The organism is Pseudomonas sp. TH37, assembly GCF_016650735.1.
Taxonomy (GTDB): Bacteria; Pseudomonadota; Gammaproteobacteria; order Pseudomonadales; family Pseudomonadaceae; genus Aquipseudomonas; species Aquipseudomonas farris.
Genome location: NZ_JAEKFD010000006.1, coordinates 173,015 through 230,685 on the forward strand (window position 1 = coordinate 173,015; position 57,671 = coordinate 230,685).

Genomic DNA, 57,671 nt, shown 5'->3' on the forward strand with positions numbered 1-57,671 from the left:
GAACTCCACAGCAAGCGCAGGTAGCGCGCCGATTGCCCCGGTAGGCCGACTTCATGCTGCTCGACCCGTTCGTCAGCAAACGTCAGACGCGCCACTTGCCCTTCGCCCCACGACTGCCAATGCTGCAAATCGTCGCTGGCTTCAATGCTGAAACGCTGGAAACCATCGCGATCGCTGGTCCAGTCAAGGATCAATTGCTGTAACGGCGCCTTGATTCGACTGGCATCGAGTAACCAGCCGCGCAGCTCTTCTTCGCCCGCCTCCAGCTGGCTGGACGGTTGCACTTCGATCAACGTGCCGTTGGTGTTCGATTGCACGCGCACACTCGGCGCGCGTTCGGTGGCATCCGCCGAGTTGTACAACGGGAACCACTTCACGTCGTTCAGCGTGCGGTTTTCACGGGTCTGCGCGGGTTCTCGGGCCAAAGCATAAGCCTGAGGCTCACCGGCGGCATTGAACACGCGTAGATCGCTGAGATCGGTTTGCCGCGCTTTCAGTTGCACACCCAAGGGTAATTCCAGGCGATACCACGGGCCTTCGCCACTCACCGACAACGGCACCTGCGTGGCAAAGTCCGCCGGTTTTTCCTGCGCGCCGGCCGACAGCGTTACACCCAGCACCACAGCCCCCCACCAGCCCAGGTTCAGATTCTGACTCAAGACGACACTCCTTCGGTTTCAGGGGCCGGTTTTTCAACATCCGGCATAGCTTCGGCACGTTTGGGCGGCAATGGAGCGAAATAGCCCACCACCAACAGCAACACGCCAACGCCGATAAACGACACGATCCGCGCGAGCCCGCCGCGGTTACTCAATTCAACGAAGAACAGCTTGGCGACCACCAGCGCGATCAGTGCCGCGCCGATCAGCCAGACTTCGCGGCGATGACGCAGATGCCCACCGATCATCAGACTCAGGGCCATCAGGGTCCAGATGATGGACAGGCCGGCCTGCACCAACATCGACCCAAGCAGCAGATCCAGCGCGTACGGCACACCACCCCAATGGTGAGCCGCGCGCATCACCAGTGCGGTGAAGAAGACGAACAGCGAAACACCGGCAATCACTTGCGTGGCGTTATCGGCGTAATCCTTGCGAATCGCCATTTGCGCCACGGCGCTGCGAGACCAGACGTAAACGCCGAACAAAGCAAACAACAGGCCCAACTCCAGCGGGTTAATCAGCGGCACATACGGCAGTGGTTCGGCGGTACCGTCACTGGCGATGTTCGCCAACCAGAACCAGCCGAGCATCAACAAGGCTAACGGCGCAGCGGCATAGACCCGGTACTCGCGGGGATACTCCGATACCGGCCATGGCCATGCACGCGGTGCAGCCATCAGCACCAGATACAGGCTCGGCAGAATCGCCCAGCCCAACCAGCGCCAGGCGTTGTACTGCTCCGACAACAGCAGCAGACCGTAACGCAGCTCCAGGGCCAGCACTCCGATCAACAGCCAGCAGCCGAGCACATGGGCGGTGCTCAGGGCTGTTGCGGGCAGCGTCGGCGCCAGACGCCGCAGCGAGATGAAATGCACGACGAACACCGCAGTCCAAACCAGCCAGCCGAAGTTGGCGGCCGGGTGATAACGCGAATGCCAGGCTGCGAGCAGCACCAGACCTGCTGCGAGAATCAGCAAGGTGCAGAGCAAGCCCAGCGACGACCACTTCAGGCGCAGTGCCAATACCGTCCACAGCGCGACACTCACGGCGGCGACGACCAACAACAAGGTGGCTTGCAGATTCAAAGGCGCAAAGCGCAGCACTTCGCTGACCCACGCCAGCGCCCACCAACCCGCGCCCCACACCAGCAACACTTCGGACAAGCGTTGCAGGCTCAACCCATCGAAGGCCGAAGCATGGTTGCCGAGCTGCAGACGCCAGGCCCCGACGAATGCGGCCAGCCCCAGCACCAGCGGTGTCCAGAAACCGCTATGCGCCAGCGGTCGCAACCCTTCGCTGAGCAGCGGGCCAAGTAGATCCGGCCCGGCGAACAGGAACGCAGCGCCACCGATCACCTGCAACAGCAGACCAAAGACAAAACTCACGCGCTGCTTCAGGTACAGGCTCAGCCAGATGATGAACAAACCACTGGCGGCCCACACCGCGCTCGCGGTTTGCCACGGCAACACGAACAACACGGCGAGGTTGATCAGCACCAGACCGGCCAGCAACACCACTGACAAGCCGCGCAGCAAACGCACATCACTGCGCACCATTTCGTCGCGGGCCGCCAGCAACATCCCGGCGATCAACGCCAGCCCGATCAGGGACGCGCTGAGCAAGCCGCTCCAACCGGCGCTGAACACTGCGGAAGACTCACCGCCCGACCCTTGTAGCCGCAACAGGAACAACGCACCGCCGAGCAGTTGCACGGCGAACGCGGTGAACAGGAACGTCCTCGATTGCAGGCGCAGGCCGACGAACAGCGTCGCCAACCCGGCCAGCGCCCAACTGATCGCCGTGCCATGAGTGAAGAAGAACAGCGGTGCCAGCAGATAAAGGAACGTCAGCCCCAGACAGGCCAATACCGGCAGTGCTTGGCGCTCCCACTTTGAGGCCTGTTCGGGCAACGATTTGCGCAATTGGTAGAAGCTGAACAGTAGCGACACGCCGAGCATCAACGCTCCCAATGGGGCGCCATCGAGCAGGCTGCTCTCGCCGATCCGCAGTTCACTGAGAAACGCCAGTGCCGAGCCCAGTTGCAGCAGCAAGGCAAAGGCTCGCGCCAGCGGTCGCTGTTGGCGCAGGCCGAGCCAGAAAATCCCCGCACCTTCCACTGCCCAGGCGGCTGCGGTCCAACGCGCGTCGAGCCCCAAAGGAATCGCCAGGCTGGCGAAGATCACCCCGAGCGCCAGACAGGTTTCCGCCAACAACAATGCTCGACCGCCCATCAGCAACCGGGCCAGCCCCATGTAAATCATGCCCAGCGCCAAGGCGCTGAAGGCCGCGGCAAATTCCAGATGCTCCACCAGCGCGAACTGCAAACCGAAACCCACCAGCGGTGGCGCGAACAACATGGTGCCGTCGACGTAATCACCCTTGCGCGCGGACCAGTGCAGCAGTGCCTCGCGGCTGTCGTCCTCGGGTGCATCGCTCATTTCCAGCAGCTTGCGCCGGGCGAACAACAGGCCGATGGCCAGGTACATCAGGAAAAACAGGATCAGGAATGGCTCGGTGCTCCACAGCAATTCCGGTGTATAGGAACGCAGCCCCCACGCCAACCCGATGCCGAAGGTGCCGACAAAACCGATCAGGTTGAGCAACCGCCAGGCCTTGAACCACGCGATGGCGAGGATGCCGGCATTGAGCAAGGCGAAGTAGCTGAACAGCGCGACATGGTTGCCGGCGCCGGTGGAGGTCAGGATCGGCGCCGCGAAACCACCCAGGGCGGCTGCGGCGGCCAAGCCCAAGGCGTTTTGGGTAATGGCAAGAATCGCCGAGAACACTGTTACTACCACCAGCAAGCCCAGCGCCGCCGTGGGGTCGAGCAATGGATGCAGACGCATCGCGGCAAATACTGTCAGGTACAACACCGCAATCCCGGTGCCTTGCAGCATCAGCGCGTAATTGCTGTTGCGCAGGCGCAACCACCAGCCCAGCGCGAGCAAGCCCAAGGCCGACGCCGCGACACCGGCGTAACGCAACTCGACCGGCACCACCATGCCTTCGGTGGCGTAGCGCAACAGGAAGGCCAGACCGAGGAACAACAGCACCACGCCGACCCGCAGCACGGTATTGCCGCCGAACAACCAGTTGCGCGCGCCACTGATAGCCCGATCGATGAAGTTCGGGCCGCGCGGCTCAGCCGGTTGCTGTGGTTCGCGGGTGACCGGCTCGGGTTTCCAGAGATCATCGGGCAGCGGACGACTGGCTTCGGTGGCGGCCGCCGTGATGGGTTCGAGTTCGGGCGGCAACTCCCAGATCAGCTCCGGGGCTGCGACAGGGGTTTGCTCAAGAATGATTTCAGGGGATGGAACCGGTTCGCTGACCGCAGGTTCACTGGCTTCAGGTGTTTTGACGCCCGACACTTCCAGCAATGCCAGTCGCTGCTCGACCGCATTCAGCGCAACCTGCGACTGATCGAGCAAGCGCCGCTGCTCGGCGGTTTGAGTACTCAAGCGGCCGATGCGGATTCCCTGGCCGATACCCAGCCCGAGCAAAGCGCCCAACAGCGCATCGCTGAACGACTCGTCAAATAACCAGCCCAGCAGCAGCCCAATCAGCATGAACATCCATTGCATGGTCGATATCCCTAAGCGCATTGGCCAATCCAGGAAGATTAGCGCAGCCCGTACAGCAAAGATCGCAGCCTTCGGCAGCTCCTACAACGACCGCGCTCACCACAATGTTAGGTGAACGCTGACCGTAGGAGCTGCCGAAGGCTGCGATCTTTTCCGGCGCGCCAGTATATCGAGCCGGTCGAAGACTTACTCCAACGCCTTCCAGATATCCGTGGCGTACTCGCGAATGGTCCGGTCGGACGAGAACCAGCCCATCCGTGCGCTGCTCAATACCGCCGAGCGCCACCACTCTTTGGAGTCGCGCCAATGAGCCTCGACGCGCATCTGAGCGTGCCAGTAGGAGTCGAAATCGGCGCAGACCAGGAAGCGGTCGTAGTCCACCAGCGAATCGATCAGTGTGGTGTAGCGGGACGGATCGTCCGGTGAGAACACTCCGCCGCGAATCGCTTGCAGCACGTCGTTGAGTCGATGGGAGGCGGCAATGTCCGGTGCCGCGCTGAATTCATGGTTGAACTTGCGCGCCTCCACTTGCTCGGCGCTCAGGCCGAAGATGAACATGTGTTCGACACCAATGCGCTCGCTCATCTCCACGTTGGCCCCATCCATGGTGCCAATGGTCAGCGCGCCGTTGAGGCCGAACTTCATGTTGCTGGTGCCCGATGCTTCGAAGCCTGCAGTGGAAATCTGCTCCGACAAGTCCGCCGCCGGAATGATGCTTTCGGCCAGGCTGACGTTGTAGTTAGGCAAGAACACCACTTTGAGCAAACCACGCACGGTCGGGTCATTGTTGACCACCCGAGCGATGTCGTTGGTCAGTTTGATGATCAACTTGGCCTGGTGATAACTGGCCGCCGCCTTGCCGGCGAAGATTTTCACCCGCGGCACCCAGTCGATTTCCGGTTCGGCACGAATCGCCTGATACAGCGCGACGGTGTGCAGCAGGTTGAGCAACTGACGTTTGTATTCGTGGATCCGCTTGACCTGCACGTCGAACATCGCCGCCGGGTTGATCGCGATCCCCAACCGTTCATGAATCAGGTACGCCAGGGCTTTTTTACTGTGCAGCCGCTGCTCGGCGAACTGTTTACGGAATGCAGACTTCTCGGCAAACGGTTCCAGCCCTATCAGGCTTTCTTCGGGGTTATCCAGCATATCCGGGCCGAGGGCGTCGACCATCATCGAGGTCAACTCGGGGTTGGCCTGATAGAGCCAGCGGCGGAAGGTAATGCCATTGGTCTTGTTGTTGATCCGCTCCGGATAGAGTTTATGCAACTCGGAAAACACTGTGCTGCGCATCAGCTGCGTATGCAGGCCGGAAACGCCGTTGACGCTATGAGAACCAAGGAATGCCAGGTTACCCATGCGCACGCGTCGACCGTTGTCTTCCTCGATCAACGACACCGCACGCAACACATCGAAATCGTGAACGCCCTTGGCCCGCAATGAGTCGATGTGCTGGGCGTTGATCAAATAAATGATCTGCATGTGCCGTGGCAGCATCCGCTCCATCAAACCGACCGGCCAGGTTTCCAGCGCTTCCGGTAACAATGTGTGGTTGGTGTACGACAGCGTGTCGACGGTGACCTGCCACGCCGCATCCCACGCCACGTCATAAACGTCGACCAACTGACGCATCAACTCGGCCACGGCGATCGAGGGGTGAGTGTCGTTGAGTTGAATGGCCGCGTGATCGCCCAGGGTCAGTACCGAAGTGTGCATGTTGCGATGGCGGCGCAACAAATCCTGCAGGGATGCAGCGACGAAGAAGTACTCCTGGCGCAGGCGCAGTTCCTGGCCGGCATCGGTGCTGTCCGCCGGGTAGAGCACGCGGGAGATACTTTCGGCCCGGGCCACTTCGGCTACCGCGCCCAAGTGGTCGCCAGCGTTAAAGCGCTCCAGGTGCAAATCTTCCATGGCCCGGGCACGCCACAGTCGCAGCGTGTTGACACTCGCGCCGCGCCAACCGACCACCGGGGTGTCATAGGCAATGGCCCGCACGGTTTCCGCCGGGGACCAGACTTGCCTGGATTTGCCGTTTTCATCGGTCACGGTTTCGACACTGCCGCCGAAGCCGATCGGGTAGGCGACCTCCGGCCGTTCGAACTCCCACGGGTTACCGAAATCCAGCCAGTGTTCGGTCTGCTCCTGCTGCCAGCCGTCGACGATGGCCTGGCGGAACAAACCGTGTTCGTAACGAATGCCATAACCATGGCCGGCGATGCCCAGGGTCGACATGCTTTCCATGAAGCACGCCGCCAGACGCCCAAGGCCTCCATTACCCAGCGCCGCATCGGGTTCCAGCAGGCGGATGCGTTCGATGTCGACGCCAAGTTCGGTCATGGCTTCGCGGGCCACATCGAGCAGGCCGAGATTGCTCAAGCTGTCGTAGAGCAAGCGGCCGATAAGGAATTCAAGGGAGAGGTAATAGACCCGTTTCTGGCCTTTGCGGTAGATCTGCCGGGTGTGGTCCATCCAGTGCTCGACCATGTGATCGCGCGCCGCCAGGGCGATGGCTTCGAACCAGTCGTGGTCGAAGGCGTGATCCGGGTCTTTGCCCACCGCGTAGGTAAGCTTGGTCAAGACGGCGTCGCGGAATGCGGCCACCTCTGCTTCGCGAACAAGTGGTTCTTGAGTCATCGATAAGACCTCGAGCGAGCGTGAAGTTGTCTGAGCCTAGTCGGTCTGACAGACCATTGAGACTCTGGTTCGGCAGTTTTCCCTGTTAGTGCGAGATAGATCGACATTACGTTGTCGCGTGCCAGAAACAATGCAGGGGCCGTGCCGGACACAGGGATTATTTTGCGCCAAGCGAAAAAATCTGGCGAAAGGTTGTTCAAAAATCCACCAGTCCCGGTATGATCGCGCGCCCTGATGCACACGCTGGTAACAACCGATGATGAAGTCCAACCTGATCGCCGCCGCGGAGATCGATCGCCTCGATACCTGGGCCAAGTACTCTGCCCCGATGTGCGGTTCCTGCGTGTCCAGCTGCTGCACCTTGCCGGTCGAGGTCAAGATCAAGGATCTGATCCGTATCGGCATCGTCGACGAATTCGAGCGTGGCGATCCGCCGAAGAACATCGCCAAGCGTTTGCAGAAGGAAGGGATCGTCGAGCGCTATAACCAGAAGTCCGAGATCTTCACCCTTCAGCGCATGAGCAACAACGATTGCCTGTACCTGGATCGTAAGAGCCGTCTGTGCACCATTTATGATAAGCGCCCGGACACCTGCCGCAACCACCCGAAGATCGGACCGCGGCCGGGGTATTGCGCGTACAAGCCTAAAGAAGTGGTGCGCGAGAACAATCCGCGGACGCTGGATAAGTTCTGATCCAGAATCCCGCTGTCTGACGGGCCTCATCGCGGGCAAGCCCGCTCCCACAGGGTTCGGCGCCGAACACAGATTATGTAAACACCACAAATCACTGTGGGAGCGGGCTTGCCCGCGATGGGGCCGAACTGACACCGCACAAACCCCAGACAAAAAAACGCCCCCGACCTTGCGGTCGGGGGCGTTTTTTTTAAGCGCTAACTAAGTCGAAACTCAGTTACCAGCTTTCTTGGCAGCGCGGGTACGCTCGCTTTCGCCCAGGATCTTCTTACGAAGACGGATGGACTTAGGAGTGACTTCGCACAATTCGTCTTCTTGAACGAATTCCAGAGCCTGCTCCAGGGTGAAGCGGATAGGCGGAACCAGAGCGATGGTTTCGTCTTTACCCGAAGCACGCATGTTGTCGAGCTTCTTGCCTTTGGTTGGGTTGACGCCCAGGTCGTTGTCGCGGCTGTTGATGCCGACGATTTGACCTTCGTACACGTCTTCACCGTGACCCAGGAACAGTTTGCCGCGAGCTTGCAGGGTTTCCAGCGAGTAAGTCAGAGCCTTACCGGTAGCAACCGAAACCAGCACGCCGTTCTGACGGCCGGACATGTCGCCGGACTTCATCACGTCGTAACGGTCGAAGATCGAGGTCAGGATGCCTGCACCGGAGGTCAGGGTCAGGAACTCGTTACGGAAACCGATCAAGCCACGAGCCGGGATGTTGTACTCAAGGCGCACACGGCCCTTGCCATCCGGAACCATGTTGGTCAGGTCGCCTTTACGGATACCGATCTGTTCCATGATCGAACCTTGCGATTCTTCTGGCAGGTCGATGGTCACGTTTTCGTACGGTTCGTGCTTGACGCCGTCAACCATGCGGATGATCACTTCCGGACGACCAACACCCATTTCGAAGCCTTCGCGACGCATGGTTTCGATCAGTACCGAGAGGTGCAGCTCACCACGGCCGGAGACTTTGAACTTGTCGGCGGTGTCGCCTTCTTCAACGCGCAGAGCAACGTTGTAGAGCAGTTCTTTGTCCAGACGTTCCTTGATGTTACGGCTGGTGACGAACTTGCCTTCTTTACCGCAGAAAGGCGAGTCGTTTACCTGGAAGGTCATGGAAACGGTTGGTTCGTCAACGGTCAGCGGCTTCATCGCTTCGACGTTCAGTGGGTCGCACAGAGTGTCGGAGATGAACAGCTGGTCGAAGCCGCTGATGCAGACGATGTCGCCGGCAGCTGCTTCTTCAACGTCGATACGGTGCAGGCCGTGGTGACCCATCAGCTTCAGGATACGACCGTTACGCTTCTTGCCGTCGGCGTCGATAGCGACAACCGGAGTGTTCGGCTTGATGCGACCACGAGCGATACGGCCAACGCCGATAACACCCAGGAAGCTGTTGTAGTCCAGAGCGGAGATTTGCATCTGGAACGGACCGTCACGGTCGACTTTCGGCGCAGGTACGTTGTCGACGATCGACTGGTACAGCGGGGTCATGTCTTCAGCCATGTCGGTGTGTTCCAGACCGGCAATGCCGTTCAGGGCCGAGGCGTAGACGACTTTGAAGTCCAGCTGTTCTTCGGTAGCACCGAGGTTGTCGAACAGGTCGAAGATCTGGTCCAGAACCCAGTCCGGACGCGCGCCTGGACGGTCAACCTTGTTGATGACCACGATTGGACGCAGGCCGGCTTCGAAAGCCTTCTTGGTCACGAAACGGGTTTGCGGCATAGGGCCGTCTTGAGCGTCAACCAGCAGCAGAACGGAGTCAACCATCGACATTACGCGTTCAACTTCGCCGCCGAAGTCGGCGTGGCCCGGGGTGTCCACGATGTTGATGTGGAAGCCGTTCCAGTTGATGGCGGTGTTTTTCGCCAGAATGGTAATACCGCGCTCTTTCTCCTGGTCGTTGGAGTCCATCACGCGCTCGTCGTTGAGCTCGTTGCGCTCCAGGGTGCCGGATTGACGCAAGAGTTTGTCTACCAGGGTGGTTTTACCATGGTCAACGTGAGCAATGATGGCGATGTTGCGTAGATTTTCGATCACTTGTGTATCTCGATCAGAGGATTCGGTGTGCTGACAGGTCGTGGCAGCGATTAACTTTAGAGTCCGTCAAAGCCGTTACAGCTTGACGGCGGCGTCGGGGGGCCGGTGACGCAGGCCACAGGCAAACAGCCCCGGGCACTTAGCTCGGTCGATAAACGCGCACATTGGCATGCCCCTCACTGAGCAAATGGTGGGCATGCAGGCGACTCATCACGCCTTTGTCGCAATACAACAGGTACTGGCGAGTAGGGTCCAGTTCCTTGAAACGAGCGTTCAATGCATAAAACGGCATCGTCTGCACCTCAATGCCAGCAAGTTCCAGCGGCTCGTCTTCAGCGGCATCCGGGTGACGGATGTCGATGATGATCTGGCCCGCCAGTGCTTCGCTGACTTCTTCGATCTGCAAATCCTGGCCCAATTCGTCGATCACGCGATCGATCGGCACCAGTTTGGCGTTCTCGAGCGCACGCTCGAGTACTGCCATGTCGAATTCTTTCTCTTCATGCTCCACGCGCGGACGCTTGGCGTGGGTCTTTGGGTTCACCGAGATGACCCCGCAGTATTCCGGCATGTGCTTGGCGAAATCGGCAGTACCGATTTCGTTGGCCAGATCGATGATGTCCTGCTTGTGACTGGCGATCAGCGGTCGCAAGACCAGCTTGTCAGTCACGCAGTCGATCACGGACAGGTTCGGCAACGTCTGGCTCGACACCTGGGAAATCGCTTCGCCGGTGACCAGCGCTTCGATCTCCAGCCGATCGGCAATACGGGAAGCAGCGCGCAACATCATACGCTTCAAAACTACACCCATATGACTGTTATCGACTTTCCCGAGAATTTCTCCCAGTACTTCCTCGAACGGCACACTGACAAATAACACGCGTTGGGAGCTGCCGTACTTCTTCCAGATGAAGTGCGCGACTTCCATGACGCCCAGTTCGTGGGCACGTCCGCCCAGATTGAAGAAGCAGAAATGGCTCATCAGCCCGCGGCGCATGATCTGGTAGGCGGCGACGGTGGAATCGAAGCCACCGGACATCAATACAAGCGTCTGTTCCAGGGCACCCAGCGGATAACCGCCGATGCTGTTGTGCTGGCTGTGGATCACGAACAACCGTTTGTCGCGAATTTCGATGCGAACTTCGATTTCCGGCTCTTTGAGCGAGATTCCAGCGGCGCCGCACTGACGACGCAGTTGGCTGCCGACATATTTCTCGACGTCCATGGAGCTGAATTCGTGCTTGCCGGCACGCTTGCAGCGCACCGAAAAGATCTTCCCGGCCAGGGCGTCACCGAAATGCTGCTTGCACTTGGCGACGATGTCGTCGAAGTCGCCCAACGGGTATTCATCGACCTGCAGGAAATGCGCGATGCCCGGCATGCAGCTCAGGCGCTCGGTCATCTCCTTCAGGGCTTTCGGCTCGCTGACGCGGGTTTCCAGCTCGAGATTGTCCCACACACCGTTCACCACCACAGCCGGGTCCAGATCGCGGAGCACGGTACGGATGTTTTTGGCCAACTGGCGGATGAAACGCATCCGTACCGGGCGGCTCTTGATGGTGATCTCGGGGAAGACTTTTACGATTAGTTTCATGAAAACAGCGCGCGCTGGGCCAGCCGAAAAAGGGGGGCGCGGATTATAGCGGAAATTGCTCAAGGTTTAACCAGTTAATGTGCAGAAGGTTTTGCGCGCACCAAAACAGGTCATTTATGGAATTCGACGCTACATTACAGGGCGAGGTTTGGCGCTTTTCGAGGCTTTGCACCTTTATAAGCGTGATATTGGGGCAAAAAACCCATGGTGGGGCACTGGCATGCAATTTGCTCCCTTGTGAGGCAGGTTGCCTTGGCAGAGTATTCGCGCCGGCATCACCCACATTCTAAGGGCATCCACTACTAAGCCCGAAGCCACCCGGAGGACACTATGTCGAAGTCGGTTCAACTCATCAAAGATCATGACGTCAAGTGGATTGATCTGCGCTTCACGGACACCAAAGGCACTCAGCACCACGTGACCATGCCGGCTCGCGATGGGCTGGATGAAGCTTTCTTCGAAGAAGGCAAAATGTTCGACGGTTCCTCCATCGCTGGCTGGAAAGGCATCGAAGCTTCCGACATGATCCTGATGCCGGACGACAGCACTGCCGTTCTCGACCCGTTCACCGAAGAGCCGACCCTGATCCTGGTTTGCGACGTGATCGAGCCTTCGACCATGCAAGGCTACGACCGTGACCCACGTGCGATCGCCAAGCGTGCCGAGGAATACCTGAAGTCGACCGGTATCGGCGACACCGTATTCGTGGGTCCAGAGCCTGAATTCTTCATCTTCGACGAAGTGAAGTTCAAGTCCGACATCTCCGGCTCGATGTTCAAAATCTTCTCCGAACAAGGTTCGTGGATGTCCGACCAGGACGTGGAAGGCGGCAACAAAGGCCACCGTCCAGGCGTCAAAGGCGGCTACTTCCCTGTTCCGCCGTTCGACCACGACCACGAAATCCGTACCTCCATGTGCAACGCCATGGAAGAAATGGGCCTGGTCATCGAAGTTCACCACCACGAAGTGGCGACTGCCGGTCAGAACGAAATCGGCGTGAAGTTCAACACCCTGGTTGCCAAGGCTGACGAAGTTCAAACCCTGAAGTACTGCGTACACAACGTTGCTGACGCATACGGCCGCACCGCGACCTTCATGCCTAAGCCTCTGTACGGCGACAACGGTTCGGGTATGCACGTTCACCTGTCCATCGCCAAAGATGGCAAGAACACCTTCGCTGGCGAAGGCTATGCCGGCCTGTCCGATACCGCTCTGTACTTCATCGGCGGCATCATCAAGCACGGTAAGGCTCTGAACGGCTTCACCAACCCGTCGACCAACTCCTACAAGCGTCTGGTCCCAGGTTTCGAAGCTCCAGTGATGCTGGCTTACTCGGCTCGCAACCGTTCGGCTTCGATCCGTATTCCTTACGTGTCCAGCCCTCGCGCTCGCCGTATCGAAGCTCGCTTCCCGGATCCAGCAGCTAACCCGTACCTGGGCTTCGCTGCACTGTTGATGGCTGGCCTGGACGGCATCCAGAACAAGATCCACCCTGGCGACGCAGCTGACAAAAACCTGTACGACCTGCCGCCTGAAGAGGCGAAAGAGATCCCACAAGTTTGCGGCAGCCTGAAGGAAGCCCTGGAAGAGCTGGACAAAGGTCGTGCGTTCCTGACCAAAGGCGGCGTTTTCAGCGACGACTTCATCGACGCTTACATCGCCCTGAAAAGCGAAGAAGAAATCAAGGTTCGTACCTTCGTACACCCACTGGAATATGAGCTGTACTACAGCTGCTGATCCGGTAGCGCCGCGCTACGCGGCGTGACAAAAGAGAGGCCTCCTTCGGGAGGCCTTTTTTATGGGCGACCGTCTGTCATCGGATGCCCGGTTGCGTGCATCATGGCCTTCATCCGACAAAGCCGAGATGCCCAATGCGCCTACGCCCATGCCTTGCCCTGCTCACCACCCTGCTGGCCAATAGCGCTTTTGCCAGCCCGGCACCTGCCGCCCTCGCCCCGCTGCTTGGCACCATCGAGGAGCGCCTGGCGATTGCCGATCAGGTCGCGCTGAGCAAATGGGACAGCGGTAAACCAGTCGAAGACCGGCAGCGCGAGCGCGAAGTCATTGCCGGCGCCGTCGCCCTGGCACCTGCCTATAAATTGAGCAACGAAGCCGTCGAACAGTTCTTCTCGGCGCAGATCGAGGCCAACAAACTGGTGCAATACGCGCACCTGTCTGACTGGCATGCGCAAGGCAAGGCGCCCAACGATCCCCGCCCCGATCTCGTCGGGCAGATCCGCCCACAACTTGATCAGTTACAAAAACGCCTGCTGCAACAACTGGCCGATTTCAGCCCTTATCGCAACGACCCGCAGTGCCCCTCCTGGCTGGCCAAGGCCAATAAAACCGGCACCCACGCGCCATTGCGTAAGCTTGCCCAGATACGCGCCACCGCTGAGTTGTGCAGCGCCAGCCGCTGAGCCGGTCTGCCGGCGTGCGCTGAAGTGCTCTATGCTGTCGCCATGAACGGAACAGGGCCGGACACTTGCCCAACGGCCAATGGAAGCCTGCAATGCGCTCATTGTTGTTATGCCTGCTTGTGCTGATCGCCCTGCCCGCCGCCGCGCAGATCTACAAGTACACCGACGCAAACGGCAACACCGCGTACAGCAATCAACCACCTTATGGCGTAAAAGCTCAACCCGTGGAGTTGCCGCCGCTTAACAGCGTCGAGCTTCAACCGCCACGCGAGCCAGTAGCGCCTGCGCAATCCAGTAGCCGTGAACAGCCCAACAGCGCCTACCAGGTGCTGGAACTGACTGGTTTGCCCACTGAAGAAGCCCTGCGCGCCAACAACGGCACGTTCACGGTTAGCGTATTGATCCAACCGCGCTTGCAAGGCTCTCATCGATTGAGGCTGTTACTGGACGATCAACCCTACGGCCAACCGAGCAACGTCCCGATTCTGCAACTGGTGAACATCGACCGTGGCGAACACCGCCTCGCGGTTCAGGTGATCGATGGGCAAAACGTCGTGCAGCAGAGCCCCACAGTGACTCTCACCGTACAACGGGTGCATAAGCCTTGAGGTTCTGGCTGTTGGTCGCCTGCCTGATCAGCCTGCCGGCAATGGCCGAGGTTTTTACCTACATCGACGCCCAGGGCAATCGGGTCTTTACCGATCAGCCGGGCACCCGTAATGCCAAGCGTGTACCACTGGCGACCAGCAATCGAATGTCGGCCAAGCCGAGCGGCGCCGCGCCAATGACGGCCACGAAAGCCAAACCACTGTTTCATTACGACATGCTTCGTGTGCTGGTGCCGGACCCGGATGCCACGATCCGTAGCACTGCCGGTGAATTGATCGTCAGCATTACCAGCGAACCCGGCTTGCAACAGGGTCATCGCTATCGTCTGCTGCTGGACGGCCAACCCACCGCCGAGCCCGGCCCGAGCCCGGTGTTCGCCCTGAGCAACATCGACCGCGGCAGTCATCACCTGTCGGTGGAAATCCTCGACGAACAGGGCCGCACCGTCGAACGCACAGCCAATCAACCGTTCCACATGCAGCGCATTTCCCTCGCGCAGAAACGTCAGGTCAAACCCTGCGTCCTCACCGACTACGGCCAACGGCCGGAATGCCCCCTCAAAGACAAACCCGAAGAAGAAAGCTCCTTCTGGCGCTGATGCCGGTCAGTTAAGCGAACACGCGTCAGACACAAGACCTGTGGCGAGGGGGCTTGCCCCCGTTGGACTGCGAAGCAGTCCTGAAACCTGCAACCTCGTTCTGCCAGGCACACCGCATGCACCGGATTTGCGATTGCTTCGCAGCCGAGCGGGGGCAAGCCCCCTCGCCACAGGTTCTGCACTTGGCGCACAGACTGGAATTACCTCCCGAGCTTCTTTTACTTCGTTCAGGTTTGCGCACTATATTGGTGCAATAGAGTGCACAGTACTCACATCACAACCCATTTTGGTTCGAAAGTACCCGCGAAAGCTGGCAGAACGCCACGCAAATGAGCGTCAAACGCCTGTTTCAGGCTCTAAACGCTTCTTTTCGGAGCCTTGGTTTGGTTTTTGCATTTTCCCCGTATCGGCGCGTTATTCATGCGCATGCCCTGCTCCAAAAGAGGTCCTGATGACCATTAGCGACGCACTACACCGCTTGCTACTCGACAACCTGACCACCGCCACCATTCTGCTCGACGCCGAACTGCGCCTTGAGTACATGAACCCGGCGGCGGAGATGCTGCTGGCCATCAGCGGCCAGCGTAGCCATGGGCAATTCATCAGTGAGTTGTTCACCGAATCCACCGAGGCGCTGAATTCCCTGCGTCAGGCAGTCGAACAGGCGCACCCGTTCACCAAGCGCGAAGCGATGCTCACCGCCCTCACCGGCCAGACCCTGACCGTCGACTACGCCGTGACACCGATCCTGAGCAATGGCGCCACACTGCTGTTGCTGGAGGTTCACCCGCGTGACCGCTTGCTGCGGATCACCAAGGAAGAGGCGCAGTTGTCGAAGCAAGAGACCAGCAAGATGCTGGTACGCGGCCTTGCCCACGAAATCAAAAACCCTCTCGGCGGGATTCGTGGCGCGGCGCAGTTGCTCGCCCGTGAATTGCCGGAAGAAAGCCTGCGCGATTACACCAACGTCATCATTGAAGAAGCCGATCGCCTGCGCAATCTGGTGGATCGCATGCTCGGCTCCAACAAATTGCCGTCATTGGCCATGTGCAACGTCCATGAAGTGCTGGAGCGCGTGGGTCAGTTGGTGGAGGCCGAGAGTCAGGGCTGCATCACTTTGGTGCGCGACTACGACCCAAGCATTCCGGATGTGTTGATTGATCGCGAACAGATGATTCAGGCCGTCCTGAACATCGTGCGCAACGCGATGCAGGCCATCAGCAGCCAGAACGAACTGCGCCTTGGCCGCATCAGCTTGCGTACCCGCGCCATGCGCCAGTTCACCATCGGCCACGTGCGCCATCGCCTGGTGACCAAGATCGAAATCATCGACAACGGCCCGGGGATCCCCGCCGAGCTGCAGGAAACCATCTTCTTCCCTATGGTCAGCGGCCGCCCGGACGGTACCGGGCTGGGCCTGGCCATTACCCAGAACATCATCAGCCAGCACCAGGGCCTGATCGAATGTGACAGCCATCCAGGCCACACCACGTTCTCGATCTTTCTGCCACTGGAACAAGGAGCCACATCGACATGAGCCGTAGTGAAACCGTGTGGATCGTCGATGACGACCGTTCTATCCGTTGGGTCCTGGAAAAAGCCTTGCAGCAGGAAGGCATGACCACGCAAAGCTTCGACAGCGCCGATGGCGTGATGAGCCGCCTGGCGCGCCAGCAGCCGGACGTGATCATCTCCGACATCCGCATGCCGGGTGCCAGCGGTCTGGACCTTCTGGCGCGGATTCGCGAACAACACCCACGGCTGCCAGTGATCATCATGACCGCGCACTCCGACCTGGACAGCGCTGTCGCGTCCTATCAGGGTGGCGCGTTCGAATACCTGCCCAAGCCGTTCGATGTCGATGAAGCGGTTTCACTGGTCAAGCGCGCCAACCAGCACGCTCAGGAACAACAAGGCCTGGAAGTCCCGGTCGCCTTGACCCGCACTCCGGAAATCATCGGCGAAGCGCCGGCGATGCAGGAAGTGTTTCGCGCCATCGGGCGCTTGAGCCACTCCAACATCACCGTGTTGATCAATGGTGAATCCGGTACCGGTAAAGAATTGGTGGCCCACGCCCTGCACCGTCACAGCCCACGGGCGGCCTCGCCGTTCATTGCGCTGAACATGGCGGCGATCCCCAAGGATCTGATGGAGTCCGAACTGTTCGGCCATGAAAAAGGCGCATTCACCGGCGCGGCCAACCTGCGTCGCGGGCGTTTTGAGCAGGCGGACGGCGGCACACTGTTCCTCGATGAAATCGGCGACATGCCGGCGGATACCCAGACGCGCTTGCTGCGAGTATTGGCGGACGGTGAGTTCTACCGCGTCGGCGGTCATGTGCCGGTGAAGGTCGATGTGCGAATCATTGCCGCGACTCACCAGAATCTGGAAACCCTGGTGCATGCCGGAAAATTCCGTGAGGACTTGTTCCACCGCCTCAACGTAATCCGCATCCACATTCCACGGCTGTCGGACCGTCGCGAAGACATCCCGACCCTGGCCAAGCACTTCCTCAGCCGCGCCGCGCAAGAACTGGCGGTGGAACCGAAGCTGCTGAAAAGCGAAACCGAGGAATACCTGAAGAACCTGCCGTGGCCAGGCAACGTGCGTCAGCTGGAAAACACCTGCCGCTGGATCACTGTGATGGCTTCGGGTCGCGAAGTGCACATCAGCGATCTGCCGCCGGAGCTGCTGAGCCTGCCGCAGGATTCGGCGCCGGTGACCAACTGGGAGCAAGCGTTGCGTCAGTGGGCTGATCAGGCGCTGGCTCGCGGTCAGTCGAGCCTGCTCGACAGTGCCGTGCCGGCTTTCGAGCGGATCATGATCGAGACCGCCCTCAAACACACCGCCGGCCGCCGCCGCGATGCTGCCGTTTTGCTGGGTTGGGGCCGCAATACCTTGACGCGCAAGATCAAGGAATTGGGGATGAAGGTTGATGGTGGGGATGATGATGAGGGGGATGAGGGTTAAACACCCTTTAGCTCTTCGTTGACCGCAAGATCCAATCGCGGGCAAGCCCGCTCCCACAGGATTTGTGCCAAGCCCGTCTTTTTGTGGCTGACATCAAATCCATGTGGGAGCGGGCTTGCCCGCGAAGAGGCCATCACATTCAACATTGATGTTGAATGACACTCCGCTTTCGCGAGCAAGCCCGCTCCCACATTTTGGGCTCAATGCACCGCACCAATGCACCATGACCCGCAATCGCGCACGACAACCGATCCAAAATCCCGCCTCTACCTGCAAGAAAACCCATATCGCAGAAACACAAAAGCCCCTAATTACGGGGCTTTCAGCGCTGCTCAGCGGCTTTCTGTTGCAACTTGTTAAAAACTGGCACGCCCCCTGCAATAGTCCAATCAGTGATTCGATTCACTACCCAGTTTCGGGGACCTTGGTACAGGCAGGCCGGGGATTCCCCTCTTTACACCGGGCTCATACCGCAATTGCGACGAGCCCATCCCGTTTTGGGGTCCTTGGTACAGGCAGGCCGGGGATTCCCTCTTTACACCGGGCTCACGCCGCAATGCGCGAGCCCTCCCGTTTTGGGGACCCTGGTACAGGCAGGCCGGGGATTCCCTCTTTACACCGGGCTCACGCCGCGATGCGCGAGCCCTCCTGTTTTGGGGACCTTGGTACAGGCAGGCCGGGGATTCCCTCTTTTATTGCTCTCGGAGATGGATCTCCAGCCGCCAGCGGTCATCGACCTCGCTACCGGCCCACTCGCCCTGCAGCGGCCGGGCCGCCACCACCGTCAGCAACAATCCCCCGTCACTCAATCGCGTTCGCCAGTTCACGTCTCTGCCGTTGAGCTTGAGCTGACCTTTCTGTGCCTTCCCTTCAGCCTCGAACAACAGCGCCACGCTGCCGTCGACTATCTCGCCGTGGGTTTTGGGTTCGTTGTTGAACCACACCACCAGCCCATCGTCCGTCACCTCGACCTGCTGCAAAACGCTGGGGTCGGGTGCGGTCAGGCGACCGATCATCAGGCCCACCATCATCCCGACAATCGCCAGCGAAGCCATCACTCGCGGGAATAGTTTCGAACGAGGGTCCTTTGGCGGCGTAGAATGCCCGTCATCTTTACCTTCGGAGCCGTGCATGTTTCACGTCATCCTTTTCCAACCAGAAATTCCGCCGAATACCGGCAACGTTATCAGGCTGTGCGCCAACAGTGGCTGCCACCTGCATTTGATCGAACCGCTGGGCTTCGAGATGGACGACAAGCGTCTGCGCCGGGCCGGCCTCGATTACCACGAGTATGCCACCCTGCAACGCCACGCAGACCTCGCCAGCTGCCTGGAAAGCCTCGGTCATCCACGGCTGTTCGCCTTTACCACCAAGGGCTCGCGGCCATTTCACGACGCCAGCTTCGCCGAGGGCGATGCCTTCCTGTTCGGCCCGGAAAGCCGCGGCTTGCCGGCCGAGGTGCTCGACGCTCTGCCCGGCGAACAACGCCTGCGGTTGCCGATGCGCGAAGGCTGCCGCAGTCTGAACCTCTCCAACACCGTGGCCGTCGCGGTGTATGAAGGCTGGCGCCAGCTCGGGTTCAAGTAAGGGACACGCCCCCGTAGGAGCTGCCGAAGGCTGCGATCTTTTGATCTTAAAAATCAAAATCAAAAGATCGCAGCCTTCGGCAGCTCCTACTCGAAGGTTTCGTTTGCTCCACGAAAAAAGCGCCTTCAACGGCGCTTTTTTCATGGAGCAAACGAAGCTTCTTTTTACTGAACGGTTGGAGTCTCGCCAGCCGCCTGCATACGTTGCAGCTCTTGTGCGTACAGCGCGTCGAAGTTCACCGGGGCCAGCATCAGGGCCGGGAAGGAACCGCGTGTCACCAGGCTGTCCAGGGTTTCGCGAGCGTACGGGAACAGGATGTTCGGGCAGAACGCGCCCAGGGTGTGGCTCATCGAAGCATCGTCCAGGTTCTTGATCAGGAAGATCCCGGCCTGTTGCACTTCAGCAATGAACGCCACTTCCTCACCGTTTTTCACGGTGACCGACAGGGTCAGCACGACTTCGTGGAAGTCGCCTTCCAGAGCCTTCTGACGGGTGTTCAGATCCAGACCAACGCTTGGCTCCCACTGCTGGCGAAAGATCGCCGGGCTTTTCGGGGCTTCGAAGGACAAGTCACGTACGTAGATGCGCTGCAAGGAGAATTGCGGTGCGGTTTCTTCTTCGCTAGCTGCAGTGTTCTGTTGGTCAGTCATCTCAGATCCTTTCTGATCTCGGGTCTTGTAGGGTTGGCTATTTCAAGTAAGGCAGTCAGGCCTTGAGCATGGCGTCGAGCTTGCCGGCGCGCTCCAGGGCAAACAAATCATCACAGCCGCCAACGTGGGTGCTGCCGATCCAGATCTGCGGCACGGACGTACGCCCGGCCTTCTGAGCCATCGCGGCACGCACCTGCGGCTTGCCATCGACCTTGATCTCTTCGAAGGCTACGCCTTTGTTCTCGAGCAGGTACTTGGCTCGCGAGCAATAAGGGCAGTAATCGCTGGAATAGACGACGACGTTGTTCATATCACTTCACCAGCGGCAGATTGTCGGCTTTCCAGCTGGAAATACCGCCGGACAGCTTGGCGGCGGTGAAGCCGGCTTTCATCAATTCGCGGGCATGAGTGCCGGCAGTCTGGCCCATGGCGTCAACCAGGATAATGGTCTTGGCCTTGTGCTTTTCCAGTTCGCCGACGCGAGCGGTCAGTTTGTCGTGAGGAATATTCAACGCGCCAACAATGTGACCGGCGGTGAAATCCTTGATCGGACGGATGTCGATCACCACGCCTGCGTCCTTGTTAACCAGCCCGGTCAGTTCACCGGTGCTCAGGCTGCGGCCGCCGCCCTGCATCTGATAAGCGATCAGCAACGCCAGCAGTACGACGAAGATACCGACGAGCAAATAGTGGTTAGTGGCAAATTCAATCAGGTGAGCAACCATCGAAGGAGGTTCCAGGGCGTTAAAATGTCGGCCAGTATACACAGCCACTATGGTGGGCCAAACCCCGTCCGGCGGTGACGGCGCCGGAACTTCGCTTTAAACTGCCACTCCCTTTTCCATCGCCTCTTTTAATTCAGCCACGAGTGGAATCCATGACTACGACGCCTAAACCTTTGGTCCTGATTATTCTCGACGGCTTCGGTCACAGTGAGAGCCCTGAATCCAACGCCATCTTTGCGGCGAAGAAGCCCGTACTGGACCGCCTGTGGGCCACTGTGCCAAATGGCCTGATCTCGGGCAGCGGCATGGACGTCGGCTTGCCGGACGGCCAGATGGGCAACTCCGAAGTCGGTCACATGAACCTTGGCGCCGGCCGCGTGGTGTACCAGGACTTCACGCGTGTGACCAAAGCGATCCGCGACGGCGAGTTCTTCGAGAACCCGACCATCTGCGCCGCGGTGGATAAAGCCGTTGCTGCCGGCAAAGCCGTGCACTTCATGGGCCTGCTGTCCGATGGCGGCGTTCACAGCCACCAGGACCACCTGGTCGCCATGGCTGAACTGGCCTACAAGCGCGGCGCCGAGAAAATTTACCTGCACGCCTTCCTTGATGGCCGCGATACGCCACCGAAAAGCGCCCAGTCGTCGATCGAGTTGCTGGACGCGACCTTCGAAGCCCTCGGCAAAGGCCGGATCGCCAGCATCATTGGCCGTTACTACGCCATGGACCGCGACAACCGTTGGGATCGCGTGTCCCAGGCCTACAACCTGATTGTCGATGGCAGCAGCGAATTCAATGCCGCCACCGCACAGGAAGGCCTGCAAGCCGCTTACGAGCGTGGCGAGAGCGACGAATTCGTCAAAGCCACCTCCATCGGCGAACCGGTGAAAGTCGAAGACGGCGACGCCGTAGTCTTCATGAACTTCCGCGCCGACCGTGCCCGCGAACTGACCCGCGTGTTCGTCGAAGACGATTTCAAGGAATTCGAACGTGCTCGCCAGCCAAAACTGGCCGGTTTCGTCATGCTGACCCAATACGCCGCCAGCATCCCCGCGCCGTCGGCCTTCGCCGCGAGCAGCCTGGACAACGTGCTGGGCGACTACCTGGCGAAAAACGGCAAGACGCAGCTGCGCATCGCCGAAACCGAGAAGTACGCCCACGTGACTTTCTTCTTCTCTGGCGGTCGCGAAGAACCGTTCCCGGGCGAAGAACGCATCCTGATCCCGTCGCCGAAAGTCGCCACTTATGACTTGCAGCCCGAGATGAGTGCCCCGGAAGTCACCGACCGCATCGTCGATGCCATTGAAAACCAGCGTTACGACGTGATCGTGGTCAACTACGCCAACGGCGACATGGTCGGCCATAGCGGTGTATTCGACGCGGCTGTCAAAGCAGTTGAATGCCTGGACCTGTGCGTCGGCCGTATTGTCGATGCGCTGGAAAAAGTCGGCGGTGAAGCCCTGATTACTGCTGACCACGGCAACGTCGAGCAAATGTCCGACGCATCCACTGGCCAGGCGCACACCGCGCATACCACCGAGCCAGTGCCGTTCATCTATGTCGGCAAGCGTGACTTCAAGGTCCGCGGCGGTGGCGTGCTGGCGGATGTCGCGCCGACCATGCTGATGTTGCTGGGGCTTGAGAAGCCGGCGGAGATGACCGGGACTTCGATTCTGGTCTGATCAGATCCATCTGACGACGCCACACCCTGTGGGAGCGGGCTTGCCCGCGATAGCAATCTGACAGCCAACTTCTATGTTGAATGTCAGGACGCCATCGCGGGCAAGCCCGCTCCCACAGTGGTTTGTGGTGGTTTCGAAGACTAATTACCCCTGAACCCCACTCCAGTTATCACACAACCCCAATTGGGCATTTTTTTTGCTGCGCTTGGCGGGCATACTAGGCCGTCCCTTTCCCTGGTGTCGCCCGCCTCTATGCTTCGCGTCCTGATAGCCCTTGCCCTGACTTGCCTGCTTCAACCGGCCTTTGCCGACGAGCGCACGCAAACCCAACAACAGTTGGACGCCACGCGTCAGGACATTGCCGAGCTGAAGAAACTGCTGGGTAAACTCCAGGAAGAAAAATCCGGGGTGCAGAAAGACCTCAAGGGCACCGAAACCGAGATGGGCAAGCTCGAGAAGCAGGTCGAAGCCCTGCAAAAAGAGCTGAAGAAAAGCGAATCCGAGCTGCAGCGACTCGATGGTGAGAAAAAAAAACTCCAGAGCGCGCGCATTGAACAGCAACGACTGATCGCCATCCAGGCCCGCGCGGCCTATCAGAATGGCCGTCAGGAGTACCTCAAGCTGCTGCTCAACCAGCAGAACCCGGAAAAATTCGCCCGCACCCTCACCTATTACGACTACCTGAGCCAGGCCCGCCTGGAGCAGCTGAAGAATTTCAATGAAACCCTGCGCCAACTGGCCAATGTCGAGAAAGACATCGGCCTGCAGCAAGCGCAATTGCTGGTGCAGAAAAGCAGCCTCGACAGCCAGCGCGACGAACTCGACAAGGTCCGCCAGGAGCGTCAGCAAGTCCTGGCCAAGCTCAACGACGATGTGAAAGCCCGCGACCAGAAACTGGCGGCGCGCGAGCAGGATCAGGCAGATCTGTCTAAAGTCCTTAAAACCATTGAAGAAACCCTGGCCCGTCAGGCCCGAGAGGCAGAAGAAGCGCGGCAAAAAGCGCTGATCGCCCAGCAGGAAGCCGAAAAAAAGCGTTTACGTGAGGCTCAGGCTGCTGCAGATGCAGAGACAACCGACGCCCCACGCAAACCCGTTAAATCGACACCCGGCGCACTGGTTTCAAGTTCAGGCGAAACCTTTGGCGGCCCCTTTGCTTCCACTCGCGGCAAACTTCCATGGCCGGTTGATGGTCGACTGCTGGCGCGCTTCGGTGAAAGCCGTGGCGACGATGCCCGCACCAAATGGGACGGCGTGATGATCAGCGCCTCCGCCGGCAGCCAGGTGCATGCCGTTCACGGCGGCCGCGTGGTGTTTGCCGACTGGCTGAGGGGCGCCGGGTTGTTGGTGATTCTCGACCACGGCAACGGTTTTTTGAGTCTTTACGGTCACAACCAGACGCTGCTCAAGTCTGCGGGTGACGTGGTAAAAGCCGGTGAGTCCATCTCCACTGTCGGTAGCAGTGGCGGGCAGGACACACCAGCGCTGTATTTTGCTATTCGTCAGCAGGGTCACCCGAGTGATCCGGCGCAATGGTGCCGTGCGCAAGGATAAGCACGCCATCTACTTCAGGAGTTCGTTCGACATGCTGTATTTGTCCCGCCTTACCTCGCTGGCCCTGACGATTGCCCTGGTGATCGGCGCTCCGTTGGCGTTTGCCGCTCAACCGGCTCCGGTGGTCGCACCTGCCGGCACCGCTGCGACCACCAAGGCGCCATTGCCGCTGGACGAGTTGCGCACCTTTGCCGAAGTCATGGACCGGATCAAGGCAGCCTATGTAGAGCCGGTGGACGACAAGACCCTGCTGGAAAACGCCATCAAAGGCATGCTCAGCAACCTCGACCCGCACTCCGCCTACCTGGGCCCGGAAGACTTCGCTGAATTGCAGGAAAGCACCAGCGGCGAATTCGGCGGCCTGGGCATCGAAGTCGGCGCCGAAGATGGCTTCATCAAAGTGGTTTCGCCCATCGATGACACCCCGGCCTCCAAGGCTGGCATTCAAGCCGGCGACTTCATCGTCAAGATCAACGGCCAGCCGACTCGCGGCCAGAGCATGACCGAAGCCATCGACAAGATGCGCGGCAAGATCGGCCAGAAAATCACCCTGACCCTGGTACGCGATGGCGGTGCACCATTCGACGTGACCCTGGTCCGCGCCATCATTCAAGTGAAAAGCGTGAAGAGCCAGCTGCTGGAGTCCGGCTACGGTTACATCCGCATTACCCAGTTCCAGGTCAAGACCGGTGAAGAGGTCTCCAAGGCCCTGGCCAAGCTGCGCAAGGACAACGGCAAGAAGCTCAGCGGCATCGTCCTCGACTTGCGTAACAACCCGGGCGGCGTGCTGCAATCGGCGGTGGAAGTGGTCGACCACTTCATCACCAAAGGCCTGATTGTCTACACCAAGGGCCGTATCGCCAACTCCGAACTGCGCTTCTCCGCCACCGGCAAGGACGAAAGCGAAGCCGTGCCATTGGTCGTACTGATCAACGGCGGCAGCGCCTCGGCCTCGGAAATTGTTGCTGGCGCCCTGCAGGATCAGAAACGCGCAGTGGTCATGGGCACCACCAGTTTCGGCAAAGGCTCGGTCCAGACCGTGTTGCCGCTGAACAACGAACGTGCACTGAAAATCACCACGGCGCTGTACTACACGCCGAACGGCCGCTCGATTCAGGCGCAGGGCATCGTCCCGGACATCGAAGTGCGCAAGGCCAAGATCACCAACGAGCAGGACGGCGAATACTTCAAGGAAGCCGATCTGCAAGGTCACCTGGGCAACGGTAACGGCGGCGCCGACAAACCGACCGGTTCCGCTGGCAAAGCCAAGGCCATGCCGCAGGATGACGATTACCAGTTGGCCCAGGCCCTGAGCCTGCTCAAAGGGCTGAGCATCACCTCCGGCCGCTGAGATGCGCCTGCGGTTGCTCCTCTGTCTGCTGTGCTGTCTGGCGGGTGTCGCTCACGCGGCGCCAGCCACAACAGCGGCCACACCTCACAAGGCTTATCTGAGCCTGATCATCGATGACCTGGGGCAGAACCTGCCCCGGGATCGCCGCGTGCTGGCCCTGCCCGGCCCGGTCACCGCGGCAATCATGCCCGACACACCCCATGCCACCGAATTCGCCCACGAAGCCCATCGCGCCGGCAAGATCGTCATCCTTCACATGCCCATGGACCCTGCCACCGGGCCGTTTGCCTGGCATCCCGAGTTGCCCATCGAAGAGCTCGAAAAGCGCCTGAACGCGGCGTTCCAGGCTGTGCCGTATACCGCTGGCATCAACAACCACATGGGCAGCCGCATGACCGTTCAGCAACCGGCCATGGCTTGGCTGATGGCGGACTTGCAACGTCGGCACAAGTTCTTCGTCGACAGCCGCACCAGCGCGCAAACCGTGGCGGCCGCCGAAGCGCAGAAGATTGGTCTGGCGAGCGTTTCGCGGGATGTGTTCCTGGATGACGAGCCCACTGAAGCCGCGATTTTTACTCAGCTACAGACGGCTATCAGCCTGGCGCGAAAGCAAGGTTCTGCGGTGATGATCGGGCATCCGTATCCGCAGACATTGGCGGTGCTTGAACGTGAATTGCCCAAACTCAAGGCTCAGGGCATTGACTGGATCGATATCAAACAGATGATCAGCGTGCGCGGCAATCGTGCAACGGCAGCGCACGGCAAGGATGGTCAGTACCACCTCCCGACCGCCCGGTAATTTCTCGCGGCCCACTCCATTTCGCGATAACTATTTATACCTGTCGGCACACAGACGCGTGCCACGATAGCGCTCACCCCGAATTTCATCACCAAGGAATGGACATGAAATATCTCAGCTTCTTTTGCTTCGCCAGCCTGATTGGCCTGCTGGCTATTTCCGCAGTGCAGGCCCGCGATTTGGGCGAAGGCGCCATCAACGATTCCCCTTCAAGAGCTCTGCAAAACAGTGAGCATTTTTATGAAATCTGGAGCGGCGTGGGACGACTCAGTCTCCAATCGGGCGAGACCTGCAGCGCCGTTCTACTGGATACGCGAAACAGGCAAGGTCGAGCCACTGACCCTGCTTACCTGCTCACCAGCGGTCATTGCGTGCTCTTTGAGTACGGTTCGGCGCGGACCAATCTGCCTTTGAAAGCCAGCGTCACCTTCCACTACTTTCATGACATGCCACAGCGTAAGCGCCGTTACGCCATACGGACTGCCCGATGGAGCAGCCTGGTCGGGACCGATCTTGCAGTACTCGAGGTCGACGCGACATTGGCGTCGCTGATACAGGCCGGGGTCAACCCGCTCAAGCTGGCGTCCCATCAAACCTACGAGAGTCAGGATGCGCTTAACATTGGCGCGCCGGGCGGCTTTACCGAACAGGGGCTTCGATTGAGCGCCTGTGCTGAACAAACCGCCGGAACGTTCATCGATCATCCCGGGGTGTTCCCTTTAGCCATGAAAAACAGCTGCGACCTTTACGCTGGCGGCTCCGGTAGCCCGATGCTGAATCGCCGCACCAACGAAATCACCGGCATCGTCAGTAAAGTCATGGCCTCCCGCAATACACCAGCGCTGTCCGATTGTAAGCACTCGACGTCTTGCAAGGCCGCCCGTTTCAACTACAGCTACTCGGCCAACTTTCTGCACAAGTGCTTTATCGACGGTGTCTTCACCAGCGATGGGGCGGACTGTTCGCTGGAGCCGGTCGAGCTGACTGTCACTGAGCCCTGGAAGCTCAAGTCATACGTTCATAGAACGCAAAATGCGGAGGGGCAGATCGTATTGCCTACGTGGGATTTCAGGTTTTCCCTCGAGGCACCCTTCTATCGCTATAAAACGGTCCATAACGCCAGGGACTGCGAGGCCCCCGACAATTACAGCGCCGCCACCAGCGCTGAAGATGCTTACATCAATACTGAAATCGGGCCACAAAGCGGCGCACATGCACTGTGCATTATCGGCGTCGCCTCAGGGGAACAGCAGCTGACAAGAGCGACGTTGAATAACGTGTTTACAAGTGCCGTGTACTTGAGCGCGACGCCGGACGCCACGCTTCAGACCACATCAAGGTAATTGCTACAGATAGCGCCCCATGATCTCGTCAACCACGCCTTCCTTGCGCAGTTGATCCAGTGCGGCTTGCAGCTTGGCGACGGTTTCGTCCGGTACGTCTTTATTCAGCGCCAGGTATAACTCGGCGCTGTTGAAGCGCAGCACTGTCTTGAGCCCGTTCACGCCTTCCTGACGCGCCAAGTAGCGGCCTGCCGGGTCACCGGTGGCCCACAAATCGATCTGGCCATTGACCAGTTTTTTGGCGTTGTCCTGATCCCGCAGCACAACAATCGGTTTCAGTCCTTGCTTGGCCAGTGTCTCGGCAATCGCATCGCCCTTGTAAGCCCCAATCTTGTAATTGCGCGCCTGCTCCAGCGACTCGAGGGTGATCTTGCTATCGGCCTTGGCCAGCAGGATCCAGTCGTCCGGGCCGATAGGGCCGACCCACTTGAAGAGTTTCTCGCGGTCCGGCAACCGTGCCATCACGAACACGCCATAACCAGGCTTTTCCAGGGCGAGTTTGTAGATTCGCTCCCAAGGGAAACGCAGCGTCAGGCTGTAAGTGATATCGGCGCGTTTGAACATCTCACGGACAATGTCCACGGCAATGCCGTTGATGTTCTCGTCCTGAGCGAAATTTTTGCCGTTCTTGGCCATGTTGTACGGCGGGAAGTTTTCCGTCAGCAACACCAGACCAGTGCCGGGATTTTCTTCGGCGTGAGCTCCGTTGATGAGCAACAGAGAAGCGCTGGCGAGGACAAGAAGAAGACGTTTAAGCATGTCGGGCTACCGGAATCCATGGCGTGCCCAAGAGTGCCTTGAGCCCGCCATACTGTCCACTGGCCTGTACTGTTTAGCGCATCACGATGCCGCGATGAGCCATGTAAGCCTTGGCTTCCTGCACGGTGTATTCGCCGAAGTGGAAAATACTCGCCGCCAGCACCGCGCTGGCGTGGCCTTCGAGGATGCCGTCGGCCAAGTGCTGCAAGTTGCCAACACCGCCGGACGCGATCACCGGAATCCCCAGCGCATCGCTGATGGCGCGGGTGACGCCCAGGTCGAAGCCGTTTTTCATGCCGTCCTGGTCCATGCTGGTCAGCAGGATTTCACCAGCACCGAGGCCTTCCATCTTCTTCGCCCACTCAACGGCGTCGAGGCCGGTTGGCTTGCGACCACCGTGGGTGAAGATTTCCCAGCGCGGGGTTTCGCCCGGACCGGAAACCTTCTTCGCGTCGATGGCGACGACGATGCATTGCGAGCCGAAATGCTGGGCCGCTTCGCCGACGAATTCCGGGTTGAATACCGCAGCGGTGTTAATCGAGACCTTGTCCGCACCGGCATTGAGCAAGTTGCGAATGTCCTGCACGGTACGCACGCCGCCACCCACGGTCAGCGGGATGAACACCTGGCTGGCCATGCGTTCGACGGTATGCAGCGTGGTGTCGCGACCGTCGACGCTGGCGGTGATGTCGAGAAAGGTAATCTCGTCGGCACCTTGCTCGTCATAACGACGGGCGATTTCCACCGGGTCGCCGGCATCGCGAATGTTCTCGAACTTGACGCCCTTGACCACCCGGCCGTTATCCACGTCCAGGCAAGGGATGATGCGTTTGGCCAGCGCCATGGTGAGTCCTCAGCCTTTGTACGAATCGCAGAAAGCTTGCGCTTCGGCGACATCGAGGGTGCCTTCGTAAATCGCCCGGCCGGTGATGGCGCCGATGATGCCTGGCGCCTTGGCGTCGAGCAGCGACTTGATGTCACCCAGATTGTGGATACCGCCTGAAGCGATCACCGGAATCTTCGTCGCAGCAGCCAGGGCGGCGGTGTACGTAACGTTGCAGCCCTGCATCATGCCGTCTTTGGCGATGTCGGTATAAACGATCGCGGACACGCCGTCGGCTTCGAATTGCTTGGCCAGGTCAATCACCTGGATGGTGCTGATTTCAGCCCAGCCGTCGGTGGCGACAAAACCGTCTTTGGCATCCAGGCCGACGATCACTTTGCCCGGGAACGCGCGGCAGGCTTCAGCAACGAAAGCCGGATCTTTCACGGCTTTGGTGCCGATGATCACGTAGCTCACGCCCGCTTTCACGTAGTGTTCAATGGTTTCCAGGGAGCGGATACCGCCGCCGATCTGAATCGGCAGGTTCGGATAGCGCTTGGCAATGGCGGTGACCACTTCGCCGTTGACCGGCTGGCCTTCGAAAGCACCGTTCAGGTCGACCAGATGCAGACGGCGGCAACCGCCTTCCACCCACTTGGCAGCCATGCTCACCGGGTCATCGGAGAACACCGTGGAATCTTCCATGCGGCCCTGGCGCAGACGAACACAGGCACCGTCTTTGAGATCGATAGCGGGAATAATCAGCATCTGGCAAACCTTCAAATTCGAGTATTCAGCTTCGCTCGGAAATCAGTTTTTCTCGAGCGCCCACAGGTCGCTTTCGATGCTTTCGAACCTCTCTTTGAGGTGCGTCTGCACATCGAAAATCGCCCTGTTGTAATAGTGCGGAGCAATTTCGCGGGTAAACAGCTCAAGGATTTCAGCCGCTTCGAACGAACCCAGGTCCAGTTCGAAGCGATCTTCCATGAAGCGTTTGATCTTGTGATTGGCCTCGTTCTCCTGCTCGGGAGTGAGGGTCAGGATCGGCGGCTTCTTCTTGACGGCCATTTACCAGCGACCATCCCACGCGGCGAAGTTCTGCAGTAATTGCAGGCCATGGGTATGGCTCTTCTCCGGGTGGAACTGCACGGCGAAACGCGAGCCGTCGGCCAGCGCTGCGGCGAAATCGACACCGTAGTGACCGCTACCCACCACCTGCCGCGCATTGCCGGCAGCGATGTAGTAGCTGTGCACGAAGTAGAAACGCGCCAGGTCCGGAATGTTGTGCCACAGCGGGTGTTCTACCGTCTGCTTCACTTCGTTCCAGCCCATGTGCGGGACTTTCAGGTGTTCGCCGTCTTCGTGCAAATCTTTGCCGAAGAACTTCACCTGGCCCGGAAACAAGCCAATGCAGTCCACGCCGTTGTTCTCTTCACTGCTGTCGAGCAAGGCTTGCATGCCCACGCAGATGCCGAGGAACGGACGGTCCTGGCTGACTTCACGCACCAGCGAGTCGAAGCCCAGGCGACGGATCTCCGCCATGCAATCGCGAATCGCACCCACGCCGGGAAATACCACGCGATCGGCTTCGCGAATCACATCGGCATCGCTGGTGATCAGCACCTTGCCGGCACCGACGTGCTCGAGAGCCTTGGCCACCGAGTGCAGGTTGCCCATGCCGTAATCGATAACCGCGACCGTCTGCATTACAGAACGCCTTTGGTCGACGGCATCTGACCGGCCATGCGGTCATCCAGCTCTACGGCCATGCGCAGGGCGCGGCCGAAAGCCTTGAACACGGTCTCGATCTGGTGGTGGGTGTTGTGCCCACGCAGATTGTCGATGTGCAGGGTGACGTTGGCGTGATTGACGAAGCCCTGGAAAAATTCCTGGAACAGGTCAACGTCAAAACCGCCGACGGTAGCGCGGGTATAAGGAACATGCATCTGCAGGCCAGGACGGCCGGAGAAGTCGATCACCACACGCGACAGCGCTTCATCGAGCGGCACGTAGGCGTGGCCATAGCGACGGATGCCTTTCTTGTCGCCGATGGCTTTGGTGAAGGCTTGACCCAGGGTGATACCGACGTCTTCCACCGTGTGGTGGTCGTCGATATGCAGGTCGCCCTTGCTGACAATATCCAGGTCGATCAGCCCGTGACGGGCGATCTGGTCCAGCATGTGCTCAAGAAAAGGTACACCGATATCAAATCGGGCCTTTCCGGTGCCATCCAGGTTGATCGAGGCTTTGATCTGGGTTTCCAGAGTGTCGCGCTCGACAGACGCCATACGTTCGGCCATCACCAGCTCCGCAAAAATCATTGGGGCGAAAAAGGCAGCCATTATAGGGTCGCGGGCGCTAAACAGAAACACGAGAGGTGATATCACTGACGGAGTGAATCCCCTGCCGTCGGGGATAGACATGTCAGTACAAGCAAAAGATCGCAGCCTCCGGCAGCTCCTACACCGACCGCGTCCACACAATGTGATGTGAACGCTGACCGTAGGAGCTGCCGAAGGCTGCGATCTTTTCGGGCATAAAACCAATGTGCCTGATACAACACATGCCAGGCACAAAACGTCTCTTAGTGGAACAGCACTGCGGTTTTCTGCAGCGTCACCCAAACACCCCATGCCAACGGAATGCCCACCACCAACCACGCAGCCACCGCCAACGGCTTGGTGCCCGCATCCGCTTTCCACTCCAGCACGGTGCTGGCGTCAGCACCCTTGTCGTGGCCCAGCGCCTGTTCGGCCGCCAGTTCAGCGTCGGTCATGAAGTACTTGTCGGCCACCGGGCGAACCATCAGGTTGCACAGGAAACCCAGCACCAGCAGGCCCGCGAGGATGTACAGCGTGATGTCGTAAGCCGCGGCACGCTCAACGCCGATGCTCAGCTGATATTCACGCAGGTAGTTCACCAACACCGGCCCCAACACACCCGCCGCCGCCCACGCCGTCAGCAGACGACCGTGGATCGCGCCGACCATTTGCGTGCCGAACAAGTCAGCCAGGTAAGCCGGCACCGTCGCAAAACCACCGCCGTACATCGACAGAATGATGCAGAACGCCGCCACGAACAGCGCAACGTTGCCCAGGTGACCGAGATTCGGGATCAGCGCGTACAGCGCGAAACCGAGGGCGAAGAACACGAAATAAGTGTTTTTGCGACCCAGGTAGTCCGAGAACGAAGCCCAGAAGAACCGGCCACCAATGTTGAACAGGCTCAGCAAACCGGTGAAACCGGCCGCAATCGCTGCGATCGAGGCCAGTTGCCCGGCATCCAGCTGACCAAATGTCTGGTCGGTGCCCAGCAATTTACCGGCGAAGACTTCCTGCAGCAGTGGCGAAGCCATGCCGAGGATGCCAATACCCGCCGAAACGTTCAGGCACAGCACCAGCCACACCAGACGGAATTGCGGGGTTTTCCACGCCACATTCACATGGACGTGACGGTGAGTGATCATCGAGTTCGAAGCTTTTTTCGCCGGAGCAGTCCAGCCTTCAGGCTTCCAGCCAGTTGGCGGAACGCGGTAGGACAACGCGCCACCGATCATGAACACGAAGTAGATCGCGGCCATTACCAGGAAGCTCTGCCATACGCCCACGCTGGTTGGCGAAGCGAAGTGGCCCATCAGCGCTGCAGCCAGTGGAGCACCAACCATCGCGCCACCGCCGAAGCCCATGATCGCCATGCCTGTGGCCATGCCGCGCTTGTCCGGGAACCACTTGATCAGGGTCGAGACCGGCGAGATGTAACCCAGGCCCAGGCCAATACCGCCAATGACTCCGGAGCCGATCCACATCAGCCAGATCTGGTGGGTATAGACCCCCAACGCCGAAATCAGCAGACCGCCACACCAGCACAGCGCCGACACCACACCGGCCTTGCGCGGACCTGCGTGTTCCAGCCAACCGCCCCAGATTGCTGCCGAGCAGCCAAGGAAGATGAAGAACAGGGTGTAGATCCAGCCGAGCATCGAGATCGGCCAGTCGCATTGAGACGAAAAGACCTGAGCGATGAAGCTCATGTCCGGCGCGCAAGTCACGGCCTTGGTGACGCCCAGGGCTTTGGACAACGGCAACCAGAACACCGAAAAGCCGTAGGCCATGCCGATGCACAGGTGGATGGCCAGAGCGGCCGGTGGTACCAGCCAACGGTTAAAACCGGGCTTGGCGATGATGCGTTCCTTGGACAGGAACGCGGGCTGGTCGGCAAAGCCGTCCGCCGTGATGCTCGTAGTCATGGTGTTTCCCCCAATTATTAGTATTGTTCGCCAGCCGTTCTTCACCCCCAGCCTTAATGCACGCAGGCATGACTGTTTTTTAGGTGAAGCTCCATTTTGGTGCGACATCACGCCGCAGAAGGGACGGACGAACGGGCAGAGGTTACCATTTGCACGTGACAGAAAAACCAAACTGATATCACCTTTTGTATGTCATCTGTTCTCGTACAACCGCAAGAACATGTTTTCACACGTAGGGGCCGGATTAACTTTTCAAAGGAAGCATCATGCCGATCATTGTCGAACTGCTGAACCAAGCCACATATCAGGATCAGCAAGATCTGCAGAAGATCTACCGCGACGCCCCGGACTGGCTGTTTGCGCCATTCACTGGGGAGATGCAGCTGATCGAAGACTGCCTGCAGGACGGTTCGCTGATCGCCGGACGTTTCAACGATCGGCTGTTGGGTGCGGCACGTTTGCAACAGCACAACGACGTCTGGCATCTGTCCCATTTATGCGTACGAAAAATCACCCGTCGTCGTGGGGTTGCCGAGCGCCTGGTGAACGAAGCGCAGAAAATGGCGTCGCAATCAGGCGCGACATTGCGGCTGTTGGCGCCTGCCGGGCACCTCGAAGCTCAAGCGCTGGCAGCTAAGCTGAAGGTGCCGCTGGATGAGCTCCCGATGTGATCGCTGACCGGTCAGCCACTTCGGAGCGCTATACTCCCCGGCTAAATTTCGAATTCGACTAATACAAGGACTCGCCCATGAAAGCGTTCGGCAAAATCCTGGGTCTGGTACTTCTCGGGCTGTTGCTGATCATTGTGGCGCTGGGCTTTGCCCTGACCCACCTCTTCGATCCCAACGACTATAAAGACGAGATTCGCCAGATTGCCCGCGACAAGGCCCACATCGAGCTGACGCTCAATGGCGATATCGGCTGGAGCCTGTTTCCCTGGCTGGGCCTGGAATTGCACGAAGCCAGTGTTGCAACCCTGGCCAAGCCTGCCGAACCGTTCGCAGACTTGCAGATGCTTGGCCTGTCGGTCCGCGTGATTCCGCTGCTGCGCCGCGAAGTGCAGATGAGCGATGTGCGCGTCGAAGGCCTGAGCCTGCGCCTGAACCGCGACAAGGACGGCCACGGTAACTGGGAAGACATCGGCAAGGTCCCGGCGCCTGCCACCTCGACGACCTCGGTCACGCCGCCCGCCACCGGCGAACCTGCACCAACCACTACCGCCCAGGCAGAAAAACCGGCCCAGCCGATCCGCCTGGACATCGACAGCCTGACCGTCAACAACGCCCGCGTTGAGTACAGCGACGAGAAAACCGGCAAGCAGTTCAGCGCCGAAAGCATCCAGCTGAGCACTGGCCCCGTGCACGACTCGACCAACATCCCGGTCAAACTCACCGCGTTCCTCGGTACCAACCAACCGGTGCTGCGGGTGCGGACCGAGCTGGCCGGCGAGTTGCGTTTCGAGCGTGCGCTGCAGCGCTACAAATTCGAAGACATGAAACTCTCCGGTGAAGTCGCTGGCGATCCGCTGCAAGGCAAAACCATGACCTTCGCCGCTCAAGGCCAGCTGCTGCTGGACAAGGCCGCCAACGTCGCCGAATGGACCGGCATCAAAATCTCCGCCAACCAGCTGCGCGCCTTGGGCGAACTGAAGGCCAACGACCTCGACAAGACCCCGCAAATCAGCGGTGGCCTGTCGATTGCCCAGTTCGATCTGGCGAAATTCGTCGACAGCATCGGCCAGAAACTCCCGGCGATGGCCGAAGGCAGCCTGAGCAAAGTCGAACTGGCCAGCCAGGTTGCCGGCACGCCGACCAGTTTGACCCTCGACAACCTCAACCTGAAGCTCGATGACAGCACTTTCAGCGGCCGCATCGCTGTCGAGGACTTCGCCAAGCAATCGCTGCGACTGAACCTCAAGGCTGACACCTTCAACGTCGATCGTTACTTGCCGCCAAAATCCGCCGAAGCCAACAGCGCGAAGCAGGTGCGTCAGGCCGAAGTGGCCAGCACCGAGAGCGAGGCCATGGCTGGCGCAGGCAGTTCACCGCTGCCGCCCTCACCGACCAAAGGCCCGTGGAGCACCGAGCGTCTGTTGCCGGTGGAACGCCTGAGCAAACTCGACGTGAACGCCGACCTGACCTTCGGCCAGCTGACCCTCGACAAACTGCCGATTCAGAATGCTGCACTCAAGGCCACCGGCCAAGGCGGCCTGCTGACGCTGGAGAACCTGCGCGGCGACCTGTACGACGGCAACTTCGAAGCCAAAGGTACCCTGGACGTGCGCCAGCAAGTGCCGGCGCTGAACATGCAGACGCGCATCAGCAAAGTGCCTGTAGAAAAAATCCTCGAAAGCCAGGGGAAAAATCCACCGGTCCAAGGCCTGGTTACGCTCGATAGCGCGCTGACCAGCAGCGGCAATAGCCAGAGCGTGCTGATCGATAACCTCAACGGCAATGCCAGTTTCGTCATCAACAACGGCGTGCTGCTCAATGCCAACCTTGAGCAGCAACTGTGCAAAGGCATCGCCACCCTGAATCGCAAAACCCTCACGGGCGAGCCACGGGGCAAGGACACACCGTTCGAAGAGCTCAAGGGCAACCTGACCTTCCACAACGGCGTGGCCAGCAACCCCGACCTGAAAGTGCGCATCCCGGGCATGACCGTCAACGGTAACGGCGACATCGACCTGCGGGTGCTGGGCATGGATTACCGCGTCGGCGTCATCGTCGAAGGCGACAAGAGCGACATGCCGGACCCGGCCTGCCAGGTCAGCGAGCGCTTCATCGGCATCGAGTGGCCACTGCGCTGCCGTGGCCCGCTGGAACTGGGTGCCAAGGCTTGCCGCGTCGACAACGAACGCATGGGACAAGTCGCGAGCAAACTGGCCGGTGAGCGGATCAGCGAAAAAATCGACGAGAAGCTTGGCGATAAAGTCAGCCCGGAACTGAAAAACGCGCTCAAGGGGCTGTTCAAGCGATGAGAGCCGAGCAGTTTTCAACGGCGGTGCTGGATTGGTACGACCGCCACGGCCGCCACGATTTGCCTTGGCAACAGGGCATCACCCCTTACCGGGTGTGGGTCTCGGAAATCATGTTGCAGCAGACCCAGGTCAGCACCGTGCTGAATTACTTCGACCGTTTCATGGCTTCGCTACCAACGGTCGAAGCTCTGGCCGCCGCGCCGGAAGACGAAGTGCTGCACCTGTGGACCGGTCTCGGTTACTACACCCGCGCGCGCAATCTGCAGAAAACCGCGAAGATTGTCGTTGCCGAATATGGCGGCGAGTTTCCCCGTGATGTGGAAAAGCTCACAGGTCTGCCGGGTATCGGCCTGTCCACAGCCGGCGCGATTGCCAGCCTGAGCATGGGCCTGCGGGCGCCGATCCTCGATGGCAACGTCAAACGGGTGCTGGCGCGCTTTACCGCGCAAGAGGGTTATCCGGGCGAGCCCAAGGTTGCCAAACAGCTGTGGGCCAACGCTGAGCGCTTCACGCCACATGATCGGGTCAACGCCTACACCCAGGCGATGATGGATCTGGGCGCCACGCTCTGCACCCGTAGCAAACCGAGCTGTCTGCTCTGCCCGCTGGAAAAGGGCTGCGAGGCGCACATGCTCGGCCTGGAAACCCGCTACCCGATCCCCAAGCCGCGCAAAGCCGTGCCACAGAAGCGAACGCTGATGCCGATGCTCGCCAACGGCGAAGGGGCGATTCTGCTTTACCGTCGCCCTTCCACGGGCCTGTGGGGCGGTCTCTGGAGCCTGCCGGAACTCGACGACCTCGACGACCTGCAACATCTGGCTTCGCAGCATTCGCTGGAATTGGGCAACCAACAGGCACTGCCGAACCTGGTGCACACTTTCAGCCACTTTCAGTTATCCATCGAACCCTGGCTGGTTCAGGTCCAAGAGGCCGGCCATCACGTGGCCGAGGCCGACTGGCTCTGGTATAACCTCGCCACCCCGCCGCGCCTGGGCCTTGCCGCCCCGGTCAAAACCTTGCTCGAACGCGCGGCCGCCGTATTGAACGCAGGAGAGTCGTCATGACCCGCACCATCATGTGCCGCAAGTACAAAGAAGAATTGCCCGCCCTGGAGCGCGCTCCATTTCCGGGTGCAAAAGGTCAGGACATTTTTGACCACGTCTCGGCCAAGGCCTGGGCCGACTGGCAGAAACACCAGACCCTGCTGATCAACGAAAAACGCCTGAACATGATGAACGCCGAAGACCGCAAATATCTTCAAGGCGAGATGGACAAGTTCTTTTCCGGCGAGGAATACGCCAAGGCCGAAGGCTACGTTCCGCCCGCTGAATAATCCCGTTTTTTCGGGGGTCGGATCGTAAGCGACGGTAATAATTAAAATTTTTTTGAAAACTTTCTTGACGACCCCCTGAAAAACCAGTTTAATGCGCCCCGTTGCCCAGATAGCTCAGTCGGTAGAGCAGGGGATTGAAAATCCCCGTGTCGGCGGTTCGATTCCGTCTCTGGGCACCAAATACCGAAAACCCTGAATCGCAAGATTCAGGGTTTTTTTATGCCCGCGATTTGATCAGGCATCGTGCAAGCGTCTCTCTTGGGCTAGTTTTCAGTATTCCAGTGGAAGACAAGATTGCGAGCGGCGCCGCTTCCTACCTCCGCCGTATCACGCCGTTCCTCACCATTGCGTGTCGCGACGACGGTGTACTTGCCAGGTGGCAGCTGAACATAAACCAACGGGCCGGCTTCGCTCAGCGTCAGCACGGGTTGCCCCGGATCTTTCTGAATGACCAGATTCACATCCGGAACATATTTGCCCTCCGCCCCGATGGAGAAAGTCATGTGCAGGTTGTAGCCCTGCGCTTGTTGAATAGCTCGAGCCTCATCCTCTCCGATCCCCCCGGACAGGTAAGTAATCCCGTTTTGCTGTTGCTGCTGGACTTGCACGCCTGTGCTGTCGATCGGTTCAAGACTGGCCGCGTTAAGCATGACTGGAAACATCAGTACGCCGACGGCGGCGATGGGCAGCATGAATGAATGGACGTTCTTCATGATGGCGACTCCCGGGTTACGCAGAACCCAATCGTTACTCTTTTTAGATTTGTTACCGAATGTTCAAGTTTTAGATCGATTAGCACTTGGGCTCACTGCGAATCGGACTACATGATGTGCTCCTCATACATGGGCTGCCGTCGGCCCGGTCCTGCAAAGCAAATTCGCCTTTCCTTCCGATTTACCAGCAACGCCCGGCATCGCGGACTATCACGCTCTTGCCATCCTCTTCCGCCTGTTTCCTTAGCCGCGGAAAATGTCATGAGCTCCCTCAAACCCGGTAACACTCAAGATCCACAGATCACTTCACTGCTCGGCAATCTTGGCGAATTGATCCGTGACGCGCGTCAGAAGGTGCTGCGAGCGGTCGATACCGTTCAGGTGCAAACCTGTTGGCAGATCGGACGGCATATTGTGGAGTTTGAGCAGGAAGGCGCTCGGCGGGCGGTGTATGGCAAGCAGTTGCTATCGACGCTGGCGAAAGTACTGACGGAGCAGTTTGGGAAAGGTTTTGACGAACGCAACCTTCGATACATGCGGGACTTTTATCAGACCTTTCCAATTTGGAACGCAGTGCGTTCCGAATTGAGCTGGACCCATTACCGCAGACTGCTACGAGTCGACAACGACAACGCTCGCCACTGGTACATGAACGAATCCGCTCTGCAGAACTGGTCAAGTCGCGCCCTCGAGCGCCAGATCAATACCCTCTATTACGAACGCCTGCTGGCGAGCCGCGACCGGGCTGCCGTCAAACAGGAAGCCGCCACCAATATCCAGCAAATGAACGCCAGCCCTCGGGATTTCATCCGCGACCCAGTCCTATTGGAATTTCTCGGCCTGCCCAATGCGGGCTTGATCCAGGAAAGCGAACTTGAACAAGCATTGATCAATCAACTCCAGGGCTTCCTGCTCGAATTGGGCAAAGGCTTCGCCTTCATCGCTCGCCAGCAACGCATCAGTACCGAGAGCAAAGACTTCTACATCGACCTGGTGTTCTACAACTACCTGCTCAAGTGCTTCGTCATCTTCGACCTCAAGCGCGGCGTACTGACCCACCAGGATGTCGGCCAGATGGACATGTACGTGCGCATGTACGACGACCTCAAGCGCGGCCCGGAGGATAGCCCCACCGTCGGCCTTATTCTCTGCGCACAAAAAGATGAATCGGTGGTGCGCTATTCAGTGCTGCAAGGCAACGAACAACTGTTCGCCAGTACCTACAGACTGGTGCTGCCGAGCGAGGAGGAACTTCGCACAGAACTGGATCGGGAATGGGCGGTGCTTGAGGAGCGGTTACTCAAGCAAAGGCTCCGATAAGCACCGGTGGATTGTTCATAAACAGCGCGAAGACTATGGTGGTTGGCTAACCGCAAAGGTTCAACGCCGATGAATTTGCAGGACATGCCCTCACTGGCCCCGACGCAACTTGAATTGCCGTTACCCACCGGCACACCTGGTGAATCTTTCAACGAGCCCGCCGCCGATGGCTTCATCCTTGGCGGCTTCACCTGGCGGCATGCGAATCAAGACCCAACCCGTCCTGTGGTGATCATCAACGCCGCTACTTCAGTTCGTTGCCGACACTACTCGCGCTTCGCCGATTACCTGTTCGCCAACGGCTTCGACGTGATCACCTATGACTACCGCGGCATCGGCGAGTCGCGCCCTGCGTCGCTGAAGGGGCTTGAGGCCTCTTGGTCCGACTGGGGCGCGCTGGATTTCGAGGCGGTGCTGCAAAGGGCGCAACGCGAGTTTGCGGAACAACCCATCAATGTCGTCGGCCACAGCTTCGGCGGTTGCGCGGCCGGACTGGGAACCTCCGGGCATGTGATCCGACGCCTGGTGACAGTGGGTGCGCAGTTCGCTTACTGGCGCGACTACGCCCCTGCTCATCGCTGGCGAATGTTTGGCAAGTGGCATGTGGTGATGCCATTGATGACCATGCTGTACGGCTACTTTCCCGGCAAACGCCTCGGCTGGCTCGAAGACACCCCGGCTGGCGTAGTTCGCGACTGGAGCAAGCCCACCGCCCGATACGAGAAACGCCCCAGCGGTCGTGTGATCCACGTCAAAAACGGCCAGCTTCCCTTCGCTAACGTCACCGCCCAGACCCTGGCGATCAGCCTCAGCGACGATCCCTATGGCACGATTCCGGCCATCGAACGCCTGCTCGGCTACTTCACTGGCAGTACAAACACCCATCTGCGAATCGACCCCGAAGATATCGGCGAAGAAGAAGTCGGACATTTCGCCTTTTTTCGCAGCGCATACCAAGCCACACTATGGCCCATTGCATTGTCCTGGCTGCAGACCGGCGAGCTGGCCCCCGATACACCCGGGCGGCGAGTGCCACGCAGTTGATGGATGCGCCCTCTCAACGAATTACGGAACGATGCCCATGGCCTCCGCCAACAAGCAGAACAAACGCGCCTCCCGCGCCAAAGCCAAGGCCAAGCAGAACCGCACCCAGCGGGCTGCTGCGCCGGTCGAGCTGGACCCGAACGACGATCGCATCGACTTCGAATCGGTGGACCTGACCGAACTGTTCAAGAAAATGATCGACGCTGAAAAAATCAGTCAGCAAGCGATGTGCGCAGCCTTCCTCGAAGACCCGCTGCTGGAACTGGTGTACGAGCAGGAAGGTGAAGAAGGCGCAATGGACTTCATCCTCGCGGCACTGATCGAATACCGCCAATGGTCCACCGAGACAGACGAAGCCGGCGCCCTGGCGTGGATCGAGTCTACGGCCTTCCAGGCTGACTACGTGGCGGCGTCCGACGCCATCGCGGCCCAAACCCAACAGAAACCAAACTGAGTTCCCATGGCATCCCTGAACAAGCAACAGAAACGCGCCAAACGCGCAAAGGCCAAAGCCAAGCAAATCCGCATGGTCGGCAGGAAACCCGCCGAGCTGGACGATGATCTGGGCGAACTCGGCGAGCCGATTCCGGAATACACCCTGGCGATGTTCAGCAAAATGCGTGACGCCGAGGCCACCAGCCGCAACGACATGCTGCTGACCCTGCTGTCGGACCTCGCCGAAATCATCAGCGACCATCCAGAATTGCTGGACATGGAAAACGCCGACAACGAAGCCATGGCCGCCACGCACCTGGCCGCCGACATGCTGATCGACTACCGCATGTGGGCCGATGGCATGGACCGCGACGCCGCCCAGGCCTGGCTGACCGACCCGCAATTCATCACCGACTTTGGCGATGCGCTGGACAGCTATCGTCAGTCGCTGGACCTGCCGGTGGAAAAGGCTGAGTAAGGCAAACCCCAGAAGTAAAAACGGCCGCTTGTCATCACTGACAGCGGCCGTTTTGCGTTACGCGGTACGAATCAGTTCAGGACCACCGCGCCCACTTTCTGCAGCTTGCGACGGCGAGCCAAAAACAACCCGGCAGCCACTACCAACAAGCTCAACAGGCCGGTCGCGAGGATCTCCACGCGGTGGGCTTCCTGAAACAGCATGATGGTCAGGGCGGCAACGATGAATACGATCACCGCGTAGGTCAGGCCCGGGAACAGCCACATGCTGAAGGCGATTTTTTCACCGCGAGCCATACGCTGCTTGCGCATACGCAGTTGCGAAATCGCGATCACCAGGTACACCAGCAACGCGATGGCGCCAGAGCTGGCCAGCAGGAATTCGAATACAGCGGCCGGGGCCACGTAGTTGGCGAAAACCGCGATGAACGCAGCACCGGTGGACAACATGACGGCCCAGTACGGCGTGCCGCTCTTGTTGGTGCGCTGGGAAACGGCAGGCGCATCACCGCGTTTGCCCAGAGAGAACATCATGCGCGAGGCGGTGTACAGCGCCGAGTTCAGGCAGCTGGTTACCGCAACCAGAACCACGATATCGACGATCAGCTTGGCATTCGGGATACCCATGCGCTCCAGCACGGTCTGGTAGGAACCGACGCTGGCCAGGATCGGGTCGTTCCATGGCACTAAGGCCACAACGATGAAGATGGATACAAGGTAGAACAAGCCAATCCGCCAAATGACCGAGTTGGTAGCCTTGGAAATCTGCTGGCCAGGGTTCTTCGACTCCGCGGCCGCGATGGTCACGATCTCGGTGCCCATGAAGGAAAACATGGTGGTCAGGATGGCACCCAGCACCGCGCCCATGCCGTTTGGCAGAAACCCTTGAGTGTCAAACAAATGCGACACGCCGCTGACCTGGCTGGTAGGCAGGAAGCCGAAGATCGCCAGAATGCCAAGACCGATAAAGCCGATGATCGCTACGACTTTGACCAGGGCGAACCAGAACTCGAACTCTCCGTAGTTCTTCACACTGAACAGGTTGGTCACCGTAAGCAGCAACGTGATAACCAGCGTGAAGACCCAGATCGCCACATTCGGGAACCAGGCATGCAGGATGGTTGCGGCAGCGTTAGCCTCCAGCGGAATGACCAAAACCCAGAACCACCAGTAGAGCCAGCCGATGGTGAAACCGGCCCAGTGACCGATCGCGCGATCGGCGTACGTCGAGAAGGAGCCTGTGTCTGGCGATGCAACGGCCATCTCGCCGAGCATTCGCATTACCAGAACCACCAGAGCACCGGCGGCCGCGTAGGCCAACAGCACGGCCGGGCCTGCAGCAGCGATGGCGTGGCCGGAGCCGACAAACAGCCCGGCGCCGATAACCCCGGCGATCGACAGCATGGTCACATGACGCGGTTTTAGCCCCTGCTCGAGGCCGTTGGAGGAGCTTTGGCTACTACTCATTAAGACTACCTTTGCAAGTAAAGCGATGACGTCGGCCCGGTCTGACATTCCTTCTCGTAAAAAGAATCCAACAGGGCGTTTCTTATTCTGCACGCAATAATTGCGCCAAAATGTTTCATACGCCCGCTATACGGGGCCTGCGCGTGAATCGAGCAGTCATCGCAAGTCATTGAGATCAATGGCATTTCGCCAGAGCGTTACCCTGCCACCCACTTCAAGAACGAATCAGCGCACCGGAAACACACCAAAAAATTCGTGCTCGCACAATAAAAGTGCAGATCAGGAACGTTTGTCCGGTTAGCGCTTCCAACACCCCGTCAAAGCTGGCAACATCGCGCCTTTTTTTGGAACAGCCACCCCGTCTCTTTATTCAAAGGCAGGGTTCAAACGGCTGTTCGGTTGATAGCAGCGCGACAGTCTGCTGTGCCGATGCGACAACCTGCCACATGCCACCCGTTTACCGTCCGTAGCGCTGTTGGCTGCCATTCGAACGCTATGCTAGCTTGGCCGCCTCGCCAGGAAGGCCACCAACAGCAGGAGCGAAAACACTATGAGGAACGCACATGGCTGAGGCCACGCCCGCGCTTGAAATCCGCAACTTGCACAAACGCTACGGACAGCTTGAGGTGCTCAAAGGCATCTCGCTGACCGCCCGCGACGGCGACGTGATCTCGATCCTGGGTTCCTCCGGTTCCGGCAAGTCCACCTTCCTGCGTTGCATCAACCTGCTGGAAAACCCGCACCAGGGCCAGATCCTGGTGGCCGGCGAAGAACTCAAGCTCAAAGCCGCCAAGAACGGCGAACTGGTCGCTGCCGACGGCAAGCAGATCAATCGCCTGCGCAGCGAGATCGGTTTTGTATTTCAAAACTTTAATCTCTGGCCGCACATGAGCGTGCTCGACAACATCATCGAAGCCCCGCGTCGCGTGCTCGGCCAAAGCAAGGCCGAAGCCATCGAAGTCGCCGAAGCCTTGCTGGCCAAGGTCGGCATCGCTGACAAGCGTCACGCCTACCCGGCGCAACTTTCCGGCGGCCAGCAGCAACGCGCGGCCATCGCCCGCACCCTGGCGATGCAGCCCAAGGTGATCCTGTTCGACGAACCCACCTCCGCCCTTGACCCGGAAATGGTCCAGGAAGTACTTAATGTCATCCGCGCATTGGCCGAAGAAGGCCGCACCATGCTGCTCGTGACCCATGAAATGGGCTTCGCCCGTCAGGTTTCCAGCGAAGTGGTGTTCCTCCACCAAGGCTTGGTAGAAGAACAAGGATCGCCGCAGCAGGTGTTCGAAAACCCGCTTTCGGCACGCTGCAAACAATTCATGTCCAGCAACCGCTAACGGAGCTACCCGCATGCAGAACTACAAAAAAATCTTCCTGGCCGCTGCTGTCACCCTGGCCTTCAGCGCCGGTGCCGCCGCCGAGACCTTGAAGATGGGCATCGAAGCGGCCTACCCGCCGTTCAACAACAAAGATGCCAGTGGCAATGTCGTCGGCTTCGACAAAGATATCGGTGATGCCCTGTGCGCCAAGATGAAAGTCGAGTGCACGGTGGTTACATCCGACTGGGACGGCATCATCCCGGCACTGAACGCCAAGAAGTTCGACTTTCTGATCTCCTCGATGTCGATCACCGACGAGCGCAAGCAAGCGGTGGACTTCACCGCCCCGTACTACTCCAACAAGCTGCAGTTCATCGCGCCGAAAAACGTCGACTTCAAAACCGACAAGGAGTCGTTGCAAGGCAAGGTGATCGGCGCCCAACGCGCGACCCTGGCCGGCACCTGGCTGGAAGACAACATGGAAGGCGTTGAAGTCAAACTCTACGACACCCAGGAAAACGCCTACCTGGACCTGACTTCGGGTCGTCTGGACGGCATCCTGGCCGACAAGTACGTCAACTATGAGTGGCTGAAAAGCGACGCCGGCCGGGCTTACGAATTCAAGGGCGACCCGGTGGAAGAAAGCGACAAGATCGGTATCGCTGTTCGCAAGAACGACCCGATTCGCGAGAAGCTGAACGCCGCGCTGAAGGAAATCGTCGCTGACGGCACTTACAAAAGCATCAACGACAAGTACTTCCCGTTCAGCATCTATTGATTCTGACCTGCCTGACCGGCGCCGTTCGCTGACGGCGCCAGTCCTTGGCATTGCCTGCTGCGATTTGAAAAGAAATCCATGATTATCGACCTCTACGGATTCGGCCCGGCGCTCGCCGCTGGTGCGCTGATGACTGTGAAACTGGCACTCTCGGCCTTATGCCTGGGGCTGGTGCTCGGTCTGCTCGGCGCCTTGGCCAAGACTTCCCCGTACAAGCCGCTGCAATGGCTTGGCGGCACTTATTCGACGCTGGTTCGCGGCATCCCGGAATTGCTTTGGGTGCTGTTGATCTACTTCGGCACGGTCAACCTGATGCGTGCCCTGGGCGAGTTCTTCGGCAACCCCGACCTCGAACTCAACGCCTTCGCCGCCGGCGTGATTGCGCTGGGGCTGTGCTTCGGCGCCTACGCCACGGAAGTGTTTCGCGGTGCGATTCTGGCGATCCCAAAGGGTCACCGTGAAGCCGGTGTGGCCCTGGGCCTGTCGAAATTTCGCATCTTTACCCGGCTGATCATGCCGCAGATGTGGCGCATCGCCCTTCCCGGCCTGGGCAACCTGTTCATGATCCTGATGAAAGACACCGCGCTGGTCTCCGTCATCGGCCTGGAAGAAATCATGCGCCACGCACAAATCGGTGTGACCGTGTCCAAGCAACCGTTCACCTTCTATATGGTGGCCGCCTTCATGTATCTGGGTCTGACCGTTCTGGCCATGACCGGCATGCACTTTATGGAACGACGCGCCGCTCGCGGCTTCGCGAGGAGCACCCAATGAACTGGGAAGTCATCATCAAGTGGCTGCCGAAACTGGCTCAGGGCGCGACACTGACCCTCGAACTGGTGGCTATCGCCGTGATCGCCGGGTTACTGCTGGCGATTCCGCTGGGCATCGCTCGTTCGTCACGACTCTGGTACGTGCGGGCATTCCCCTACGGCTACATCTTCTTTTTCCGTGGCACGCCGTTGCTGGTTCAGCTGTTTCTGGTCTACTACGGCCTGGCGCAGTTCGACGCGGTGCGTAACAGCTCGATGTGGCCGTATCTGCGCAGTCCGTTCTGGTGCGCCACCGTGACCATGACCCTGCACACCGCGGCCTACATCGCCGAGATCCTGCGCGGCGCGATCCAGGCGATTCCACCGGGCGAGATTGAAGCGGCGCGGGCGCTGGGCATGTCCCGGGCCAAAGCGCTGTTCTACATCATGCTGCCGCGTGCTGCGCGCATCGGCCTGCCGGCCTACAGCAACGAAGTGATCCTGATGCTCAAGGCCAGCGCCCTGGCCAGTACTGTGACCTTGCTGGAACTGACCGGCATGGCCCGCACCATCATTGCCCGCACCTACCTGCCGGTGGAGATCTTCTTCGCTGCAGGCATGTTCTATCTGCTGATGGCCTACGTGCTGGTTCGTGGCTTCAAGCTGCTGGAGCGCTGGTTGCGCGTCGATGCCTGCCAAGGGCGTTGATTCCTGCGTGCTGACGGGCGAGGCCTTGCTCGCCCGTTTCACCGCGCTGGATGCTTTTTTGATCGAGCATCAGTCGGTGTGGAAGCCTCGACCGTTTACACATCTGCAACTTCCTTGGGAAGCGTCCTACCCGGAGTTGGCGTTTTGGCTACGCGGGCGGTCGCTGGAGGATGCGGAAAGCAGTCATAACCAACCTTGCTTGCTCGATGCGCCGAAGCCGTTTGCTTCATTGGCGGCGATGTCTGCTGAACTGAGCGCGGTGGGTGAATTGCCGGCTCGTGCACTTGAAGCGGCAGGCCATCGCTTGAATGTGGATGTGCCAGGGCGCAAGTGGCAGCAGATCGAAGCCTTCGCCAGTCGGTTGGAGTTCGCTTCAGCACCGAAGCATTGGCTGGATTGGTGTTCGGGCAAGGGCCATTTGGGGCGACGCCTGCTGCAAACCGGGCAACAACTGACGTGCCTGGAGTTCGACCCGGCGCTGGTTGCCAGCGGCCAGACACTCAGCCAGCGTCATCAATTGCATGCGCTGCATGTCGAGCAGGATGTACTCGCGCCTGGCGCAGCCTCTTTATTGAACGCCGATCACACGCCGGTCGCTTTGCACGCCTGCGGTGATCTGCATGTACGGCTGATCCAGCTCGCCAGCGCCGCCGGTTGCAAACAACTGGCCATCGCACCCTGCTGCTACAACCGGATCAGTCTGAACACCTATCAGCCGCTTTCTTGTGCGGCTGAGCGCTCCGACCTACACCTTTCCCTCGATGATCTTGCGCTACCGATGAGCGAAACCGTCACCGCCGGTGCTCGCGTCCGACGCCAGCGTGACACCTCCATGGCCCGGCGCCTGGCGTTCGACCTTCTGCAACGACAACTGCGCGACGTCGACGAATACCTGCCAACCCCTTCCCTGCCCAGCGCCTGGCTGGACAAACCTTTCGCCGATTACTGCCGCGACCTGGCCGCGCTCAAAGACTTATCCACAGTCGGCGCGCCAGATTGGACTACACTGGAAGCCGCCGGTTGGCAGCGATTGGCTGAAGTCCGCAATCTGGAGCTGCTGCGAGGTCTTTTCCGACGGCCGCTGGAACTGTGGCTGGTACTTGATCGGGCACTTTTCCTCATTCAGCAGGGTTACACCGTTCGTCTCGGCACCTTCTGTGAAACTCCACTCACGCCGCGCAATTTTCTACTCCTTGCAGAACGTCCTTAAACAGCCACAGCCTGTGGATAACTCTGTTGATGGAATTATCGTGGATCCAATATCCACGCTGTTTTATGCCATAAACACTGCTGGTCATTTTTTGTTCACACAAATAAAAAACCCGCAAAACAGGCATTTGCGGACAAATGAGAACGAGTCTACAAAATCGTAATGAACAGGTAGTCGCCCCTAGTCCATTGTGCATAAGCATTTCATCAAAACGACATAACCGCCGAATACCGGACATCCATAGCGGAAAATTGCGCCTTGCAACGCCCTTGCTATACACGCACACAAGGGCACCTCGAAAACCACCTCGCCGCTGCCCCGCAACGCGCTGAACAAGCTGAAGCAGAACTGCGAGCCATGCAAAACAGCCGAGCCTGGTGCCCCCTCAGAAACTCAAGAAAGTGCTGGTTCGCGCCAGATCAAACGCCTGCATAAAAATAGTCTGAATTCAGGGGTTTACAGAACCAACCCAATCGCTATAATCGTCGCCCTAACACGCCGGTATAGCTCAGTTGGTAGAGCAACTGACTTGTAATCAGTAGGTCCCGGGTTCGACTCCTGGTGCCGGCACCACATTAGGCTCCACTGCATTCCACCGAATGCTCTGGAAGCCCCGAAAACCCGCCATTTGGCGGGTTTTTTCGTTCCAGGACCCTCTGTCGGGATCCAACAAAATCCCCCTTCCCCGAGGGTATGTTAGGGGTACTGCGATTTCCAGTTCAGGAGCGCGTACCCCTATGCCACGTCTAGCGATCCCCCTCAGCGACCTGCAATGCCGCACGGCCAAAACCCGCGAACGCGCCTACAAACTGTTCGACGGCGGCGGCATGTACCTTTTCGTCAAACCCAATGGCGTGAAGACCTGGCGCTTGAAGTACACCAAGCCCAGCGGCAAGGAAGGTACGCTCATCATCGGCAATTACCCCATAGTTACCCTTTCAGTCGCACGGCGTAAGCGAGACGAAGCCAAGGCATTGCTGCTCGACAACCTCGACCCAATGGAAGAAAAAAAGAAGGCCAAGATTGTAGCCCAGCGGGCGGCACTGCTTTTCGAAACCGTTGCTCTGGAGTGGCACGCCGACATGTCCCGTCGCTGGACCGAAGGACACGCAAAAACCGTGATGAGCCGACTGCGTACCCACGTCTTCCCGCTGATAGGCCAACGACCCATCGCTGAACTCGATACCCATGACCTGCTAGAGATCACCCAGCGCATCAAGGAACGCGGCACCATGGATGTGGCGTTACGGGTACAGAACTACTTATCCACCATTATGCGCAGGGCCAAAAGGGCTCGGCAGATCACCATGAATCCTGCACTGGATCTGGCAGGCTCGATTCACGCGCCGCGCACAGTCCATCGCCCGGCCCTCTCCCTCAACCGCCTACCCGAACTGCTACACCGTATCGACAACTACAACGGCCGCGAACTGACGCGCCTTGCCGTGCTGCTGACTCTGCACGTGTTCGTCCGCTCCAGCGAGTTGCGCTTCGCTCGATGGAGTGAGTTCGACCTTCAACGCGCCATGTGGGAAATCCCCGATACGCGCGCACCGATTGAAGGGGTACGCAACTCCACACGCGGGACCAAGATGAACGGCGACATTCAAATGGTTCCGCTATCGCCGCAGGTCATCGAAATACTGGAGCGCCTGCGCAGCCTCAGTCGCTTTTCAGAGTTGGTGCTACCGGGCGACCACAAGTACTGGAAGCCCATGTCCGAGAACACGGTGAACACCATGCTCCGCAACGTCGGCTATGACACCAGCAAGGACGTGTGCGGCCACGGCTTCAGGACCATGGCCTGTAGCGCCCTGCTGGAGTCCGGGTTATGGACCGACGCAGCCATCGAAAGACAAATGAGCCACAAGGAACGCAACCGCGTGCGCGCCGCGTATATCCACAAGGCCGAATTCCTCGAACAGCGCAGGCTGATCATGGCGTGGTGGAGCAACTACATCGACGCCAACCGCCATGGGCATGTGACGCCCCACGAATTCGCTCACCCAGTCGGCGACAACATCACGCCCCTACAAAATAGCCGTGGCGCATCCAAACGTGGGTAAGCCTATGGGATCACCGTTGTCCGCCCTTCCACGCGGGTCCATCCAAGCAGGGCTGCAAAGCCGCCCTGCTTGGATGGACCTCATTTAAAAAATCTAAAGCCCACGCAAAATGTCTGTGGAAAACTACTGATTTCCACCGGTGGATAATTTCATCCACAGCCGCAGAACTCCCAATAATTCGAGCCTTGACCCAAATTATCCACAGGCGTAGAAAAGATCGGGCAAGCGCTGTCGTTGACAGCAACCCAGGTAGCCAGAACCTTTAAGGCTACGCCACACGGTGGTGGTTCTCCCAAAGTGCGATTAGCGTCCGGCGGCTCGCACGGTCACAGCGATGTGATGGATGCCTACTTTTACCAGTGTGCCCACTGCGGCAACTCACCCCCCTTCGTAGCTGTCTTGCAGCAACCTATCCGCTTGGCCATTTCCTTGCGCCAACCTGCGCCCGTCTCTTTCTCCCGGAAAGAGACGGGCGCTCGTACCGCTGCTGCAGCCCATCTCGTACAAGGCTTTGCGGCATTCCCCCTCGTGACAATCGGCGTGACAAACACCGAAGTCACCAGCAACAGCGATGCAGATGATGGTGCCGCAGCCCAGGGAATGGACTGCACCTGACTGACAGTCAGGCACGCCCCGGTCATCGCATCACTGCATTCACCCGGCTCAAGATCTCGCGGCGTTGGTCTCGTCAGCCAATGCAGCCTCCACCCGCCCACTTCCTTGGAAGTGTTCAGGAGGCCAGATCATGAGATGCCCAGGCTCCCGGTCGTAAAGAGCCGCCAGTCCCGCGTTAATGGACAACCCTCACAGGTCGCAGGGGCCTTGATCCCTGATAACACTCAACATTCTTGGCGGGATGACGTGGGGAAGGTTTTACAAGTGTGGCTTACAGAGGAGTTTGGTCATGGGATTGGTCGGTAGACGGGAGGGGCGTAATTTTGGCTATGGCCGGCAATTGAGCTATGCCGGGCCGCAGGCACTGAAAGACCTGTTTGGCGGTGGGCATTACGGGACGGTCAAAGCACACAGTGATCGTTGGCAGACGTTCGTGCGCTGGTGTCGGTCGGAGGATGGCCCGGGAATTAATGATGCACGGCAGATTGATCGGCAGACCTTGCTGGATTACGCGGAGCATCTGCGTCACCTGGTTGAGCGCAGCGATCTCGCCATCGCCACTGCGCAAAACCGATTGTCCAGCGTCAATCGGACCCTGGCAGCGCTTCGCGGTGATCAGTATGTGAAAGTACCGAGTCCGAGCAAGGCGCTAGGAATGCGGCGCACCAGTGTTCGTCGTTCGGTGCCGCAAGGCCAAGACAGCGAACATGTGAAGAGGGTCGTAGAGGTGCTTTGCGCACACCAGCAGCCGCGTGCCGCGGCCATCGCTCAATTAGCGCGAGCCACCGGCATGCGCTTACGTGAGGCCATTTTGGCCGACCTTCCGCGCTTAAAACGTGAGGCCGAACAATACGGCAAGATCAACATCCAGGATGGCACCAAGGGGGGCCGCTCAGGTGCCTCGGCACCTCGCTGGATCAGGGCGGATGATCATATTCGCGAGGCGCTGAAATTCGCCGAACAGGTCTCACCCGACGGTAGCCGCAACCTACTTGCACCGAACGAAACCTACCTCGATTTCCAACGGGGAATCGTCCGTCCTGCACGGGACATCCTCCATCAGTACAACCTCAAAGGCTTCCACGAATTGCGGGCAGCCTATGCGTGCGAACGCTATGAGCAAATCACCCACCATCCCGCCCCCATCAACGGTGGCCATTGCTATCAACTCGACCGACGTCTCGATCAGGAAGCCCGAGTACAAATCAGCTATGAGCTGGGGCACAACCGTATCGTCGTGGTGGCCGCTTACATTGGTGGTCGCGCATGAGCACGGCATTCGATATGGATCTGTTCCTGGCGGGCGTCCTGACCGGGTCGCATACCACGCGCCAACGCCACTTGCGTCAGGCGAAGGCCATCCAAACAGCGATCGCTGAGCGCTGGCAACGCGACAATCCATGGACTTGGCAGAGAAAACACCTTGCGTGGTTTTTGAATCACCACCTAAACCAGCACACTCAATCGACGCGCTATTACTATTTGCTGACCATGCAATTACTCACTCATCGCTTAGGAAAATCCTGGCAGTTCAACCTCTAAACGAAGGTCAGAAAACGGCCAAATGCAGCCACACAGCCTTAACGACCCAACGGTCGCGGCTATTGAGAAAGCGGAAGTAGCGATTTCGCACCGCCCCGGGTCCGAATCGCTCGCTGCATTCGATCGCGCAGTACAGATCGTCTCGGACGAGTTCTTGGTGATCAATAGGTGATCATGAGGGCTGCGTCCTCGATTGGCAGAACACGGGCTGCAGGTGCTGACTCACTGGTAGGCTGTCTCGAGAAGATCGACGCGCTAAAATGTCATTTAAGGTAGAACCGCTTACGGTGACAAAGTCTTATGAAGTCAAGAATCGGCCCAAACGGGGTGCATCTTTTCGATCGCCTTTCAGGTCTGAATGTCCTGCTAGACGAGTTGCGCCCGAAAGAGGCGATTTGGTCAACGTCCCCCCGCCAGGTATCCATTGCTCTAACAAATGTTTGCGACCTTCACTGCGCGTACTGCTACGCGCCGAAGCACAAGGCGTCCCTGCATACTGACCAGGTGCTCGGCTGGTTGAAGGAACTTGATACTGAGGGGTGCCTCGGCATCGGATTTGGCGGCGGCGAACCCACGCTGCATCCTGATTTCGTCGACATATGCAAACGGGTTGCAGGAGAGACTCAGCTCGCGGTCACATTCACGACTCATGGTCATCGCCTGACGCCACAGCTAGTCGAGCGCCTCAAGGGCTCGGTCCACTTCGCACGCATTAGCATTGATGGGGTAGGTCGCACCTATGAACAACAGCGCGGGAAGCAGTTTGCCAGCCTGCTCCGAGGCATGGAGTCGATTGCGACCTTGTCGCCATTTGGGATCAACGTCGTGGTCAACGAGCGCACGGTCTTAGAACTTGACGCGATGAGCGAGCTCGCGCAAAAGGTTGGAGCTAGCGAATTGCTGTTGCTTCCTCAGCAAGCAACCACTGCGGTTGCAAGCATGGATGGAGTCGTCGGCCGAGCACTTCAGGACTGGGTCTCCAGCTACAGAGGCAAGGTGCGCCTTGCGGTCAGTGAGGCGGGTGCGTCAGGACTGCCTACGTGCGACCCGCTCCCCGATGAGCGAGGCCTTCAGGCCTATGCGCACATAGATGCGTCCGGCATGCTTCGTGCGAGTTCTTACTCGCCCGCCTGCGTGAAGATTGAAAACGCCGGCGTTCTGTCGGCGCTTAAACGACTCAGAAATACCTTCGAGATCAAACGAGAGACTCAGTCATGAAGATTTGGAACGGATACGGGTCTGAGCATTCGATGAACCTGGTTCTCATCGGAAAGTTCAAGCGAGCGCAAGACGCCGAGAAGGTCGAGATAGACATTGACAAGCTCAGCGCTCAGGCGTCTAAAGACGACGGCGACTCCATCCCTTTTGCTAAACCTGAGAATCAGAGATTTTCAGATGACATGCTCTCCTTGCTGGGGAGCCTAAACGTCCACTCCTTAGCACCAAGTGAGCTCGGACAGCTGGTATCAGATTATCGCCTCAAGCGTGAAGACGGTCGAATCACTGTAACGACTGATGAGGCTGACGTATCCGCATTCATGAAACTCTTCATTGAAGCCGGGGCGAAGGTCGAGGTTTTCTCAGCGCACGACTACCCGGCCGATTCAGACGACGCCATCTGACAGGGAAAACGCCGATGCCTGAAGTAAATTGGGATGTATTCAGCAAGCTACCCGGTGCAGCAGACGAAAACTTCGAGAAGCTTTGCCGCGCTCTGGTGCGTCGACACTACGGACGTTTCGGTCGCTTCAAGCAACTCGCAAACCAGCCTGGTGTGGAGTTCCACCTCCAGTTGGCGGAGTCTTGCGATCTTGGGGAACCGCCACGCTGGGTTGGTTGGCAATGCAAATGGTATGAGCTGACAAACGGACAAGACTTGGGAGCCTCACGCCGCAGGATAATCGTCGAGGGCATCGAGAAGACGCGCAAACATGTCCCAGGTGTGACCGATTGGAAACTTTGGACACGCCACACCCTGACGAAGGGGGATCAAGAGTGGTTCTTCGCGCTTGAGAAAGACAGCTTCCCTGAGTTGAAGTTGGAGCTGCTGACGGCAACGGACATCGAAGACCTTCTTGTCGGGCCTGGAGCACTATTTCGAGAGACCTACTTCGGCGAGCTTGTTCTGACGCCTCCGCTACTTGCTGAGCAGCACAAGCTCGCTGCGGCTCCGTTCAAGCGCCGATACCAACCAGAAGTTCATGTTGTCGTTGGAGCCGAGGAGAAGATATTCAGGCATATGGGCGCCCAAAGTGCGTGGGAATCGCTGGAGAAGCTCTCAAGTGCTCTCCAGAGGAATTGCACGGACATTGCTTCGCTAACGGGTCAACTCAAAACTGAACTCAAGGCCGAAGTTGACTCGCTCCTGGTTCGAGCCAACGAATCGGCAGGCCTGCTAGATGACCTGCACACAGCGCTTGGCAATGGCGACTTCGACGCTGTACAACAGATGCTGGCTGCGAATCCGCCTCAACCGGTGCGCTACGACAGGCTACTCTCGAAGCTGCGTGGAGCTCGTTCAGGCGGAGCCCCGTTCGCCGCAAATCTGGTCGCGGACATCCATGCACTTTCCTCGGTGCTGCTCAGCCTGGAGCGGTCGATCGGTGTTCGAGCCGTGGCCGTTCTTGCAGCTGCGGGCGAGGGAAAATCCGAGCTTGCCGTCAAGGTGACGCAGCCAGATGGAGACCTCCCCGGCGGTGTCTTGCTACTGGGCAAGAATCTTCATGCAGGCCAGCGGCTTGACGATCTTGTGTCTGCCTTCAAGATTTCTGGTAGGCCGGCGGAGAGCTTCGACCGACTGGTTGAGGCCATTGATGCGGCGGGCCAGCGCGCAGGCAAGCGCATCCCCATTGTCATTGACGGTCTGAATGAGGCAGAAGACCCAAGAAACTGGAGGGATGAACTCGCCAGAGCGGAACAGCTTCTGGAGGACTTTCCGTACGTTCTACTGGTTGTCACTCTACGCAATGAGTTCGCGCAGATCTGCCTGCCGGAGGACTTTCCTCAAGTTGAGCACAACGGATTCCAAGAAGCCCCGAAGACGGCCATCGACAAGTACTTCGAGTACTACAAGATCGACGCCACCGATGCGGATCTGCCAATCGAGTTCTTGCAGCACCCGTTGACGCTGAGAATCTTCTGCGAGGTGGCGAACCCTCGGCACCAGCACATTGTCGGGGTGGAGGCGCTGCCCAATTCGCTGGCAAGCCTGTTCGAAGCGCACTTCAACAAAGTTGCCGAACGAGTTGCTGAGCTTTCAGCGACGGCGAATCGCATCTATCAGGATGAGGTGCAAGATGCGCTGCTGACTATTGCGGGTCTCCTCTGGGAGGGCAACGCGAGAAGCGTGGAGTTCCAAGCTGCTCGGACGGCAGTTCGAGACGTGGGCCGTTGGGACGCCAGCGTCATTCGCGCGCTGGAGTCAGAAGGCGTCCTCGTTCGAACGACTTCTTCAGAAGGTGGCCAAGGAATTGCGTTTTCATACGACCTGATGGCTGGACATATGATGGCGCGCCACCTGCTTGCCAGGCCGGCCTTAGCGCAGTGGCTGCAAAGCGATGAAGGACGCACGCAGTTCCAATTCCGTGAGCCTGGATCGCATACTTTCGCCTATGACGTGTTCCAGGCTCTAGTTGGCCAATATCCGCAACACTCTGGCAGGCGCCAACTTTGGCAAGACATGTCGGACGAGAATCTCGTCATGAATGCTCTGTTGTTGACGGCGCAATCAGACCCAAGGCAAATCGGGCGAGAAACGGTAGAACGGTTCGCGCGCGCAATGCAGGAGTCGAAGCAGTTCGCATGGAGAGCCTTCAAGAGACTTCGGAGTACCAGGGCAGCGCGAGCGCATCCGTATGATGTGGATTTCTTGCATAGCGTGCTCTTGGCCATGCCCAACACGCAGCGCGATCTTTTCTGGACGGAGTGGGTTCGCGAGACGTCTGAGGAAATTGAAAACGATTTAAAATTCCTGTCGACCAGATGGAAGTCGGGTGACCTAGACGAGCGCGAGATTCGGCGGGCACGCTGGGTGATGTGGACGCTGACATCTACGTCCAGAAGCCTTCGGGACGTGGCCACCAAGACCCTGTACGAGTTCGCCGCCAAGCGGCCTACAGAGTTTTTCCGGCTGGCAGTGGAGGCAATTGCCGTTTCAGACCCATACGTCCCCGAGCGGATGTTCGCCGCAGCCTACGGTGCGGCGCTGACCACTTGGTCGGACATGAATGCTGTGGAGATGCGTGAGGCACTGCCGAGAGTCGCTCGTGAGATTTATCAAGCGATGTTCGCGCCTGGCGCGACGCATCCTACCTCGCATGCTCTCTATCAGCAGTACTGTCTGGGAACCATTGCCATAGCGTGGGCGGTTGATCCGGCTTGCTTGTCTGAGGAGGAGGGAGCTCATCTCCTTCCACCGTTTGGCCATCTGCCCAGTCCGTTTGAGAACATGCCGCAGTACGACTTGGCGGTGATCGAACGTGCGAAGCGCGCGGCGATTCGAATGGACTTCGGCAACTACACGATGGGGAGTCTGATTCCAGGTCGGTCGAACTACGACGACCGCAACCCAGAGTACCAGCGGGTGCTGCCAGCAATCGTTTCGCGAATGCTGGTGCTTGGCTATGACCCCGAGCAGTTCGAAGCTGCTGATCGGCAAATGAACTCCGGCCCTCGTATGGGAAATGACAAGCACAAGGTCGACAGATACGGGAAGAAGTACGGCTGGATCGCTTACTTCGAGATGTGGGGTGTCCGGTACGCGCGGGGCCTCCTTGCCGAAGAGCGCAGTGCTCGTCCCTCAGATGCGGACATCGACCCGACGTTCCCGCTTGAGGCCGCGAGCATCGACCTGCCGCTTCCAGTCTTGTTCAGCGGTCAGCCTACGGATACTGGCGACTGGATAGTGAGAGGTCCGCAACCAGACTATCGTGGCATCCTTGAATTAGCGGAGATTGATGGCCTGACGGGGCCGTGGGTCGTACTTGACGGGTTCCTCGAACAGAACGCCCCCGCTGATGACAGACAGGTCTTCACCTTCCTCCGAGGTGTGCTCGTGGACAGCGGAGAAGTCGACCGCCTGTGCACGTTGTTCACTGGCCTCGAGTACCCCGGCAATGACGCCATTCCGGGCGAGCCAAGCTACTACTACACCTATGCGGGTGAGATGCCTTTCTCTTCGATTCCGGGACTGCCTGTCACTGATGAGCAAGAGGGTGACCGCGCCGAATACATGGTGTCCGCTGATAGGTGGTCAAACAATGGCGTCGCGGTCGACATCCCAGTGCAGAAGTACAACTGGGAGAGCTACCACAGCGTGGTGAACCAGAACAGCGGTGCATGCCTGCCCTCTAAACAGCTCTGTCAGGCTTTGAGTCTCAGGTACTGCGACAACAAATGGGACCTGCACGATACTGCAGGCGTGGCGTCCCTGTACCGCGAAGTCGGCGAGTATGGCTCGCAGGTCAGTGGCTTTTTCAGCTATCTGCGTCGTGATCTTCTTGATAGCTACTTGACGCAGTCCGGCAAGACGCTGGTATGGCTAATGTGGGGAGAGCGTGGCCTCCATCACCGGTCAGTAGAGACGCACAACCTGCACG

50 protein-coding genes and 2 tRNA genes (2 of these 52 running past the window's edge) are annotated in these 57,671 nt (G+C 58.9%); 34 read left to right on the forward strand and 18 right to left on the reverse strand.

Translation table 11 applies throughout. From position 1 onward, the window contains the following. The 3 genes from JFU11_RS17245 to JFU11_RS17255 form a co-directional block, all read right to left on the reverse strand. Positions 1–659 carry the start of a DUF3999 domain-containing protein gene (locus JFU11_RS17245; protein ID WP_201061485.1) on the reverse strand. The gene continues 709 nt to the left of window position 1, outside the view, so only the first 659 of its 1,368 coding nucleotides appear in the window; its start codon is at positions 657–659; its stop codon lies beyond the left edge, outside the window. Next, positions 656–4,243 (reverse strand): DUF2339 domain-containing protein, encoded by a 3,588-nt coding sequence (locus JFU11_RS17250; protein WP_201061487.1) that lies wholly within the window; start codon positions 4,241–4,243, stop codon positions 656–658. Before JFU11_RS17250 ends, JFU11_RS17245 begins: the two co-directional genes overlap by 4 nt. A 186-nt stretch (positions 4,244–4,429) precedes the next feature. Next, complete coding sequence (locus JFU11_RS17255) at positions 4,430–6,880, reverse strand: glycogen/starch/alpha-glucan phosphorylase (RefSeq protein WP_201061489.1); 2,451 nt, start codon at positions 6,878–6,880, stop codon at positions 4,430–4,432. 256 nt (positions 6,881–7,136) lie between these two features. On the opposite strand from JFU11_RS17255, the gene JFU11_RS17260 reads away from it, so the two are divergent. Further along, positions 7,137–7,574, forward strand: a complete 438-nt coding sequence (locus tag JFU11_RS17260; protein ID WP_123721619.1) for a YkgJ family cysteine cluster protein — start codon at positions 7,137–7,139, stop codon at positions 7,572–7,574. Positions 7,575–7,787: 213 nt separating this feature from the next. Here the strand turns inward: JFU11_RS17260 and typA are convergent, their stop codons facing one another. Both typA and thiI read right to left on the reverse strand, forming a co-directional pair. Beyond that, positions 7,788–9,608, reverse strand: coding sequence for a translational GTPase TypA (typA, locus tag JFU11_RS17265; protein WP_038978565.1), 1,821 nt, complete (start codon positions 9,606–9,608; stop codon positions 7,788–7,790). A gap of 139 nt (positions 9,609–9,747) precedes the next feature. After that, on the reverse strand, positions 9,748–11,202 hold the full coding sequence (gene thiI / locus JFU11_RS17270) for a tRNA uracil 4-sulfurtransferase ThiI (RefSeq protein ID WP_008005335.1): 1,455 nt from the start codon (positions 11,200–11,202) through the stop codon (positions 9,748–9,750). A gap of 330 nt (positions 11,203–11,532) precedes the next feature. On the opposite strand from thiI, the gene glnA reads away from it, so the two are divergent. From glnA to ntrC, 6 genes are all read left to right on the forward strand, one after another. Next, positions 11,533–12,939, forward strand: coding sequence for a glutamate--ammonia ligase (glnA, locus tag JFU11_RS17275; RefSeq protein ID WP_007907861.1), 1,407 nt, complete (start codon positions 11,533–11,535; stop codon positions 12,937–12,939). A 134-nt stretch (positions 12,940–13,073) separates the two neighbouring features. After that, entirely contained in the window at positions 13,074–13,622 is a 549-nt protein-coding gene (locus tag JFU11_RS17280; protein ID WP_201061491.1) for a chorismate mutase, read from the forward strand. A 92-nt stretch (positions 13,623–13,714) separates the two neighbouring features. Continuing rightward, positions 13,715–14,230, forward strand: a complete 516-nt coding sequence (locus JFU11_RS17285; protein ID WP_201061493.1) for a DUF4124 domain-containing protein — start codon at positions 13,715–13,717, stop codon at positions 14,228–14,230. Next, a complete protein-coding gene (locus tag JFU11_RS17290) occupies positions 14,227–14,829 on the forward strand; it encodes a DUF4124 domain-containing protein (RefSeq protein WP_123721622.1) in 603 nt (200 codons plus the stop codon). Before JFU11_RS17285 ends, JFU11_RS17290 begins: the two co-directional genes overlap by 4 nt. 451 nt (positions 14,830–15,280) lie before the next feature. Further along, positions 15,281–16,366, forward strand: coding sequence for a nitrogen regulation protein NR(II) (gene glnL, locus JFU11_RS17295; protein ID WP_038978561.1), 1,086 nt, complete (start codon positions 15,281–15,283; stop codon positions 16,364–16,366). Continuing rightward, the gene (gene ntrC / locus JFU11_RS17300) at positions 16,363–17,799 is read left to right on the forward strand and encodes a nitrogen regulation protein NR(I) (RefSeq protein WP_007897405.1); all 1,437 of its coding nucleotides are present in this window, start codon (positions 16,363–16,365) and stop codon (positions 17,797–17,799) included. Before glnL ends, ntrC begins: the two co-directional genes overlap by 4 nt. Positions 17,800–18,491: 692 nt before the next feature. On the opposite strand, the gene JFU11_RS28145 is transcribed toward ntrC, so the two are convergent. Next, positions 18,492–18,932, reverse strand: coding sequence for a hypothetical protein (locus tag JFU11_RS28145; protein ID WP_242483615.1), 441 nt, complete (start codon positions 18,930–18,932; stop codon positions 18,492–18,494). Here JFU11_RS28145 and JFU11_RS17310 point away from each other — a divergent pair. Further along, positions 18,931–19,386 carry a tRNA (cytidine(34)-2'-O)-methyltransferase gene (locus JFU11_RS17310; RefSeq protein WP_007949025.1) on the forward strand — a complete coding sequence of 152 codons (456 nt, stop codon included), beginning with the start codon at positions 18,931–18,933 and terminating at the stop codon, positions 19,384–19,386. The two genes, JFU11_RS28145 and JFU11_RS17310, sit on opposite strands and share 2 nt — an antisense overlap. Before the next feature lie 164 nt (positions 19,387–19,550). Here JFU11_RS17310 and secB read toward each other — a convergent pair whose 3' ends face one another. From secB to JFU11_RS17325, 3 genes are read right to left on the reverse strand one after another with little or no spacing between them, the layout of a single operon-like run. Then, positions 19,551–20,036 carry a protein-export chaperone SecB gene (gene secB / locus JFU11_RS17315; protein WP_007897410.1) on the reverse strand — a complete coding sequence of 162 codons (486 nt, stop codon included), beginning with the start codon at positions 20,034–20,036 and terminating at the stop codon, positions 19,551–19,553. Between the two features lie 55 nt (positions 20,037–20,091). Then, entirely contained in the window at positions 20,092–20,346 is a 255-nt protein-coding gene (grxC, locus tag JFU11_RS17320; RefSeq protein WP_007939440.1) for a glutaredoxin 3, read from the reverse strand. A gap of 1 nt (position 20,347) precedes the next feature. Further along, the gene (locus JFU11_RS17325) at positions 20,348–20,761 is read right to left on the reverse strand and encodes a rhodanese-like domain-containing protein (protein ID WP_123361124.1); all 414 of its coding nucleotides are present in this window, start codon (positions 20,759–20,761) and stop codon (positions 20,348–20,350) included. 152 nt (positions 20,762–20,913) lie between these two features. Between JFU11_RS17325 and gpmI the strand changes: the two genes are divergently transcribed. From gpmI to JFU11_RS17350, 5 genes are all read left to right on the forward strand, one after another. Continuing rightward, the gene (gene gpmI / locus JFU11_RS17330; protein ID WP_201061495.1) at positions 20,914–22,443 is read left to right on the forward strand and encodes a 2,3-bisphosphoglycerate-independent phosphoglycerate mutase; all 1,530 of its coding nucleotides are present in this window, start codon (positions 20,914–20,916) and stop codon (positions 22,441–22,443) included. A 252-nt stretch (positions 22,444–22,695) separates the two neighbouring features. After that, positions 22,696–23,994: a murein hydrolase activator EnvC gene (locus tag JFU11_RS17335; protein WP_123721627.1), complete on the forward strand. Its 1,299-nt coding sequence runs from the start codon at positions 22,696–22,698 to the stop codon at positions 23,992–23,994. 31 nt (positions 23,995–24,025) lie between these two features. Continuing rightward, a complete protein-coding gene (locus tag JFU11_RS17340; protein WP_123721628.1) occupies positions 24,026–25,345 on the forward strand; it encodes a S41 family peptidase in 1,320 nt (439 codons plus the stop codon). Between the two features lies 1 nt (position 25,346). Beyond that, on the forward strand, positions 25,347–26,144 hold the full coding sequence (locus JFU11_RS17345) for a divergent polysaccharide deacetylase family protein (RefSeq protein ID WP_201061497.1): 798 nt from the start codon (positions 25,347–25,349) through the stop codon (positions 26,142–26,144). Between the two features lie 104 nt (positions 26,145–26,248). Further along, complete coding sequence (locus JFU11_RS17350) at positions 26,249–27,487, forward strand: trypsin-like peptidase domain-containing protein (RefSeq protein ID WP_201061499.1); 1,239 nt, start codon at positions 26,249–26,251, stop codon at positions 27,485–27,487. 3 nt (positions 27,488–27,490) lie between these two features. Here JFU11_RS17350 and JFU11_RS17355 read toward each other — a convergent pair whose 3' ends face one another. The 7 genes from JFU11_RS17355 to JFU11_RS17385 all read right to left on the reverse strand — a co-directional run bounded on the left by JFU11_RS17355 (position 27,491) and on the right by JFU11_RS17385 (position 33,315). Then, on the reverse strand, positions 27,491–28,246 hold the full coding sequence (locus tag JFU11_RS17355; RefSeq protein ID WP_123721631.1) for an ABC transporter substrate-binding protein: 756 nt from the start codon (positions 28,244–28,246) through the stop codon (positions 27,491–27,493). A gap of 73 nt (positions 28,247–28,319) precedes the next feature. Further along, positions 28,320–29,090, reverse strand: a complete 771-nt coding sequence (gene hisF / locus JFU11_RS17360) for an imidazole glycerol phosphate synthase subunit HisF (protein ID WP_007897430.1) — start codon at positions 29,088–29,090, stop codon at positions 28,320–28,322. Between the two features lie 9 nt (positions 29,091–29,099). Next, entirely contained in the window at positions 29,100–29,837 is a 738-nt protein-coding gene (gene hisA, locus JFU11_RS17365) for a 1-(5-phosphoribosyl)-5-[(5-phosphoribosylamino)methylideneamino]imidazole-4-carboxamide isomerase (protein ID WP_123721632.1), read from the reverse strand. 42 nt (positions 29,838–29,879) lie between these two features. Then, on the reverse strand, positions 29,880–30,137 hold the full coding sequence (locus JFU11_RS17370; RefSeq protein ID WP_008024930.1) for a DUF2164 domain-containing protein: 258 nt from the start codon (positions 30,135–30,137) through the stop codon (positions 29,880–29,882). Continuing rightward, positions 30,138–30,776, reverse strand: a complete 639-nt coding sequence (hisH, locus tag JFU11_RS17375; RefSeq protein ID WP_008068774.1) for an imidazole glycerol phosphate synthase subunit HisH — start codon at positions 30,774–30,776, stop codon at positions 30,138–30,140. Further along, positions 30,776–31,369 carry an imidazoleglycerol-phosphate dehydratase HisB gene (gene hisB, locus JFU11_RS17380; protein WP_007939452.1) on the reverse strand — a complete coding sequence of 198 codons (594 nt, stop codon included), beginning with the start codon at positions 31,367–31,369 and terminating at the stop codon, positions 30,776–30,778. Before hisB ends, hisH begins: the two co-directional genes overlap by 1 nt. Before the next feature lie 284 nt (positions 31,370–31,653). Further along, positions 31,654–33,315: an OFA family MFS transporter gene (locus tag JFU11_RS17385; RefSeq protein ID WP_123721633.1), complete on the reverse strand. Its 1,662-nt coding sequence runs from the start codon at positions 33,313–33,315 to the stop codon at positions 31,654–31,656. Between the two features lie 266 nt (positions 33,316–33,581). Between JFU11_RS17385 and JFU11_RS17390 the strand changes: the two genes are divergently transcribed. The 5 genes from JFU11_RS17390 (at position 33,582) to JFU11_RS17410 (ending at position 37,807) form a co-directional block, all read left to right on the forward strand. After that, positions 33,582–33,986: an acetyl-CoA sensor PanZ family protein gene (locus JFU11_RS17390; RefSeq protein ID WP_123721634.1), complete on the forward strand. Its 405-nt coding sequence runs from the start codon at positions 33,582–33,584 to the stop codon at positions 33,984–33,986. Positions 33,987–34,063: 77 nt separating this feature from the next. After that, on the forward strand, positions 34,064–36,295 hold the full coding sequence (locus JFU11_RS17395) for an AsmA family protein (RefSeq protein WP_123721635.1): 2,232 nt from the start codon (positions 34,064–34,066) through the stop codon (positions 36,293–36,295). Continuing rightward, a complete protein-coding gene (gene mutY, locus JFU11_RS17400; RefSeq protein WP_123721636.1) occupies positions 36,292–37,359 on the forward strand; it encodes an A/G-specific adenine glycosylase in 1,068 nt (355 codons plus the stop codon). Before JFU11_RS17395 ends, mutY begins: the two co-directional genes overlap by 4 nt. After that, positions 37,356–37,628, forward strand: coding sequence for an oxidative damage protection protein (locus JFU11_RS17405; RefSeq protein ID WP_007897448.1), 273 nt, complete (start codon positions 37,356–37,358; stop codon positions 37,626–37,628). The genes mutY and JFU11_RS17405 overlap by 4 nt, the downstream gene beginning before the upstream one ends. 103 nt (positions 37,629–37,731) lie before the next feature. Continuing rightward, positions 37,732–37,807: transfer RNA gene (locus tag JFU11_RS17410), tRNA-Phe, on the forward strand. A gap of 84 nt (positions 37,808–37,891) precedes the next feature. Here JFU11_RS17410 and JFU11_RS17415 read toward each other — a convergent pair. Next, positions 37,892–38,341 (reverse strand): carboxypeptidase regulatory-like domain-containing protein, encoded by a 450-nt coding sequence (locus JFU11_RS17415; protein ID WP_123721651.1) that lies wholly within the window; start codon positions 38,339–38,341, stop codon positions 37,892–37,894. Between the two features lie 261 nt (positions 38,342–38,602). On the opposite strand from JFU11_RS17415, the gene JFU11_RS17420 reads away from it, so the two are divergent. The 4 genes from JFU11_RS17420 to JFU11_RS17435 all read left to right on the forward strand — a co-directional run bounded on the left by JFU11_RS17420 (position 38,603) and on the right by JFU11_RS17435 (position 41,618). Continuing rightward, on the forward strand, positions 38,603–39,661 hold the full coding sequence (locus JFU11_RS17420) for a PDDEXK nuclease domain-containing protein (RefSeq protein ID WP_123721652.1): 1,059 nt from the start codon (positions 38,603–38,605) through the stop codon (positions 39,659–39,661). Positions 39,662–39,730: 69 nt separating this feature from the next. Beyond that, positions 39,731–40,705 carry an alpha/beta fold hydrolase gene (locus JFU11_RS17425; RefSeq protein WP_201061501.1) on the forward strand — a complete coding sequence of 325 codons (975 nt, stop codon included), beginning with the start codon at positions 39,731–39,733 and terminating at the stop codon, positions 40,703–40,705. A gap of 37 nt (positions 40,706–40,742) precedes the next feature. Continuing rightward, positions 40,743–41,159 (forward strand): hypothetical protein, encoded by a 417-nt coding sequence (locus JFU11_RS17430; RefSeq protein WP_123721653.1) that lies wholly within the window; start codon positions 40,743–40,745, stop codon positions 41,157–41,159. 6 nt (positions 41,160–41,165) lie between these two features. After that, on the forward strand, positions 41,166–41,618 hold the full coding sequence (locus tag JFU11_RS17435) for a hypothetical protein (protein ID WP_201061503.1): 453 nt from the start codon (positions 41,166–41,168) through the stop codon (positions 41,616–41,618). Between the two features lie 71 nt (positions 41,619–41,689). On the opposite strand, the gene gabP is transcribed toward JFU11_RS17435, so the two are convergent. Next, positions 41,690–43,084, reverse strand: coding sequence for a GABA permease (gene gabP, locus JFU11_RS17440; RefSeq protein ID WP_201061505.1), 1,395 nt, complete (start codon positions 43,082–43,084; stop codon positions 41,690–41,692). Positions 43,085–43,647: 563 nt separating this feature from the next. Between gabP and JFU11_RS17445 the strand changes: the two genes are divergently transcribed. The 12 genes from JFU11_RS17445 to JFU11_RS17500 form a co-directional block, all read left to right on the forward strand. Next, complete coding sequence (locus JFU11_RS17445) at positions 43,648–44,421, forward strand: ABC transporter ATP-binding protein (RefSeq protein WP_007897462.1); 774 nt, start codon at positions 43,648–43,650, stop codon at positions 44,419–44,421. Positions 44,422–44,434: 13 nt separating this feature from the next. Further along, complete coding sequence (locus tag JFU11_RS17450) at positions 44,435–45,181, forward strand: ABC transporter substrate-binding protein (RefSeq protein WP_123721656.1); 747 nt, start codon at positions 44,435–44,437, stop codon at positions 45,179–45,181. Between the two features lie 78 nt (positions 45,182–45,259). After that, a complete protein-coding gene (locus tag JFU11_RS17455) occupies positions 45,260–45,955 on the forward strand; it encodes an ABC transporter permease (protein WP_123721657.1) in 696 nt (231 codons plus the stop codon). Further along, positions 45,952–46,641: an ABC transporter permease gene (locus JFU11_RS17460; protein WP_123721658.1), complete on the forward strand. Its 690-nt coding sequence runs from the start codon at positions 45,952–45,954 to the stop codon at positions 46,639–46,641. The genes JFU11_RS17455 and JFU11_RS17460 overlap by 4 nt, the downstream gene beginning before the upstream one ends. Beyond that, positions 46,622–47,851 carry a methyltransferase gene (locus tag JFU11_RS17465; RefSeq protein ID WP_201061507.1) on the forward strand — a complete coding sequence of 410 codons (1,230 nt, stop codon included), beginning with the start codon at positions 46,622–46,624 and terminating at the stop codon, positions 47,849–47,851. Before JFU11_RS17460 ends, JFU11_RS17465 begins: the two co-directional genes overlap by 20 nt. A gap of 497 nt (positions 47,852–48,348) precedes the next feature. Further along, positions 48,349–48,424: transfer RNA gene (locus JFU11_RS17470), tRNA-Thr, on the forward strand. A 164-nt stretch (positions 48,425–48,588) separates the two neighbouring features. Further along, entirely contained in the window at positions 48,589–49,917 is a 1,329-nt protein-coding gene (locus tag JFU11_RS17475; RefSeq protein ID WP_201061509.1) for an integrase arm-type DNA-binding domain-containing protein, read from the forward strand. A 904-nt stretch (positions 49,918–50,821) separates the two neighbouring features. After that, positions 50,822–51,802, forward strand: coding sequence for an integrase domain-containing protein (locus tag JFU11_RS17480; protein ID WP_201061511.1), 981 nt, complete (start codon positions 50,822–50,824; stop codon positions 51,800–51,802). Continuing rightward, the gene (locus JFU11_RS17485; RefSeq protein WP_065835162.1) at positions 51,799–52,074 is read left to right on the forward strand and encodes a hypothetical protein; all 276 of its coding nucleotides are present in this window, start codon (positions 51,799–51,801) and stop codon (positions 52,072–52,074) included. Before JFU11_RS17480 ends, JFU11_RS17485 begins: the two co-directional genes overlap by 4 nt. Before the next feature lie 300 nt (positions 52,075–52,374). Further along, positions 52,375–53,292: a radical SAM protein gene (locus tag JFU11_RS17490; protein ID WP_201061513.1), complete on the forward strand. Its 918-nt coding sequence runs from the start codon at positions 52,375–52,377 to the stop codon at positions 53,290–53,292. 32 nt (positions 53,293–53,324) lie between these two features. Continuing rightward, entirely contained in the window at positions 53,325–53,696 is a 372-nt protein-coding gene (locus tag JFU11_RS17495; RefSeq protein WP_207189012.1) for a DUF6375 family protein, read from the forward strand. A 14-nt stretch (positions 53,697–53,710) separates the two neighbouring features. After that, positions 53,711–57,671, forward strand: the 5' portion of a protein-coding gene (locus JFU11_RS17500; RefSeq protein ID WP_201061517.1) for a hypothetical protein. Its footprint extends 74 nt past the window's final position; 3,961 of the gene's 4,035 nt are visible here — the first part of the coding sequence; the start codon lies at positions 53,711–53,713; the stop codon falls past the right edge of the window.

Coding starts and splice junctions, on each gene's coding strand:
- JFU11_RS17250 (WP_201061487.1), bottom strand. CDS start 4,243: ATGCAATGGATGTTCATGCTGATTGGGCTGCTGCTGGGCTGGTTATTT.
- JFU11_RS17255 (WP_201061489.1), bottom strand. CDS start 6,880: ATGACTCAAGAACCACTTGTTCGCGAAGCAGAGGTGGCCGCATTCCGC.
- JFU11_RS17260 (WP_123721619.1), top strand. CDS start 7,137: ATGATGAAGTCCAACCTGATCGCCGCCGCGGAGATCGATCGCCTCGAT.
- thiI (WP_008005335.1), bottom strand. CDS start 11,202: ATGAAACTAATCGTAAAAGTCTTCCCCGAGATCACCATCAAGAGCCGC.
- glnA (WP_007907861.1), top strand. CDS start 11,533: ATGTCGAAGTCGGTTCAACTCATCAAAGATCATGACGTCAAGTGGATT.
- JFU11_RS17280 (WP_201061491.1), top strand. CDS start 13,074: ATGCGCCTACGCCCATGCCTTGCCCTGCTCACCACCCTGCTGGCCAAT.
- JFU11_RS17285 (WP_201061493.1), top strand. CDS start 13,715: ATGCGCTCATTGTTGTTATGCCTGCTTGTGCTGATCGCCCTGCCCGCC.
- glnL (WP_038978561.1), top strand. CDS start 15,281: ATGACCATTAGCGACGCACTACACCGCTTGCTACTCGACAACCTGACC.
- ntrC (WP_007897405.1), top strand. CDS start 16,363: ATGAGCCGTAGTGAAACCGTGTGGATCGTCGATGACGACCGTTCTATC.
- JFU11_RS17310 (WP_007949025.1), top strand. CDS start 18,931: ATGTTTCACGTCATCCTTTTCCAACCAGAAATTCCGCCGAATACCGGC.
- JFU11_RS28145 (WP_242483615.1), bottom strand. CDS start 18,932: ATGCACGGCTCCGAAGGTAAAGATGACGGGCATTCTACGCCGCCAAAG.
- secB (WP_007897410.1), bottom strand. CDS start 20,036: ATGACTGACCAACAGAACACTGCAGCTAGCGAAGAAGAAACCGCACCG.
- grxC (WP_007939440.1), bottom strand. CDS start 20,346: ATGAACAACGTCGTCGTCTATTCCAGCGATTACTGCCCTTATTGCTCG.
- JFU11_RS17325 (WP_123361124.1), bottom strand. CDS start 20,761: ATGGTTGCTCACCTGATTGAATTTGCCACTAACCACTATTTGCTCGTC.
- gpmI (WP_201061495.1), top strand. CDS start 20,914: ATGACTACGACGCCTAAACCTTTGGTCCTGATTATTCTCGACGGCTTC.
- JFU11_RS17335 (WP_123721627.1), top strand. CDS start 22,696: ATGCTTCGCGTCCTGATAGCCCTTGCCCTGACTTGCCTGCTTCAACCG.
- JFU11_RS17340 (WP_123721628.1), top strand. CDS start 24,026: ATGCTGTATTTGTCCCGCCTTACCTCGCTGGCCCTGACGATTGCCCTG.
- JFU11_RS17345 (WP_201061497.1), top strand. CDS start 25,347: ATGCGCCTGCGGTTGCTCCTCTGTCTGCTGTGCTGTCTGGCGGGTGTC.
- JFU11_RS17350 (WP_201061499.1), top strand. CDS start 26,249: ATGAAATATCTCAGCTTCTTTTGCTTCGCCAGCCTGATTGGCCTGCTG.
- JFU11_RS17355 (WP_123721631.1), bottom strand. CDS start 28,246: ATGCTTAAACGTCTTCTTCTTGTCCTCGCCAGCGCTTCTCTGTTGCTC.
- hisF (WP_007897430.1), bottom strand. CDS start 29,090: ATGGCGCTGGCCAAACGCATCATCCCTTGCCTGGACGTGGATAACGGC.
- hisA (WP_123721632.1), bottom strand. CDS start 29,837: ATGCTGATTATTCCCGCTATCGATCTCAAAGACGGTGCCTGTGTTCGT.
- JFU11_RS17370 (WP_008024930.1), bottom strand. CDS start 30,137: ATGGCCGTCAAGAAGAAGCCGCCGATCCTGACCCTCACTCCCGAGCAG.
- hisH (WP_008068774.1), bottom strand. CDS start 30,776: ATGCAGACGGTCGCGGTTATCGATTACGGCATGGGCAACCTGCACTCG.
- hisB (WP_007939452.1), bottom strand. CDS start 31,369: ATGGCCGAACGTATGGCGTCTGTCGAGCGCGACACTCTGGAAACCCAG.
- JFU11_RS17385 (WP_123721633.1), bottom strand. CDS start 33,315: ATGACTACGAGCATCACGGCGGACGGCTTTGCCGACCAGCCCGCGTTC.
- JFU11_RS17390 (WP_123721634.1), top strand. CDS start 33,582: ATGCCGATCATTGTCGAACTGCTGAACCAAGCCACATATCAGGATCAG.
- JFU11_RS17395 (WP_123721635.1), top strand. CDS start 34,064: ATGAAAGCGTTCGGCAAAATCCTGGGTCTGGTACTTCTCGGGCTGTTG.
- mutY (WP_123721636.1), top strand. CDS start 36,292: ATGAGAGCCGAGCAGTTTTCAACGGCGGTGCTGGATTGGTACGACCGC.
- JFU11_RS17405 (WP_007897448.1), top strand. CDS start 37,356: ATGACCCGCACCATCATGTGCCGCAAGTACAAAGAAGAATTGCCCGCC.
- JFU11_RS17415 (WP_123721651.1), bottom strand. CDS start 38,341: ATGAAGAACGTCCATTCATTCATGCTGCCCATCGCCGCCGTCGGCGTA.
- JFU11_RS17420 (WP_123721652.1), top strand. CDS start 38,603: ATGAGCTCCCTCAAACCCGGTAACACTCAAGATCCACAGATCACTTCA.
- JFU11_RS17425 (WP_201061501.1), top strand. CDS start 39,731: ATGAATTTGCAGGACATGCCCTCACTGGCCCCGACGCAACTTGAATTG.
- JFU11_RS17430 (WP_123721653.1), top strand. CDS start 40,743: ATGGCCTCCGCCAACAAGCAGAACAAACGCGCCTCCCGCGCCAAAGCC.
- JFU11_RS17435 (WP_201061503.1), top strand. CDS start 41,166: ATGGCATCCCTGAACAAGCAACAGAAACGCGCCAAACGCGCAAAGGCC.
- gabP (WP_201061505.1), bottom strand. CDS start 43,084: ATGAGTAGTAGCCAAAGCTCCTCCAACGGCCTCGAGCAGGGGCTAAAA.
- JFU11_RS17445 (WP_007897462.1), top strand. CDS start 43,648: ATGGCTGAGGCCACGCCCGCGCTTGAAATCCGCAACTTGCACAAACGC.
- JFU11_RS17450 (WP_123721656.1), top strand. CDS start 44,435: ATGCAGAACTACAAAAAAATCTTCCTGGCCGCTGCTGTCACCCTGGCC.
- JFU11_RS17455 (WP_123721657.1), top strand. CDS start 45,260: ATGATTATCGACCTCTACGGATTCGGCCCGGCGCTCGCCGCTGGTGCG.
- JFU11_RS17460 (WP_123721658.1), top strand. CDS start 45,952: ATGAACTGGGAAGTCATCATCAAGTGGCTGCCGAAACTGGCTCAGGGC.
- JFU11_RS17465 (WP_201061507.1), top strand. CDS start 46,622: ATGCCTGCCAAGGGCGTTGATTCCTGCGTGCTGACGGGCGAGGCCTTG.
- JFU11_RS17475 (WP_201061509.1), top strand. CDS start 48,589: ATGCCACGTCTAGCGATCCCCCTCAGCGACCTGCAATGCCGCACGGCC.
- JFU11_RS17480 (WP_201061511.1), top strand. CDS start 50,822: ATGGGATTGGTCGGTAGACGGGAGGGGCGTAATTTTGGCTATGGCCGG.
- JFU11_RS17485 (WP_065835162.1), top strand. CDS start 51,799: ATGAGCACGGCATTCGATATGGATCTGTTCCTGGCGGGCGTCCTGACC.
- JFU11_RS17490 (WP_201061513.1), top strand. CDS start 52,375: ATGAAGTCAAGAATCGGCCCAAACGGGGTGCATCTTTTCGATCGCCTT.
- JFU11_RS17495 (WP_207189012.1), top strand. CDS start 53,325: ATGAACCTGGTTCTCATCGGAAAGTTCAAGCGAGCGCAAGACGCCGAG.